This is a genomic window from Nocardia brevicatena NBRC 12119 (assembly GCF_000308495.1).
GTDB lineage: Bacteria > Actinomycetota > Actinomycetes > Mycobacteriales > Mycobacteriaceae > Nocardia > Nocardia brevicatena.
On record NZ_BAFU01000054.1, the window covers coordinates 1 to 49,324 of the forward strand.

Here is a 49,324-nt window from a genome sequence, read left to right on the forward strand (position 1 = left end):
GTTGGACTCTCTACCTGCCCCTATCGTGAGCTCGGTCCAGGGAACGGAACCGGTCCCGGCCGTTGGCGAGTTATCCGTTGGGTCACAATGCGTTTCGGCCGGAAGGCCGAAACACGACCGCGGGGTACCCACGCCGACTGCCGGACGAACCGGTGCCTTCGCGGATACCCCGATGAAGGTCGTAGCTCGAGAATACTCATGAAGCGGGTACGCGCTGGAAGATCCTGCCGGGCAGCCAGCCGTTCCCCACGTGCGTCACCCGCCACCAGTCGATGTCCAGCACGAGGGCTTCCACCGACGTGGCCAGGAACGGTTCGACCTGAGGTTCTTTGCGCCGCAGCACATCGAAGGTTTCCTTGCGCTCGCTCGCCTCCCGCACGGTCACGGTGCCCAGTCCCTGGGCGAACGGGTCCAGGAAGCCGCCGGAGACGATATTGACTCCCACATTGGGGTTGGCCCGCAGCTGTTCGAGAGTGCGACCTCGGTTCTCCAGGATGAGGGTGAGCCGGAACGGATCATCGTCCAACTGGGCGAAGAACGCGTTCGAACACCAGTTGAGCCCATCCTTGGATGTGGCGAGGCTGATCGTGGTGTTGGTGAGGATCGCGGTCAGTTTGTCACGAACTTCGGCATCGGCCGGGGCTCCATCGGTGGTCAACGGGGTCTCCATTCGGTCGTTTGTTCCACGGTTTGCGCCCGACGTCGCAGAGCGCGAGACGTTTCGTCGGGGCACTGAATGCGGTGGACGAAGCCGGTTGTTCGGTTCCGCAAGGCCGGGTGTGACCGACTCCGGACCGTCGAAGCGCTGCGTGCTCGCGACGCGAGTTCGCCACCGGTTACCCTCGAGTGCGTGGTCGTGGACGCGGGCGGTACCGGGTACTGTCGGATCCACCCCTTGAGTGCAATGCTCTCGTCCGCAGTCATGCCTGGTCGTCTCCACTGTTCGGCTGCGGGTCCGTGCCGCGCCACACGCTTCTCGACGTGGGCGAGTCTACGCAAACGGGGTACTTTCGCGTGCGCGAACTGAAAGAAGATGTGCATAAGTGGCCCTGTATGATTCGGGTTCGATACCCGTGGTGAAGGAGTCTCGTGCACCTGCATCCCGATACTCATCAACCCCGGGTTGCCGGTATTCATATGGGTGAACGAGTAGGATCCCAGCCGGCGCGGCGCGGTCCGTCACGAGCGGGTATCGCGTGGTGTAGCACAGCCCGAACTGGCAGAGGCGGTCCATGACCACAGAGCACGACCCCAGTGACCCTCCGGACCCGGAGGTGGTTGAACGCGGTCCCACGGTGCTGCGTATTGCCCTCGGCAGCAGGTTGCGAGGGCTCCGGGAAGGCTGCGGTATCACCCGGGAGGCCGCCGGCGAGCACATCCGCGGATCTCACGCAAAGATCAGCCGTCTCGAACTCGGCCGGACCGGCTTCAAGGAACGCGACCTGTGCGACCTGCTGGACCTGTATGGGGTCAAGGACGAGGACAAGCGCGCGGTCTACCTGGAACTGATGAAGAGGGCCAACGATCCGGGCTGGTGGCAGCCCTTCAACGATCTGCTGCCCTCCTGGTTCGAGACCTATCTCGGTCTCGAGCAGGCCGCTACCACGATCCGCACCTATGAAGCGCAGTTCATACCCGGCCTACTGCAGACCCGGGACTATGCTCGGTCGGTGATCAGGCTCGGCAACGAGGGCGAGACCGACCGCCGGGTCCAGATGCGTATGCGGCGGCAGGAGATCCTGACCCGTAACACGGCTCCCACCCTGTGGGCGGTGGTGGATGAGAACGCCCTGCGCCGGCCGGTAGGCGGATGGGGCGTTCTCGCCGACCAGATCGAACATCTCCTCCAGGTGTCGGAGCGGCCCAATGTGAAGATCCAGGTGCTCCCGTACGAGGTCGGTGGCCATCCCGCGGCCGGTGGTTCGTTCAGTATCCTCCGATTCCCAGAGCCGGAGCTGTCCGACATGGTCTATATGGAACAGTTGACCAGCTCGCTGTATCTGGACAAGAAGCACGAAGTCGAGCTGTACATGACCGTTATGAACAAACTCAGCGTGACGGCTCTTACGCCGGTGGAAAGCCGTAACTTCCTGCGGAAGTGTCTGGCGAAGGCGCGTAGTGGCGAGAGCGACGACTGAGTGGTCTGCCGTAGCGGGTTCGAGAAGGTGTGAGACGCCGTTTCGCGCGGTCGCCTTCCGGGGGTGTCGTGAGCAGGGGAGTGGCCTGCCGGGAAGCCGTGAGTGGACGCCCTCGCTCGCCGGGGCGGGGAGTGAGGGCGAACCGGTCGCCTGGTGAGGTAAGGGGAGAGCGAAGGACGGAGGACGGTCGAATTCCTCGCAGAGTTCGCCCGGTTCGGCACATTGCGGAGTAGGATCCGCTATAAAATAAATAATCTTACGTAGATATGCGCATCTAACTATTAAATATCCCCACCCAACAAACTCACCTCCACAGCCAATCGGCAAAAACACACAAGGATGGTAGGAAAGGGAGCGTGTCCGATACTGGCGATGTCTCCGGTCCGAGCAAACGTTCCCGTGCGGTCTCCGAAGTGGTCGATCTGGTCAGTACGCTGATCCGATTCGATACTTCCAATACCGGTGATCCGGCCACCACCAAGGCGGAACGTGAGTGTGCCGAATGGGTTGCGCGGCAGCTGGAGGATGCCGGATACCACACCGAGTATGTGGAATCGGGTGCGCCGGGACGCGGCAATGTCTTCGTCCGACTCCCGGGTGCAGATTCCACCCGTGGGGCACTGTTGGTGCACGGCCATCTGGATGTGGTGCCGGCGCAGGCGCAGGACTGGAGCGTGCACCCGTTTTCGGGCGCGGTGCGCGACGGTTATGTGTGGGGACGCGGCGCGGTCGATATGAAGGACATGGTGGGGATGATGCTGGCGCTGGCGCGCCAGTTCAAGATCGAGGGCACGGTACCGCCGCGGGATCTGGTGTTCGCGTTCCTGGCCGACGAGGAGAACGGCGGGAAATGGGGGTCGCACTGGTTGGTGGACAATCGGCCGGAACTCTTCGACGGCGTCACCGAGGCGGTGGGTGAGGTGGGTGGTTTCTCGCTCACGGTGCCCCATCGGAACGGCGGGGAGCGACGACTGTATCTGGTGGAGACCGCAGAGAAGGGGCTGGGCTGGATGCGGTTGCGGGCCAAGGCCCGCGCGGGACACGGGTCGTTCTTGCACGAGGACAACGCAGTGACCATTCTGGCGAGCGCGGTAGCTCGTTTGGGGACCCATACGTTCCCACTGGTGGTGTCGGATTCGGTGGCGGAGTTTCTGGCGGCCGTGGCCGAGGAGACCGGGCTGGCGTTCGATCCCGATGCTTCCGATATCGATGGGGCACTGGCGAAATTGGGCTCGATTTCCCGGATTGTCGGGGCCACTCTGCGCGATACGGCCAATCCCACCATGTTGGATGCGGGGTACAAGGCGAATGTGATACCGCAGACCGCGGAGGCGGTGGTGGACTGTCGGGTGCTGCCGGGACGGCAGGCGGCGTTCGAGCGGGAGGTGGACGAGCTCATCGGTCCGGATGTGGAGCGGGAATGGATCACCAAGCTCGATTCATATGCGACGACATTCGACGGGCATCTGGTGGACGCGATGAACGCGGCGATCCTGGCCCACGATCCGCAGGGCCGTACGGTGCCCTACATGCTGTCCGGTGGTACGGATGCGAAGGCATTCGCGCGGTTGGGGATCCGTTGTTTCGGTTTCGCGCCGTTGCGGTTACCACCGGAGTTGGATTTCGCGGCGCTGTTTCACGGTGTCGATGAGCGGGTGCCGGTGGATGCGCTCGAATTCGGCACGAATGTCATGGAACATTTCCTGTTGCACAGCTGATCCGATTCGAAACGAGGAGTTCATGAGCTACAACCCGTATGACGCTCTGCCGCAGCTACCGTCGTTCACCCTCACCTCCGAGGATGTGACCGATGGTCGGTCGTTGGGCAACGACCAGGTCAGCGGCATCCTGGGTGCGGGCGGTAAAGATGTCTCACCGCAGCTGAGCTGGTCGGGTTTCCCGGCGGAGACGAAGAGCTTCGCGGTGACGATGTACGACCCGGATGCGCCGACGGCGTCGGGTTTCTGGCATTGGGCGGTGGCCGATGTTCCGGTCTCGGTGACATCGTTGGCGGCCGGTGCGGGCAGTGCGGGCGGTTCGTTGCCGGCGGGCGCGGTGACGTTGCGCAACGACGCCGGGCGGCCCGGATATGTCGGGGCGGCGCCGCCGGCGGGTCATGGTCCGCACCGGTATTTCGTTGTTGTCCACGCGGTGGGCGTGGAATCGTTGGGTATTCCCGCCGAGGCCACGCCGGCGTTCCTCGGCTTCAATCTGTTCCAGCATGCCGTGGCGCGGGCGACGTTGGTGGGCACCTACGAGCAGAAGTAGGGGTCCTCGGCGGTATCGACAGCGTGGCCCCTGGGCGTAATGCTCCAGGGGCCACGGTTTTTCGTGCAGGTCTGTTGTTGTCGAGGCGGTGGGCCGAGGGATGGCGCCGGGGGTCGGTCAGTGGGAGGTGTCGATGACACTTTCGGTGGGTGGGTCGGTGTAGAGTCCGTCGATCTCGGCGGCGTATTTGTGCGAGATGGGGACGCGGCGTAGTGACATCTTCGGGGTGAGCTCGTCGCCGCCGGGTTCCCAAATCGTGTCGACGATTCGGAACCGTTTGATCTGTTCGACTCGGGACAGTTTGGTGTTGCCGGCCTGGACGGCGCTGCGGACTTCGTCGATGATGCGAGGGTGGCGGGCGAGTTCGGCGATTCCGGCGTCGGTGGCGCCGAGTTCCTTGGCTCGGACGGCGGCGATATCGGGGTCGAGCATGATCAGCGCGGTGATGTAGGGTTTGGCCTCGCCGATGGCGACCGCCTGTCCGATGAGTGAGGATACGGCTTTGACCGCGTTCTCGATATTGCTGGGCGCGATGTTCTTACCGGATTCGTTGATGATGAGTTCTTTTTTGCGGTCGATGATGCGCAGGTAGCCGTCGTCGTCGAGGGCGCCGATATCGCCGGTGCGCAGCCAGTTCTCGGTGTCGATGGATTCGGCGGTCTGGTCGGGCATGCGTCGGTAGCCGTGGGTGACGACGGGTCCGCGGACGAGTACTTCGCCGTCGTCGGCGAGTTTCGGTTCCAGTCCGTCGATGGGGCGGCCGACGGAGCCGGGGCGGGGTTTGTCGAGTTCGGTGTAGGTGGCGACGCCGGTGGTTTCGGACATGCCCCAGACTTCGGTGACGCAGAAGCCGAGTCCGAGGAAGAATTCGAGTGCTTCGGGTGGGATAGGTGCCGCGCCGGAGGAGGCGACGCGCAGCCGGTCGAGGCCCAGGGCGGCGCGCAGTGTGGACAGGACGAGGGTTTCGGCGATCGGGTGCTGGAGGGCGAGCAGCGGGCTGCGGCCTTTTCCGGAGAGGTCTGCGCGGGCGGCGGCGGCGCCTGTGCGGATGGCCCAGTGGGCGAGGGTTTTTTGGCGCCGTTTTCGGTGGAGATTCGGGTTTCGATGCCGGCTTTGATCTTCTGCCAGACGCGGGGCACGCCGAAGAAGGTGGTGGGGCGGGCGTCGGGGAGCGCGGCGGCGATTTCGCGGGGGTCGGGCACGGTGGTGATCTGGATGCCGGTGACGAGGTTGATGGCGTGGCCGGAGATGCGGTCGGCGACGTGTGCGGCGGGCAGGTAGGACACGGTGCGGTCGTCGATGCCGACCGGCATGGGACCGTTGGTGAGGGCGATGATCTGGGCGAGGATGTTGCGGTGGGTGACTTCGACGCCTTTGGATGGGCCGGTGGTGCCGGAGGTGTAGATGAGGGTGGCGAGGTCGTCGGGTTTCACGGCCTGCCAGGTGGTGTCGAAGTCGAAGTCGGGTGCGGGGTTGTTCTCGAGGTCGGCCATGGTGATGGCGTCGGTGGCGGGGCCGTCGATGACGATGAGGTATTCGATGGTCGCGCCGGAGCGGGTGATGCGGTCGCGGAACTGTTGTTCGGTGATGACGACCTTGTTGGCGGCATTGGTGAAGGTGTGGGCGATTTGTTCGGGGGAGTTGGTGTTGTACACCGAGAAGGGGGTGGCGCCCAGGTGTAGTGCGGCGGTGTCGAGGAGGTTGAATTCGGGTCGGTTGGTGAGCATGACGCCGATGGTGTCGCCGTGTCGCACGCCGAGTGCGGCGAGTCCGGCGGCGAGGGTGCGTACCCGTTGGGCGTATTCGCGCCAGGTGATCTCCTGGGTGCCGCCGACCGTGCGGAGGGCGACCTGGTCGGGTCGCAGGGTGATGGTCTGTTGGAAGGCGGCGGGCACGGTGGTGACGGTTGTGCCGGTTGCGTGCGGGTAGGCGATTTCAGTTGTGGTCATGTCCGTTCCCGATGTGCTGTCCGGGCCGCGTGGCCGTTCCCGTTCGGGAGGGCTGTGGGCGGTCGACGGTGCCTCGCCGCATGGAGTGACGTGGCTCGCTCATGGTAGGGAAGGGAATGTGTGTGAGTCGGGTATCGGTGAGACTGTTGTCGAATGGGTTCAGGGCGGGTCTGCGGTGAGGGCCGGGGGCGGTGTGCGGCGCGGTGGGCCCATTGTGTCGAGGGTGGGGAGCAGGTGGCCGCGGCGTAGGCGTTTGGCGGTGAGGTATTCGGCGGCGCGGTCGCTGAGTGGTGGGGTGAGCAGTGGGATCCGGGTGACGGTGATGCCGGAGTGTTCGAGTTGTTCGATTTTGTCCGGGTTGTTGGTGAGTAGTCGTACGGCGGTGAGGCCGAGTTCGCGCAGGCCGGCGGCGGCGTGTTTGTAGCTGCGGTCGTCGGCGGGGTAGCCGAGGCGTTCGTAGCTGAGGAAGGTGTCGGCGCCGGTGCGCTCGCTTTCGTGGTAGCCCTGTGCTTTGGCGAGGAGGCCGGCGCCGCGGCCTTCTTGTTCGAGGTAGATCAGGATTCCGGCGCCGGCGTCCTGGATGAGGTCGAGGGAGGTGGTGAGTTCGGGTCCGCAGTCGCAGTCCTGGGAGCCGAGTGCTTCCCCGTAGAGGCAGCGGGAGTGGATGCGGACCAGGCAGTTGTTCTCGGGTTCGCCGAAGACGAGGACGTGTCCGTAGCGGGGTCCGCCGTGGACTTCTAGTACGCGGACTGGGATCTCGCGGCCGTTGCGGATGAATCGGTGCACGGTGTCGCCATGGGACGCCGCTGTGCTCAATGCTCCTCCGAAGCGAGTCTGATGATCCTGTCGACATCACTGGCCTGCGGCATTGCTCCGGGGACGTCCCCGAACGACTGGGTCGCGACCATTGCGGCCGTCGCCCAGGCGAAGTCCTGTTCGTCGGCGGGGTGGCGCGATGATAGCAGACGATACGCCAGTGCGGCGGAGAATGCAGCTCGAGCGCCCGGGGAGTCGGTGAGTACGGCCGGGAAGCGGGGAATGTCGAGGTCGAGTCGGTCGGAGCGGACGGTGCAGGCGAAGTCGTCGGTGACGCAGACGGTTTTGACGCCGAGGGTGCGCAGTTGTTGGGCGATATGTGCGCCGGAGGTGGCGGCGATCTCGGGGATCATGGCGTCCAGTTCCCAGGTGGCGCCGGTGAGGTAGTCGACGGCGCCGAGGTATCGGTAGAGGGTTTGGGGTGCGGTGACGGGGGGTGCGGGATGGACGATGAGCAGTGGTGGGTTGTGTAGGGCGCGCACGGTGGCCATGATGTGTTCGATCACTGGTAGGGGGTGTTCGAAGGTGAGCAGGACGGCGTCGGTGTTGGTGATGGCGGTGCGGGCGTCGGGTCCGGTGAGGTCGTGTTCGCCGAGTTGGATGCGGTCGTCGGTGCAGCCGATGGTGCTGGTGACGCCGGTGGGGGTGATCATGAGGGCGGTGACGGGTGTGGTGGCGTGGCGGACGATTTTGACGAGGCCGGTGTCGATGTTTTCGGCGCGGAGGTAGTCGAGGATGCGGTGGCCGGCTTCGTCGTCGCCGACGGCGGTGACGAAGCGGACGTCGAGGCCGAGTCGGGCGGCGGCGACGGCGCGGTTGAGTCCTTTGCCTCCGGGGTGTCGGGTGAAGCCGCCGCGGGTGGAGGTGCCGGGTTCGGGGATGTGGTCGACGCGGTAGATGTGGTCGATGACGGCGTGGCCGACGACGGTGAGGGTGCCGGTGGCGGGGCCGGCGTCGGTGGTTTGCGGGGTGAGCGGGTGGGCGAGGGTGGGGTGTTCGGGGATGCCGTGGGTGGTGTCGGCGGCGAGGAGGGCGGCGAGTGCGGTGAAGGCGCGGCGTTCGGGGGTGGCGCGTAGGGAGCGGACGGTGGGTGCGGGTGGGATGCGTTCGGCGCCGGCGATTTCGTGTAGCCGCTGCCACTGGGTGGTGAGGTATTCCCGTCGTTCGCCGAGGTCTTGGGCGTAGAGGCGGTTGAGGTCGATATCGGCTGGGGCGTTTTCGCGCAGGAGCCCGAGGGCGAGTTCGGCGTCGGTGACGATGCGGTGGGTGACGGGGAGGTGGCGGGCGAGTTCGGTGATGACGGAGGGGACGGCGTCGTAGGGGTCGATGCCGGTGCGGCGGGCGTGGCTGCGGACGGCGGGGAGGTCGAGGAGGGGGCCGACGTCGATTTCGGTGGTGCGGAGTCGTTCGGGGCTGAGGCCGGAGCGTTTGCACAGTCGGGTGAGGATGTTGCGGACGGCGACCATGGCTGTCGTGTCCTGGTGGGGGATCATCTCACCTGCTTTCTGCGCTGGTTGGGTCGCGAATGTGGTTTACGCCCGGTAGTTTCGGCAATTACCATAGTGCAACGGCAAATGACATTCGGCATTCCCGGCAAATGACACGCGGGGATGGCGTTTACCGCTCGCCAGATGACCGGGAGGGGCCTGTGACGATCTTCGAGCCGATGTTTCGCGGTCACTGCACATACACCTCCGCCGACCGGCCCGGAACCGATCCGGATGCGTCCCGAGCCGGGGCGCTGTAGCGCCCACGAAGCCCCCATCCGCTCCGCACGATGGCAGCGATGCCAGGCCGGCCGATCCCGGCTCGGCATCGGTGCCGGAGTTCGTCAGGAGGCAGCTGTGACCATCTACATCACCGACTGGTTCATGACCAGCGATATCACCCCCGAAACGGCTGGTCGTTCGTTCAGCGATCCGAGTGAATGGCGGCTGAGCTGGCTGCCGGAGCGGAGTATGTCGTTCGCGCAGGCCCATGCCGGTATGGAACTGGACGAGATCGTCAGCGATCCGGCATCGGTCTACGACCGGGTAGCGTTGGCCCGCGCGGTGGAATGCGCGGATGTCCTCGGCATTCTGTGGGAGCAGGCTGTGGTGCGGCTCTACAAGCGGATGATGACCCGGAATCCGGCCGAGACCGGTACCGACCACCACGTGCCGCCGTATGTGGCGGGTTGACCGGCCCGTCGGTGCCGGTGGTCGTTACATTCCCGGGCTCGGTTGCCGGTCGGTGTGCCCAGCGCCGACCGCGTCGGCAAGGCTGCGGTAGCCGCCGGCGCGCAGTCGTTCGGCGATACCGCGGTGCAGGTGTTTCATCCACAGCGGACCGCCGTAGATGAAGCCGGTGTAGCCCTGTAGTAGGGAGGCGCCTGCCAGGATCCGCTCCCACGCCTGGTCGACGGTTTCGATACCGCCGACGGAGACCAGGACCAGCCGGCCACCGACACGCGCGTACAACCGGCGCAGCACCTCGAGGGACCACTGCGCGAGCGGGGGTCCGGACAGTCCGCCGGCACCGATCTCGGCCACGACGGTGGGATCGGTGCGCAGGCCGTCGCGGCCGACGGTGGTGTTGGTGGCGACGATTCCGGCCAGTCCCATCTCGACGGCGAGGTCGGCGACCGCGTCGATATCCTCGTTGGACAGGTCGGGTGCGATTTTCACCAGGACGGGCACGTCGACGCTGTCGAGGACGGCCCGGAGCACCGGTCGCAGCGCCTGCACCGCCTGCAGGTCGCGCAGACCGGGGGTGTTGGGGGAGCTGACGTTGACGACGACGAAATCTGCGAGCGGCCCGAGCAGCCGGGCACTGGCGGAGTAGTCGTCGGCCGCAGCGGCGGCATCGACGACCTTGGTTTTGCCGATATTGGCGCCGATGGGGACGGTATGGGTGCGGCGGGCCCGCAGCCGGGCGGCGGCCGCGGCGGCGCCGTCGTTGTTGAAACCCATCCGGTTGATCAGGGCCCGGTCGGCGGGGAGCCGGAACAGCCGCGGGGTCGGGTTGCCGGGTTGGGCCTGGGCGGTGACGGTGCCGACTTCGGCGAACCCGAATCCGAGCGCGCCCCATGTGTCGACACCGGAGGCGTTCTTGTCGAACCCGGCGGCCAAGCCGACAGGGGCGGGGAACTCGACACCGAAGACGGTGGTGTGCAGGATCTCGTCGTCGGTGGCGAGGAATCGCCGGAGCACGGCGCGGGTGGGCGCGAAGGCGGTGGCGGCGCGCATGAGGGCGAAGGCGAGATGGTGGATGCGCTCCGGGGGGAGCAAAAACATCGTCCGCAGGAGTAGCCGGTACAGCATCATAGCTCCGTGGCGTGCCCGTTCGGGCTGGTCAGGCTGTTTTTGCGACGTCGCAGCAGGACGCGTCGGCTGCCGTCGGTGTAGGCGCGGACGCGGGATAATTCCCAGCCGCCGAACTCGGCCTGAATGGACAGTCGCATGGAGGCGGTGACCCGGGTGACGTCCGGGGGCAGCCGCAGCGGTATGTACTCGTAGTCGTCGCTGCTGGTGTCCCAGCCGGCCGGGAGTGCCGTCCGCGAGCTCGCTGCCATCACTGCCCTCTCTTCCGCTCGTCCGCACGGATCCGCTGCAGGCCGTACCCGGCCGCGGAGCCGACGAACAGGTCGCCGGTGGCGTCGTCGACGGTCACCGAGGTCGGTTGCCCGACGGTGGGGAAACGTCCCACCTGTTCCGGTATACCCGTCGACAGGTCGTAGCCGACGACTTCGTTGCTCTTTGTGCACGTCACCCACACGGTGTCCGACCGTCGGTCGTAGGCGAGTGCGTAAGGCGACGATCCTACCGGGTACCGCTGGCGGAGGACGAGTGGCTCGGTGGTGAACACCAGGAGCTGGCCGCCGTCGGGGTCGGTGACGATGACCCGTCCGAACGGGTCGTCGATGATCTGCGCGGCACCGTCGCCGGCGCGCAGCGTCAGGCCGGGGCGCTGTTCGGTGGGGTCGATCTCGATGACGGCGGTCTGGCGGCGGTCGAGCACGGCCACGGTGTCGCCGGTGACTGCGATACCGTCGGCGGAGACCAACCCGCGCACGGTGTGCCGGATCCGACCGTCGGGGTCGAGGACGAGCACGGTGCCGTCGGCGAGGCCCGCGACGAGGCTGCCGTCGGGGCGGGCGCGGACCGCGCGTACATCGCCGTCGACGGGGATTTCGGTAATGGTGTGCTCGGCGGCGGCGATGCGCAGGATTCGTCCGGGGGCGGCGGCGAGGATTTCGCCGGGGCGTCCCGGTGCGATGGCGGCGGCCGGGGCGGGCAGCCGGGTCCGGTGTGTGGCGGGGGGCTCGGTCGCGGGATCCAGGACGGTCAGGGTGTCGCCGGTGGGGTCGAGGGCGGCCAGGGTTGCGGTGCCGGGTTCGCTGACCAACGCCGTGATCGGTGCGGCGACCGGGTAGACGTGCCCGGCCGGGGGGACGGTCGCGGGGGCGAGCGCGGGTGTGGCCGGTTCCCGGGTGGGTGCATCGGGGCCGTTGTCACCGGTGGAACAGCCTGCGAGCAGGACGATGGCGGCCGTGACCGCCAGATGGGCCGCAATCCCGCCTCGTGGCCGCATGTACCGCTCCCTCTGTCGACGACCTCCGCTGTGTCCGTTCATCTGACCATGTCGCCGGTGGAGCGCGGTCGGAGGGTGGTACAGGCGTGGCGGGGTGGCGGTGTCGGGCCGGGGCGCTACGGTACGAACCGGACAGTGTCGAAGGTCAGGAGTTCCGGATGTGTGCAGACCATGGTTCGGGATTTTCCGTCGACGATGTGACCACCGGTCCGTTCGCGCACGGATTCGGCAAGACCGAGGACGGGCGGCCGTTCGCGTTCCGCACGGTGCGGTCGACGCTGCTGTTGGAGATCTATCGCGCGGATCTGGACACCGATGTCCCGGCGCCGGAGGATGTGGTGGCGGTGGCCGAGGCACGGGTGACCGATATCGACCTCGACGACGCACGCAGTGTGGTGGCGTTGGTGCGGGATCTGGTGTCGGTCGCCGCGCCGGTGTCGAGCGGTCACAGTGTGCCTACGGTGCGGGCTCTGCTGGCCCGGATAGGGTCGGCCTACCGTAAGTGATGGAATGTAGCTGTGATGCGCAGCATATCTGTTCTCCGTCCGTGGCGTGGCGGTCGGGTCGGGGTGACGGCAGCTCTGCTTGCCGCCGCGGTCATGGTGACCGCGGCGACGGGTTGCGGTTCCGGCGTGGATGAGGATGCGGTGGCCGCGGCCCGCTCGTCGGCGCGGGCGGCGTTGTCGGCGTCGGCGGCGGCCACGTCGAGCGCGTTGGCGGCGCGGCGGGTTCCGACGGCGGCCGATTTGGATGCGCAGATCAAAAAGGCCCTGGATCCAGCGCTGCCGGATAGGGAGCGCACCGCGCTGATCGAGGACGGTGAGGCGTTCCGGGACGCGATCCCGGACATGTACAAGGCGTTGCGGGACAATCCGCATGCCGTGTACGGGGTGACCGAGCCGGTGTTCGACAATCACGACGGCACGGTGACCGCGACACTGCGCCTGGACAAGGACGGCACCGGGACGGCGGTTCGCACCACCGTGGTGCATTTCGTGTTCGGCGACGGCCGCTGGAAGCTGTCCCGCACGGATCTGTGCGGGATCCTGCGGGCCGCCGACTATCGCACGGCCGCCTGCGGATAGCCCTCGGATAGTCGCCCATGGTCGCATCGCTGTCGTACCGGTGGGGTCGTTTCGTGTACCGGTACCGGGTTGTGGTGCTGGTGGTGTTCCTGCTCGCGGTGGCCTGTTCGGGGCTGTTCGGCCGCGATCTGTCGGGGCGGATGAGCCAGGAAGGCTGGTTCGACGAGTCGAGTGAGTCGGTGGCGGCGTCGAAGCTGGCCGATGCCACGTTCGGCCGCGACACCGACAGCGATGTGGTGGTGCTCTACACCGTCCCACCGGGTCGCACCGTCGCCGATCCGCAGGTGCGGGAGGCGGTGACCGCGCAGTTGCGGGGGTTGTTGCAGCGGTATCCCGACCGGGTGCTGAAGATCGACAGCTATTGGGACAGCGGGTTGTCGGGGCAGTTCGCCGACGACACTCTCACCCACGCGTTCGCCAGTATCGGGTTGCGCGGTGAGGGCAGCGCCACCGTCGAGAACTATCTGGCGGTAAAGGCGGAGCTCGGTGTGGGCGGTCCCGGTGTCGGTCCGGGCGGTACCACGGTGCAGTTGGCGGGGTTGCAGCCGGTGGTGGAGGGCATCAATACCGGGATGCAGCAGGATATCCGCCGCGCCGAGGTGATCGCGTTGCCGCTGGTGGCGATCCTGCTGTATTTCGTGTTCGGCGGGGTGGTGGCGGCGCTGTTGCCGGTGGTGGTCGGCGGGATGACGATTCTCGGTAGCCAGGGCATCATGCGGTTGCTCACCGACCATATCGAGGTCAATGTGTTCGCCAGTGCCGTGGTGACATTGGTGAGTCTGGGTTTGGCGATCGACTACGGGTTGTTCACGGTGACCCGGTTCCGGGAGGAACTGGCCGCGGGCCGTGATGTGGCGGAGGCGACCGCCCGCACCGTGGCCACCTCCGGACGGACGGTGTTGTTCTCGGCGGCGATCATCGTGGTCAGTCTCGGTGCGTTGCTGATCTACCCGAACGGGGTGTTGCGGTCGGTGCCCTACGGCGGTATCAGTTCGGTGCTGTTGGCGGCGCTGCTGTCGGTGACCGCGCTGCCGGCGATGTTGGCGATCATCGGGACACGGATCGATCTGTGGGGGTGGCGGCGGTTGGCCCGCGCGAAAACCGTCGCCGAGATCGATCGCGGTTTCTTCTCCCGGCTGGCGGTGCGGGCGATGGCGCGGCCGTGGCTGACGATCGTGCCGATCGTGGTGGCATTGTCGGTGTTGATCGTGCCGTTCCGGCATATCGAGTTCGGGGGGTTGAGCGAACGCTATCTGGCCGCCGACAATCCGGCCCGGGTGGCGCAGGAGCGGTTCGACGAACTGTTCCCCGGTTTCCGCACCGAACCGTTGAAACTGGTGGTGGTGGGCGCGGATTCGGCGCAGCTGAGCGAGATTCGGTTCCAGGCCAACCACGCTCCCGGTCTGACCGGGCCGTTCGAACCGGCCGCTCCCACCCGGGACGGGATCAATGTGCTGTCGGTGGGGCTGGTGGACGAGCGGGCGGCCGATACCGCGATCGCCGTGCTGCGGTCGATCGAGGAACCCGATGGGGTGCAGATCATGGTGGCCGGGGTGCCGGCGCTGGAACGCGACAGTATCCACGGTCTCATCGACGGTCTGCCGGTGTTGGCGGCGGTCTTGATCGCCGCGGCGCTGGGGTTGATGTTTCTGGCGTTCCGGTCGTGGGTGTTGGCGGTGAAGGCGGTGGCCATGTCGGCGTTGAGCCTGGCCGCCACGCTCGGCGTCCTGACCTGGATCTTCGTCGAGGGGCACGGAGCCGAGCTGTTCGAGTTCACGCCGGGACCGTTGATGTTTGCGGTGCTGGTGTTGATCGTGACGGTGCTGTTCGGGTTGTCCACCGATTACGAGGTGTTCCTGCTGTCGCGGGTGGTGGAGGCGCGGGCCGGCGGCGCGGATCCGCCGGAGGCGATCCGCTACGGGGTCGCCCACACCGGTGGGGTGATCACGTCGGCGGCGGCGATCCTGATCGTGGTGACGGGCGCGTTCGGGTTCTCCGATCTGGTGTTGATGAAATACATCGCCTACGGCATGATCGCGGCTCTCGTCCTGGACGCCACCGTGGTCCGGATGTTGCTCACTCCGGCGGTGCTGAAACTGGTGTGGCGCCCGGATCGGCGCCGTGGACGTGGCGCTGCCGGACTCAGCGGTCCATCGCAGGGGGGCCGGCCCGAACCGTTGCCCGCGAATCGGATGAGCAAGTCCGAAGCCCAGGTCGGTGAACGTGGGCAATCATCGGCCGGGTGATCGGAGCGCCGGGCGTGGTCGGTGTGGGACGCGGCGTCCATCGTGAGGGGCGGTGCCGGGTTTCAATAGTGGCGTAGGCCGTCGAAGACGACGGTGAAGACGCGGTGCCGTTGGGTCGGGGTGGCGGCGGTGGATCGGGTGGCTGTGAACGCACCCTCGAGTACTCGCATGAGGTCGTCGATTCGAAATCCCTTCGTGATTCCCGGTATGCGACCCGCCTGGTCGGCCGCGAGGCGATCAGGGAGCATCTCACGCAGCGCTGGTCCGGCTTGTCCGGGATCGAAGTACACGAGATCCATCCCCGGGTGTACGAGACCACCGACCCCGAGGTGGTACTCGTGGAGAACGAGGTGGATATGAGTCACCCCGATGCCGGACGAGCGCGAGTTCGCACCTCCGTCAATGTCATTCGAATCCGGGACGGCAAGGTTGTGCTGTTCCGCGATTACATGGACACGGCGCGGTTCGCGCGCCTGGCCGCGAGTCGATCGGTGGGCAGAGGGCGCCGGTCACCGGTCGCGGGCGGGTAATACCAGTTGGGCGCCGGTGCGCGGGTGATCGAAGACCTCCACCGGATACCGGTACACCTGGGACAGCAGGTCGTCGGTGAGCACGGTGCGCGGGGTCCCGTCCGCGACGAGACGTCCGTCGTCGAATACTGCGACCCGGTCGGCGTAGGCGGCGGCCAGGCCGAGATCGTGCAGGACGACGACCACGGCGGCGCCCGCGGTGGCCCGCTCGGCGGCCAGGGTGAGCACCGCCTCCTGGTGGGCGAGGTCGAGGGCGGCGGTGGGCTCGTCCAACAGCAGGGTGGTGGTGTCCTGGGCGAGGACCCGCGCCAGCGCCACCCGGGCGCGTTCCCCACCGGACAGGCTGGGGAAGGCCCGGTCGGCGAGGTGTTCGACGTCGGCGGCGGTCATGGCGGCGGCGATCAGTTCGGCGTCGCGGTCGTGGCGCGTGGTGCGCTGCCAGGGGGTGCGGCCCATGGCGACCACCTCGGCGGCGGTGAACGGGAATCCGACGGTGTGGGTCTGCGGTAGCACCGCGCGCCGGCGCGCCATATCGACCGGGGTCCACTGCGTGACCGGCCGGCCGTCGAGTTCCACGACACCGGTGCCGGGTTCCAGTTCTCCCGCCAATACCGCGAGCAGGGTGGATTTACCGGCGCCGTTCGGGCCGACCAGCGCGACCACGTCCCCGGCGCGGATCTCGATATCGATAGCGTCGAGGACTCGTCGGGGGCCCGCGCCGCCGCCGTGCCGGTCCAGGCTCACCGCCCGGGCCCGCATGGTCACCGTGCCGCGGTCGGGGATTTCCGGCAGGTCGTGGGTGCGGGAGAACAGTCCGGTGAGCCGGTCGCGCACGGTTTTCCCACGGTGGGTGCGGGGTGCGCCCGGACGGTCGCCTACGGCGACCGTCTCCGGGTGCCGGCCGTTCATGCCCAGCCTCCGGAGCGGGCGCGCGTACGGCGCAGCAGCCAGAAGAAGAACGGGCCGCCGATCAGCGAGGTGAGCATGCCCAACGGCAGGTCGGCGTTGTCGACGAGGGATCGGGCGGCCACGTCGGCGGCGAGCAGCACCACCGCGCCGACGACGGCGCTCACCGGAATCAGCACCCGATGCCCCGGTCCGACCAGCATGCGCACCACATGCGGGACGATCAACCCCACGAACAGGATGATCCCGGTGAACGCCACCCCCGCGGTGGTGAGGACCGCGACGATCACGATGACGGTGCGGCGCAGCCGTTCCACATCCACCCCCAGATGCCGGGCGGCGGATTCGCCGAGCGCCAGCAGGTCCAGGCGCGGTGCGACCGCTACGGCGGCGGTGACCGCGCAGACGGTGAGGACGGCAACCACCGCGACCGTGTCCCAGTTGGCGCCGTTGAGGCTGCCGAGCTGCCAGAACACGATCTGGTCGCGGGCGGCGGGGGAGGCGATGAACAGCAGGAACGCGATCAGCCCGCCGGCGAACGCGTTGATCGCGACACCGGTCAACACCAGCGTCACCACCTCGGTGCGTCCGCCGGAGCGGGACAGCAGATACACCAGAGCGGTGGTGGCGAGCCCGGCGACGAACGCGGCCGCGGCCACCGACCAGGCGGCGACGAACGCACCGCCGACCACGATAATGGTGCCTGCGCCGACCGCCGCCCCGGACGACACCCCGATCACGCCGGGTTCGGCGAGCGGATTGGCGAACACCCCCTGCAGCAGGGCGCCCGCCGTGGCGAGGGCGGCGCCGACCAGGATCGCCAGCAGCACCCGCGGGAACCGCACCTCCCACAGCGCGACGTCCCCGGACGGGTGTGCGGGCAGCGGACCCCAGTCCAGGCCGATCCGGTGCGCGACACTGCCGGCCACCTCGGCGGGAGTGGTCGGCACCTGCCCGATCGCCGCCGACGCCACCGCCAGGGCGAGCAGGGCGGCGACCGCGACCGCGAAGGTGACCGCGGCGCGGGAGCGGCGCCGCGGCGACCGGGTGGGTGCGGGTTCGGTGACGGTCATGCGCCGGATCTGCCGTAGACGGCTTCGCTGAGCGCGGAGATCACCCGGCCGGTATTGGGGCCGAAGCTGAGCAGCACCGCGTCGGACATGTCGACGATGCGGTGGTTCTTCCCGGCGGGGGTCTGCGCTATCCCGGGGATTCGGGAGATTCCGTCGACGCCGCCGACGGAATCCAGCCCGTCGGTCATCACCAGCAGCACGTCGGGGGCGGCGGAGATCATCGCTTCGCTGGTGATGGCGGTGAACGGTTCGGTGAGGCCGGCGGCGGTGCCGGCGTCGCGGGCGCCGAGCGCGGTGATGAGCGCGTCTGCGCCGGAGCCGGGTCCGGCGAGCATGGTGATCGCGGTGGACCGCAGGTAGAGGAACGCGATGGTCAGCGGCGGGTTCTGCGCCGGTACGGCGTCGGAGGCGGTGGTGATCTCGGTGCGGGTGCGGTCGGCGAGCTGTTTGCCGCGGTCGGGGACGCCGAGGGCGGCGGCGACGGCTTCGATCTGCGGCACCACACCGTCCATGGTGCGTTCGGGGTCGAAGTAGACGACGGTGACGCCGGTGGCGCGCAGCTGTTCCCGGACGGCGGGGGTGGCGCTGGTGGTGTCGGTGAGGAACACGGTGGGACGCAGCGCGAGGATGGATTCCACGTTCAGGGATCCGTTGCCGCCGGTGACGTTCGGCAGGTCCCGCACAGCGGGGAAGGCGGCGGAGGTGCTGCGGCCCACCAGGTTGTCGCCCAGGCCCAGCGCCCACACGGTTTGGGCGAGGGTGCCATAGCGATCGGCGGCGATGATGCGACGTGTGTCGGTGACGGTGACATCGGTGCCGTCGAAGGAGCGCACGGTCGCCGGCAGGGCCGGGGTGGGTGGCGGGCCGATCGGCACCGGGTCGAGGTCGGCGAGCCGGGCGGTGGTAGGGCCGTGCTGTCCGGTGGCGTCGGCCGGTTCCGCGCCGCCGCAGCCGGTGGCGAGTATCAGTACACCGCAGACGAGAGCCACCAGCATCGCCCGTGCCCATCCGGATCGGACACCGTCACACCTCATGCAGGCAAGGCTAACCAATGGCCGGCGAAGGTTCCGGCGGGCGGGTCATAGGGTGGAGCTCACATCGTCGAGGGCGGCGGCGATGGCGCGCGGCAGTTCCAGGGTTTCGGCGGCGAGGATCCCGGTCAGCTGCCCCATATCGCGGGCGCCGACGAACATGCTCGCCACGCCGGGCCGGTCCCGCACCCAGGCGAGGGCGACGGCCAGGGGGGAGGTGGCCAAGCCGTCGGCGGCGGTGACGAGCGCGTCGACCACCCGGGTGGCGCGGTCGTCGTCGAGGCGGCCGTGGATGTCGGCGGCGGTGGCGTCGGCGCCGAGGGAGTCGGCGGGGACACCGTCGCGGTATTTGCCGGTGAGGATTCCACCGGCCAACGGTGCGGTGGCGATCACGCCGACTCCGTGGTGGGCGGCGGCGGGTACGACATCGTCCTCGGCGCCGCGCACCAGCAGCGAATACGGGGTGTGCACGGTGGTGAGGGGGGCGATGGCGGCGAGGCCGGCCATCTGCCAGGCGTTGTATCCGCGCACACCGGCGTAGCGGGTGCGTCCGGTGCGGACCGCGTGGTCGAGGGTGGCGGCGATCTCGTCGACGGGGGTGTGCGGGTCCCAGGCGGCGATCTGCCAGATGTCCAGATGGTCGGTGCCCAGTTCCAGCAGGGTGCGGTCCAGTTGTTGCAGCAGCATGCGTCGGGAGGTGTCCACGATCGGCCGCGCATGTTCCGGGCCGGGTGGTTCGCTGTTGCGCGGGACCAGGGGAAGATGCGGGACCAGACCGGCGTTGCCGGACAGGACGAGTTCGTCGCGGGAGACGAGGTCGCCGAGGAGGTCGGCGAGGATTCGTTGGGCGGCGCCGCCGCAGTAGGCGGGGGAGGTGTCGACCAGGGTTCCGCCGGCTTCGGCGAATGCCACCAACTGTTCGGCCGCGGATTCGGCGTCGGTGCGGCCGCCCCAGGTGTGGGTGGCCAACCCGATTCGCGATACCCGTAGTCCGCTGCGGCCGACGGTTCGCTGTTCCATCACCGTGTCCCCGTGTTCGGCTCGGTCCACCCATTCATCACGGCGACCAGCCTAGAACGTGGCGGGGCCGGCGCCGACGCGTCGCGTACCGCGCGCGTCGTGTCCGCGCGTGACGGGACCGGTCGATGCGGGCCGCGCCCGGGGCTGTCGGGGCGGTGGCGGCACGGTACTGTCGCTGCGATATTCGCGGTGTGACCGCCGCTGTCCGGTTTCCGGCGCCGGAATCCACGGCGAAGGCGGGCTTTCGGTGTCCAGTCAGGAGGATGTGTGGTAGGCGAGTCGATGACCTGGGTGCAGGCGCTGGTACTCGGATTGGTGCAGGGGCTCACGGAATTCCTGCCGGTGTCCTCATCGGGTCATCTGCGGATCGTGTCGGAGCTGTTCTTCGGTGCGGACGCGGGCGCGTCGTTCACCGCGGTCACCCAGTTGGGCACCGAGGCCGCGGTCCTGGTGTTCTTTGCCAAGGACATCGCCCGGATCGTCCGCGTGTGGTGTGCCACGGTGTATCACGAGGTGCTGACCCGTTTTCGCGAGCCGGTACCGATCACCGACCGGGTCACCACCAAATTGCCCGTCGTCACCGGGGATTCCTGGTCCCCGGACGGCCCCGATTCGGATGCCGGTCGGGAACTCGACTACCGCATCGGCTGGTATGTGATCATCGCCACAATACCGATCGGGGTATTGGGCCTGTTGTTCAAGGACCAGATCCGCACCGGGGCGCGGAATCTGTGGTTGGTGGCGATCGTGCTGATCGTTTTCGCGGTGGTGATCGCCGCCGCGGAACGTTTCGGGCCCAAACAGCGTCCGCTCGAGCAACTGACCAGCCGTGACGGCCTGATCATGGGTGTGGCGCAGTGCCTGGCGTTGATTCCGGGGGTGTCCCGGTCGGGGGCGACCTCCTCGGCGGGCCTGTTCTGCGGTCTGACCAGGGAGGCGGCGGTGCGTTTCTCGTTCCTGCTGGCGATTCCCGCGGTCACCGCGTCCGGGTTGTTCAGTCTGCCGGACGCCTTCGAACCGGCGGGGGCGGGATTGAACGCGTCCGGTCCGCAACTGCTGGTCGCCACGGTGCTGTCGTTCGTCGTCGGGTACGCGTCGGTGGCGTGGCTGCTGCGGTTCGTGGCCCAGCATTCGCTGTACTGGTTCGTCGGCTACCGCATCGTGTTGGGGTTCGTGGTGATCGGGCTGCTCGCCGGCGGAGTCATCAGCGCCACATGATCGCTACGCTGGCGCCATGACGGTCATCCTGCTGCGCCACGGCCTGTCCACGTCGAACACCGCCCGCACCCTGGCCGGCCGCAGCCAAGGAGTGGACCTCACCGATCACGGCAGGGAACAGGCGCGGGCGGTGGCGGCCCGGTTGGCGGGGCTGCCGGTCACCCGAATCGTGTCGTCCCCGCTGCTGCGCTGCCTGCGCACGGTGTCACCGTTGGCGGCGGACCTCGGGACGGAACCGGTGGTCGACGACCGGCTCGCCGAGGTCGACTACGGGGACTGGACCGGCCGTCCGCTGGCAGAGCTGGTGAACGAACCGCTGTGGAAGGTGGTGCAGCGGCACGCGTCGGGGGCGGTGTTCCCGGGTGGGGAAGGGTTGGCGCAGGTGCAGGCGCGGGCGGTGGCCGCGATCCGGGAACACGATCGGGCGTTGGCCGAGTTACATGACGGTGACCGGCTGTGGGTGGCGTGCACACACGGTGACGTCATCAAGGCGGTGCTGGCCGATGCGCTCGGTATCCACCTGGACGGTTTCCAGCGGATCGTGGTCGAACCCGCCTCGCTCAGCGTCGTCCGCTACACCCCGACCGCACCGTATGTGGCGCGGATGAACGATACGGGCGCGGACCTGTCGGCGTTGGCGCCGCCGGAACCGGCCGGGGACGGCTCGGCGGGCCCGGTGCCCGGCGGGGAGATCGGGGCGGGAAGGAAAGACGGATAATGAGACTGCCCCATACCGGGAATACTGCGTTACGAGTGGTCGGCGGCGGACGCCGGCGGTCGGCGACGTCGGACGGACCGGCATCGGGCTCGGGGTGCGCCCCGCCGGCGCGGACGTTCCGCCGCCGAACAGGTCACGTATCAGGAGGTGCATGTGTCACGAGCAATCCATGTATTCCGCACCCCCGAACGTTTCGTCGCCGGAACCGTCGGTGAGCCGGGCGATCGCGCGTTCTATCTGCAGGCGGTGGAAGAGCCCCGAGTGGTGACCGTGCTGTTGGAGAAACAACAGGTCAAGGTGCTCGCCGACCGGATGGGTCTGCTGTTGGACGAGGTGGCGCGCCGATTCGGCGCCCAGGTGCCGCCGCAGGCCGAACAGGTCAGCGACAACGCGCCGCTACTCACCCCGATCGACGCCGAGTTCCGGGTCGGCACCATGGGCCTGGGTTGGGACGCCGACGCGGGCGCGGTGGTGGTGGAACTGTTGGCGATCACCGACACCGAGGTCGACGAATCGGTGGTGCTCGACGACACCGAGGAAGGCCCGGACGCCGTGCGGGTGTTCCTCACCCCGGTGCAGGCGCGGGAGTTCGCGTTGCGCTCCTCGCGGGTGATCGCGGCGGGTCGGCCGCCGTGCCCGCTGTGCGGGGAACCGCTGTCGGCGAAGGGGCATATGTGTGTCCGCACCAACGGCTACAAGCGTGGTGAACTGTTCGGCGCCACCGATCTGGAGGAATGATCGGTGGCGGCGGCCGGGGATGCGTTGCGCGCCGGTGAACTGACGGTACTCGGCCGGGTCGGGACGGCCAGCAATCTCACCCTGGTCTGTGACCTTCCGGTGCCGGTCGGCGCCGAGGCCACGCCGCTGCGGGTGGTGTACAAACCGGTCCGCGGAGAGCAGCCGCTGTGGGATTTCCCGCACGGCACCCTGGCCGGTCGGGAGGTCGCGTCCTACCTGATCTCCGAGGCGTTGGGCTGGTCGGTGATTCCGGAGACGATTCTGCGCGACGGTCCGCTCGGTCCCGGGATGGTGCAGCGCTGGATCAGCACCGTCGAACCGCGCGGGGGCCGGCCGGATCTGGTGGACCTGTGTCCGCCCGACGCGGTGCCGGACGGATTCCGGGAGGTGTTGCGTGCCGTGGACGGCGCCGGTGACGAGGTGTCGTTGGTGCACGCCGACGATCCCCGGCTGCGGCGGATGGCTGTGCTGGACGTGCTGCTCAACAATGCCGACCGCAAGGGCGGACACGCCCTGGAGGGCGTGGACGGCGGCGTCTACGGTGTAGACCACGGTATCTGCCTGCACCACGAACACAAACTGCGCACCGTGCTGTGGGGGTGGGCCGGGGAGCCGATCCCACCGGATCTGATCGCCGATATCACCGCGTTCACCGATACCCTGCCCGGCGAACCGGCCGATCGGCTCGCCGAACACATCACCGACCGGGAGATCGACGCCCTGCTGCGCCGCGCGAAACGACTGCTCGACAAGCCGGTGATGCCGTTCCCGAACACCGTGCGCCCGATTCCCTGGCCGGCGTTCTGACGGCCCGCCCGCCGGAGTGTCGATTCTGCCGGACCGAAACCGTTGACACCCGGCCTGCCGCGGATCCGCGCAGGTCCCCACTCCCCCTCGGGGAGTCGGGACCGCCGCAGTGGCGGGCCGGAAACCGGACACCGTGACCTGCCCTCTACCCTCGAAGGCATGCAGTCCTGGTCCGACATCCCGATCCCCACGGTCCCCGGAACAGGGCCCCCGTTGCGGTTGTACGACACCGCCGACAAACAGGTCCGTCCCGTCGCGCCGGGAGCGACGGCCACCATGTACGTGTGCGGGATCACCCCCTACGACGCCACCCACCTCGGCCACGCCGCCACCTATCTGACATTCGACCTGGTGTACCGGGTGCTGCGCGATAGCGGCCACGAGGTGCACTACGTCCAGAACGTCACCGATGTGGACGATCCGCTGTTCGAACGCGCCGCCCGCGACGGCGTCGGCTGGCGTGAGCTCGGCACCGGCGAGATCGCACTGTTCCGCGACGATATGGCCGCGCTGCAGATCCTGCCGCCCCGCGACTACGTCGGCGCCATCGAATCCGTGGACGAAGTGGTGGAACTGGTGCGCAAACTGCTCGCCTCCGGTGCCGCCTACACCGTCGACGACCCCGAATATCCGGATATCTATTTCCGCACCGACGCCACCGAACAGTTCGGGTACGAATCCGGTTACGACCGCCCCACCATGGAACGGTTGTTCGCCGAACGCGGCGGCGACCCGGAGCGGCCGAGGAAACGCGACCCGTTGGACGCGCTGCTGTGGCGGGCCGCGCGCCCCGATGAACCGTCCTGGCCGGCCCCGTTCGGCGCGGGCCGCCCCGGCTGGCATATCGAATGCGCGGCCATCGCCATGAACCGCCTCGGCACCGCCATAGATATCCAGGGCGGCGGCAGCGACCTCGTCTACCCGCACCACGAATACTCCGCCGCCCACGCCGAAGCGATCGTCGCGGGTCGCCGTTTCGCCCGACACTATGTACACACGGGCATGATCGGCCTGGACGGGGAGAAGATGTCGAAATCACGCGGGAACCTGGTGAAGGTGTCGCAGCTGCGCCGCGCCGGCGTGGACCCTGCCGCCATCCGGCTCGGACTGCTCGCCGAGCACTACCGCGCCGACCGCATGTGGACCGACGTCGTCCTCGACACCGCCCGAGCCCGACTGGACCGGTGGCGCCGCGCCGTCGCATTGCCGTCCGCGGGTTCGGCCGACGACACCGTGGCCCGGCTGCGGCACCACCTCGCCGACGATCTCGACACCCCCAAGGCTCTCGCCGCGCTCGACAACTGGGCCGACGAGGCACTCGGCTACGGCGGACCCGATGCCGAGGCTCCCGCCCTGATCACGGACGCCGCCGACGCCCTGCTCGGTATCCGGTTGCGGTGACGCCGGCGGTCCGTCGAACGAAGACATTTGCCTTCCCGGCGAGTGGGCGCATGGAGTGCGACGGACCACGCCGAGGGCGCGGTTTCCTCGTATTCGTCGATATCGGCGCTCTTTGACACCGGTGACCTTTCACCCGCCACGATCTATCAGCACCTCGTCCTCGAACCGGGTCTGACGCATCCCACGACCGCTGCGCGAATCTCGGGCGGCCGGTGCTGTTGTCTCCGACTCCCCGATGTGCTTCGGTACGGCCGTGTGTAATGCGATGTGGCATGGCATGAGCAGGCGCGGTGTGTTGGGTGTGCTCGTGGACAGGCTGCTGGGGGCGTCGGCGGCCTTGGCCGAGGTCGACGAGCGGCGGATGATCACGGCCCGGCAGCGGTTCTTCGGCGCCGACGCCGTCGACCCCACCACCGGGGCAGTGCGCTCGGATCGGGTGGTGTTGTCGTGGGTCGGTTGCACCACGTACGCGCTCGCCCTCGGCGGCACCGTTCTCCTGCTCGACGCCTGGGTTCCCCGGCTCACCAGCTCCGGCTACGTACCCGCCGAGGCGCAGGAATTGGCGGACCTGAAACCGGCCGCGATTCTCCTCGGGCACGGCCATTTCGATCATGCCGGTGACGCGGGCCGGATCGCGGTCGCGAGCGGCACCGTTGTGTACGGGACCGCGGATCACTGCGCGACCGTCCGTGCGCAGGTACCCGGATCCCCTCTCCGCTCGGTCGAGCTCGGCGACGCGGCGACCCCGCCCGGGCATACGCACGAATTCACCGTCGGCGATGTGAAAGTGACCGCGGTGCGGCATATCCATTCCGCGCCGGTGCCGCCGAACCCGTCCACCGGCTCGGCGCCGTTCTTCCCGGTCCCGGACCTGTGCGCGGTCGTCGAGCATCCGCCGACACTTGCGGATCTGCGGGAAGTGCTGCCCCGACTGGCAGACGCGGAGGGCGGATGCCTGCTCTATCGATTGCGGGTGCCGGGTTTCACGCTGGTGTGGCACGATTCGACGGGACCGGTCACCGAGAAGGCGCCCCAGGTTCCGGCCGTGCTCTCCGGGCTCGGGCCCGTCGATGTCCAGATCGGCGCCATCCAGGGATACAACCAGATCACCAACGGCCTGCGCGATCCCCGCGTCTATATCGAGGCGCTCCGGCCGCGTATCTTCGTCCCCGCCCACCACGACAACTGGCTGCCCGGTCTCACCGCGCCCGCGGCGGCCTACGATCGGGTGCTGCACGAGGAAGTGGCGCGGATTCCCGCCGCGCACCGCCCGCAGGTGCGGTCCCTGCACGATCCGGGCGACTACATCGATCCGGCCCGGTTGACATTCCCGCTCTGACGCGACGACACGCCATGGTGCCGTCCCGGCTGTCGTGGCGTGTCGCACCGTTGTTCTCTTCCGGCACCGAATATTTCGGACCGTTCGCCGCTCAGCGGTGCCCGCCATGGTGATATTCGCTACTCTCGACTCCGCCGCCGGCACCGGCGGGGTACTGTTCCGGCCACTCGTCCCGCATCCCGACAGAACGGCGCTGTATGTCCCGAATGGTCACCAAGGAGCAGTATTTCGACACCGGCCTGTCGGTATTGGCCGAAATAGGTTTCCGCAACATCAATATCGGGGTGCTGTGTCGGCAGCTCGGTGTCACCAGCGGCTCCTTCTATCATCATTTCGGCAACTGGCAGAGTTTCGTCGACGCGTTGTTGAAGCATTGGGAGAACCGGCAGGTGTTGATCCTGCGCGGCCACGAATTCGACCGCTGCACACCGGATGAGGCGATCGGCGCCCTCGCCGATCTCACTCTCGGCCTGCACCATGCCGCCGAGGCCGCCATCCGGGCGTGGGCGGCCAACGACGAAGCGGTGGCAGTGGCGCTGAAGCGGGTCGACGAATCCCGCCGCCGCACCGTGCACAAGGCGATCCGGGGTGTCGTGGGCGACGACGATACGGCCGCCGTGGTCACCTCCCTCGGTATGGCGATGCTGGTCGGCTACCAGCAGATCGGTGCCGACGGCGCGCAGGTGTCGCTGGATCGGCTGCTCGCCGAGTACACGCGGCTCATCTACTCGCACGCACCTGGATCCGGGTCCGCCGGGCTCCGGTGACGCCATGGCGGCCACGCTCGTTCCCGACCGCGACCGGTGGTTGGGTCACCGGTGGTATCGGCATGGTCTCGGTGGCGTCGGGCCGGCCGCCGAGCGGCTCATCGAACAGTGTGCGCATGCCGTGACCCGGCGGTCGGGGCGACAGGCGTCGGGTATCGACCGGCAGTGACGGCCGGGCGTGCTCTTTCAGTACCGGCAGCGCGGACTGTTTCAGCGGATGGTGAGTCCGGCGAATCCTTCGCGGGAGAGTACCTCCATCGCCGCTATGGTGAGCTTGTCGACGGTGTCGGCCTGCTTTCCGGTCAAGCGACGACGTGTCGCCTCGAGAATACTGGAATCACCTTCGGACACTTGTCTGGATACAAGTGCCGCGCAAGTGTCGGATCAACTTTCCGCACGGTAGGCGGGGCCGAGTAATGTCGGTCACCGTCGTTGTCCGTGTTCCCAGACAGAGAGTCCGCCCCCATGACCTCCCTCGACGCCACTACGCCGCTCACCGAGGAGCAGTTGTTCGATCACGCCCGCCGGACCACCGGATTCATGCCCGAAGACGAAGGACGTGCCCTCTACGAGGCGGCGAAGCAATATTGCCGCGGTGGAGTCATCACCGAAATCGGCACCTACTGCGGAAAATCGGCCATACTGCTCGGCGCGGCCGCCCGCGCCCGCAACGGACTGGTGTTCACCGTCGACCACCATCACGGCTCCGAAGAACACCAGCCCGGATGGGAATACCACGACACCACCCTCGTCGACCCGGAAACCGGCCGCTTCGACACCCTGCCCCGGTTCCGACGCACCATCGACGACGCCGGCCTCGGAGACACCGTGATCGCCGTCGTGGGCGCCTCGGTCCAGGTCGCCCGGGCATGGCGCACCCCCATCGAGTTCCTGTTCATCGACGGCGGCCATACCGAGGAAGCCGCCCGCCGCGACTACGACGGCTGGGCCACATGGGTGGTGGTCGGCGGCGGGCTCGCCATCCACGATGTGTTCCCCGACCCCCGCGACGGTGGACAGGCCCCCTACGGCATCTACCGGAAAGCCCTCGACAGCGGCGAGTTCCGGGAAATGTCGGCCACCTCCTCGCTGCGCGTTCTGGAGCGGGTCGCCGCGGCGCCGAACAGGTGACACCGTCACCGGCCGCGGCGCCGGTAGTCCCCGCTGACAACATGGGGGCCGGAGAACGCCACCACGGCCACACTCCTCGATCTCCTCGGTGGAGGTGACACAACGCTACGGAGCCGGGGGCGGCTCGGCGAGGGACGTCCACTGCTCGAGTGTGGTGAGGATGGGCGCCCCGGGCGGGTGGCCGGGAGGCGGGTTGACCGGGAAGCGTACCAAATCCTCTCTTCCGGCCGGCCACGCGTACACACTGGGCTTGATCTCCATCGCGCCGAAATGACCCACCTCGTTTCCGGGAACCATATACAAGCGAGAGCTTTCCGGTGATAGCTGTGCGGCGATTGTTTCGGCATGCGCGGCGGGAGTGAATCCGTCCCCGCCCGCAGTCCAAACCATAGTCGGACACTCGATGTCGTTGAAGTCGAATCCCCAGGGCGCCAGCTGCCTGTCTATCTCGTCGGTCCAGCCTACAGTGCCTTGCCTCAAGCCTTCGTCGTACATTTTGCAGAGATGTTCCGAGTTTTTTCCACGATTCTCAAATCGGTGACGTTGAGTTCACTCTTTGGAATTCCGATGATATTCATCGGGTCGGTGGGATTTATCCTGAAGTTCGCGAGTCGCTCTAGATGCAGTGCATTGACTGCTAAAAGCCGGTCGGCTCTATGGTCGGGTCTCTGAGTCATGCCCGTGAAATAGTCCCCTTTCATCAGAGCAGGAGGCGCGACAGGAACGAGCAGCGCGAGGCTGGTGACCCGGTCGGGTAGACCGGCTGCCACTGCCGCCGCGTGGGGAGTCCCGCCGGATCGGCCGACGACGGCGAACCTTACGACTGCCCGGCGAGCCATGGAGTTGGAATACCGGTATCCCGTCTTCCGGGCCTTCGACACGGCACTGCAACCTGTGTCCGCTCGGCAGGGTGACCACGAAGTCTCCGGGATGTCCTTTCCCTCCGGGTGTTCCGGTGTCGTGTGGACCACCACCGGAACCGGAGCCGCCCGGGCTGTCGCCGGGTGCGCGGGTGCCGCCGACGGTTGTTTCGCCGTGAGGAGTCGCGACTTTATCGAATGACCGATTCGAGGTGGTTTTTTCGTCGAATGCGTTTACAGCCGAGCACCGACAGCTGGTTTCCATGACTGCAGCCTGTGGTTACGGCCCAACAGATGCAGGAGCGCCGAAGACGATCTCGCTGGAGCTGCCGGAATCGTCGGGTGCCTTGCGCCCGCAGGTCGACGTAGAATCACACCGACGGCGTCGATGTGTGAATCCCGCGACATCCCCAAACACCACCATCACGTCCAGGCCGGCGACCGGCCCACCGTCCCGCAGCTGCGCCGGCGGCACGCTCGCTTGGGTGTAGACCGGTCCCGTATCGGCGGAGGCCATGGTGTGGGCGGATGTGGTGCTTGGTCCCGTGCCGCAGCCGATCCGGGTCGGAGCACCGGCACCCGACGAAACCACCGGCGCTGGACCCCGTCCCTTGTCTACAGGCAGAGCACCGACACTCCAAGGTCGGTGACACAGGCGTCGGTACCGGTGACATGGGCGCACGCCTCGACGAACCCCGGATACCCGACATCACCTCGAGGGCCGAATCCGGCAGATCCGCCCGCGGAATCAGCATTCTTGCCGGTAAACGATATCCGTTGGAAATTTCCCCACAACTGGGGGCACCCTTGCTCGGCGCCCCGATGGGGGTGTGCGATATCGCGGGCGCGCTGCTCGACGCCCGGATGGCGCTGCACCGAGGCACCGGCTTCATCCGGATCGTCCTACTCGCCGTGGTGAGCGTGTCGGTACTCGAACTCGGCCACGACCAATGGGGCATTACTACACCGCATCTGAACCCGTACCGAGGAAAGATCACATCGTGCACACCGACGAATTCACCACCTGGCTGCGCCGACTCCACACCGGCCCTGACACCCCACGTCCCTTGGTCTGCTTCCCTGCCGGCGGCGGTTCGGCATCGAACTACCGGGCCCTCGCCGAGCACCTCGCGCCCGCCGGCGTGTACGCGGTGCAGTACCCCGGCCGCCAGGACAGGCTCGGCGACCCGGTCGTCCCCTCGCTCACCGACCTCGCCGATCACATCACCCGGGCCATGAGCCCGCTGCTCGCCGCGGGACCGGTGGCGCTGTTCGGACACAGCATGGGCGCCACCGTCGCGTTCGAGACCGCGCGTCGCATCGAACAGCGCGGCGGCGTCGTGACCACCCTGTTCGTCTCCGGACGTCCCGACCCGTCCTTCGCCGAACACGCCACTCTGCACCGCGGCCCCGATATCGACCTGATCGCCGAACTGGAACGCCTCGCGAACGATCCCGGTTCCGTGCGCATCCTGCGCACCGAACCCGACCTCGCGGCGATGGTGCTGCCCGCGGTGCGCAACGACTACCGGGCCGTGGAAACCTATCGCTACCGCGGCACCGGCACGCTCGTCTGCAATATCGTCGCCCTGCTCGGTCGCGAGGACCCGACGACCACACCGGCGCAGATCGAGGCGTGGCGTGAGCACACGAGCGGCTCCTTCGACGTCCGGTTCTTTCCCGGACGGCATTTCTACCTCGACGAACGCCCCCACGAGGTCGCCGAGGTCGTGCGGGAGAAACTCGGCACCGCTCATGGCGTCGAGCGGTGACGACACGGCCGGCCGCGCGACGGTCGGGTTCCGGCGATTGCTCGACGCCGTGCTCGGCGGGATCCGGGGCCGGGCCGCGCGGCAGCAGGAGCCTTGACGTCCGTCAACCGAGCCGGTCTGGGTGGTGTCGAAGTCGAAGGTGAAGAACGAGCAGCAGTTCGACTCCCGCGCGGCCAGATCCCGTGCGACCGGCTCGGCGGCCGGGTCCAGGACGAGCTCGAGCCGGGCCGGTACGTGATGTGTACGGCGTCGGCGAAGAACCGGTCGAACTCGGCGATCCGGATCGGCTGTTCTACGGTCGGCAGGGTGCACGCATCCGGCACCCAACCCTCGGCACCAGAGGAAATCGTCATGCCGCCACGGTAGTCCTGTACCCGGGCATACGCTGCAACCCGGAAATACGAACCAATATTCTCTGAATCCGGATCCTGCCGAACCTGCGTGCGGGCCGGCTCACCGCAGCGGACCCCATGTTATCGCCGCCGCGCCCGGCAGGGCGGACGGAATCCGCGATCGGACAGCAGAATTAGGTCATGTCGTCAGGGATTGCGTCAACCGTTGTTTCGGGCCTGCTGCCTCTGTTCGGGGCCGGGTTCGGTGCGTCGGCAACGCTGATAGTGCAACGAAGTTCGGCGCGTGCGGCCAGGCTCAGGTTCGCGGCGGAGAGCCGCCTCGCTCACCGAGAGGAGCTGAAGTCGGCGATCATGGACTACTTCGAGGCCGCGCAGCAACCGCAGGGCGAGCTGGACGTTCGCGAGCGTGGCGGCACGCCCGCTGATCTGAAACGACTCGTCGAGGGCGTCTGGCCGGCGGAGAAGCGAGTGGAGATCATCTGCTCGGATACTCTGCGAGAGAAAATGATTGCTCATGCCAAAGGGCTGCACAACGCCGTGTGGATACCGGTGCCGTGCAGGGTGACTCCCGTGGCGCGGCACAGCGCGTCGTAGCGTTCGCGTTCACCGCTGCGGTATCGGCCATCAGCGGGGAGTAGACGACACAGTCGGCGTCGGTGTCGAACAGGGTGTCGACCTCGGTGGTGGCACGGACCCCGGCCGGGCCGCGCCCGGCCAGTTCCCCGATGTGGGCGCCGTCCTGTCCGGCGAATGCACCCACGCTCCGACCGGTTCCAGTTCCGGGTGGTCGAGGACGGCGGCCGGCGCGGCGCGCCCCACTCCGCCGGTGGCCCATTGGATAACCCGCATCCGGTCAGTCCGTTCCGTGGTCGGGTTCGCGGGCGGCGGCGTATTTCGCGGCCCACGTGTAGTCGGGTTTACCGCTGGGAGAGCGGGTGATCGCGTCGGCGATCCACACCTTGCGCGGCACCTTGTATCCTGCGAGGTACCGGCGCACATGGGCCTGCAGATCGGCCGGATCCAGTCCGGCGGCGGTATCGGTGAGACTGACCACGGCGGCGACCTGCCGGCCCCAGCGTTCGTGGTCGACACCGATCACGGTGGCGTCGTAGACGGCGGGATGGGATTTCACCACCCCCTCCACCTCTTCGGCGAACACTTTCTCCCCGCCGGTGTTGATGACCATATTGCCACGGCCGATGAGGCTGATGGTGCCGTCGTCTTCGAGGATGGCCCGGTCGTCGGTGAGGACGATCCGGCCGCCGTCGACGGTTTTGAACAGTTTCTCGGTTCTGGCCGGGTCCTTGTAGTAGCCGATCGGGACGGAACCGGTTTTGGCGAGCCAACCCTCGGAGCCGGGTTGGACCGGACGGCCCTCGTCGTCGACGACGATCGCGCCGCGTCCGATCGACACTCGCGGTTTTCGGGCCGGATCGTCGTCCTTCCGGGCGAAACCGATACCGCCGAAACCGGTTTCGGACGAGCCGATGGAGTCGGAGACGAACAGGTTCGGGATGAGGCCCAGCAGATCGTTCTTCGTCGGCTGGGTGAGCAGCGCGGCGCCGGAGGCGATCATGAACAGCCCGGTCGTGTCGACCGGGTGGGCGCGATAGGAGTCGATGAGCGGGCGGGCCATGGCGTCGCCGGTGATGACCAGGACGCCGGGGCGTTCCGAAGCGACGGTCCGCCACACCGTATCGGCGTCGAACCGTGGCAGGTAGATGACGGCGTTACCGGACCACAGCGCCACGAAACTCGGCATCATCGCCGCCAGGTGCCTCAGCGGCGGCAGGATCATCCAGGTGGTGGGGTCGGCCGCGGCTCCGGTGCGGGACTGCTGGTATTCGTCGGCGACGGGTTCGTTGCTGTAGAAGTCGATTCCGCCGCCGAGGACCCGCCACATGTCCTCCTGCCGCCACATAACGCCTTCGGCATCCCGGTGGTGCCGCCGGTGTACATGATGAACAGGTCGTCGGGGGTGTGCTGCACCTCGGGTCGGGCCCCGTCCGCGGTGGCGGTCACCTCGGCGAGGCAGGCCACGCCCGGGTCTGCGGGGGCGAGGTCGTCGGCCGCGCACAGCAGGTACTTCAGGCGTGGCGAGCGCTGCTGCCCGGCGCGTACGGCCTCCCCGTAACAGGCGTGGTAGACGAGGTGTTCGAGATCGGCGTTGTCGTACAGGTAGGCCAGTTCTTCCGGGCCGTACCGGTAGTTGATGTTGACCGGTACGGCGGCCAGTTTGAAGCAGGCGATGAACGTCTGCACGGTTTCGATGCTGTTGTGCATCTGGAACCCGACGTGGGTGCCGCACCCGACCCCTGTAGAGGCGAGGTGGTGGGCGAGCCGGTTGGCGCGGTCCTCCAGCTCGTGGTAGGTGATTCGCTGCCCGTCCTGGATGATCGCCACCCGGTGGGGCATGGCGTCGACGGAGTGTTCGAACAGGTCGGCGAAATTATTGGCCATGGCTATCCTGCTGTGTGTGCCGGGTTCCCGGGTGATGCGGGGTCAGAGAACGGTGAGAGGCAGCGGTATCCCGCGGTCGGTGAATGTGAAATCGGCGCCGGTGCTGAACCGGGTGATCTGCACTTCGGGAGCCTCGGCGAACGGTTCGTCGGCGCGCGTGATCTCGGCCGTCCAGCCGTCGGCCTCGTGGTCGGCGACCCGGCTGTGGTAACGGGCGTCGACACCGCGCACCATGGCGTCCAGGGGACCGAGATGTTCGGGGTCGATCATCGACGGCCAGGTGCGGTCGGTGAGCGCGCCACCGGTGTGCGGGAACCGAACCCGCACCACATCGGTGTCGGACTCGACCTCCACACCGGTGTAGTGGCGGGGGTTCAGTGCCGGATGCACCCGCAGCACCCGCGCCAGCGCGTCGACGTCGTCGCCGAGGCCCAGGCAGCGATGGATCCGCTCGGAGGCGATCCCCGCGATACCGGTGAACTGTTTACGCCCGATATCGAGCGCGGTATCGGTATCGGCGCGTTCGTGCACGGCGATCATGAATCCGAGGGTGAGCAGGTGTTGCTGCAGGCACACCTCCTCCGCGATCCGCACCAGTGCGGAATGTGAGAAATCGGGGAAGCGCGGATCGCTGAGGAGGGGACCGCTGTAGTCGGCGGCGCCTGCCTCGTCGCGGTCGATCTCGGCCAGCGGCAGCCGTGCCGCCACCGATTGGGCGACCAGCTCCGCGTTGCGCGGAACCGGCGGCGGCATATGCGATTCGTCGATGATCACCGTCCACGCGCATACCGGTGTGCGGTCGGCGGGCTCGCGCGGCGGACGGTGGATGGGCCGCACCTGGGCGTGTGGGTTGGTAGCCAGGGCGGTGGCATCGAAGGTGGGGTCTTCGATATCGTGGCACATGGACTTCACGTAGTTCAGGCCCATCGGCTCGACATCGGCGAGCGCGCCGCAGTGGTCGAGCCAGAACTCGCCGTGATGCGGGTCGTCGACTCGGAATCGGAAGTCCATGAACTGCGGTGGCGCGCCGATATCCAGTTGCAGGCCCTTGAAGATGGTGACGACATCGTCGCCGACATAGTTCAGGGCCCGCTGCATACGGCGGGTGTAGACCGGGCTGGACAACTGCCATTCCTCGATCGCCACCTGCGTCATTCCCTCCCGACCGAACGCGGAGATACAGTGCGCCATCCCGGAGCGGTCGATCAGCTGCCCGCACAGCAGCAGTTCGGGAGCCAGTGCGGCCAGGTCCTGGCGGCTCAGGGCGTGGAACCGGCTGAGGGGTACGGTCACCGAGATCACCACAGGGAGGCCGGGGCGGTGCCGATCTTGTACCAGCCGGGCAGGCGGCCGGAGGTCGCCTTGGCGATCCGTTTGTTCATCCCCTCGGACATGGCGTTGTTCGTGATCATCTCCATGAACAGTGCCGAAACGTTGCCGTAGTCGAAGAAGTCCCGCTGCCAGGACCACTGGTAGTTGCCGCCGTATCGGAACCAGCTGCCGCCGATTCCGTTCACGGTGTACTCACTGCCGTCGGGGCGGACCGTGGTCTGGTAGATCTGCTTCCAGAAGCCGATCACATCACCGCTGTGCTCGTCGATGACGAACTGTTGGTAGGGGTACACCCAGCCTTCCAGACCCTCCATTTCCTGACCCAGTGCCAGGTCACGGATCTCGTCGCGCCCGACGGCCATGAATTCCTCGGTGGGGCCGTAGTTCCAGCCGTAGGTGGCGTCCTCGGTGTACATCTCGGCGAGGGGTTTCCAGTCGCCGGCCTGTTCGCAGCGTTCGTTCTCCGCCACCCAGCGGCGCACCATCTCGTCGAGTTCGGCGCGGGCGAAACCTGTCATCGGTGTTGTGTCCCTTTCGGAAAATGGATGCCTGTCGGCGGAAACGGGTCAGTGGGTTGCGTCTTCGGCGACGAGCATCAATGCCTGGGTCGGGCAGTAGCGGACGGCGTTGGCGACGTCGGTTTTCACGTCCTCGCCCGGATTCTGGTCGAGGATCTCCACCTGGCCGCGTTTCGGCACGGAGAACACGGTCGGTGCCTCGGCCGCGCAGACGGCGTGTCCCTGGCACAGATCCAGATCGGCCACGATTTTCATGGTGGGCTCCCGATACTCGCAGTGGGTGGGATCAGGTGATGCGACGGCTGTGACGCGAACCCGAACGGCGGGGTTCGGCCCGGGCTGCGGGTGTCGGACGGAGCGTGGACCACGGCGGTGAGTTGCCGGGCCGGGTTCGGGCGGGCGGTCGCGGTGGTGGCCCGGTTGTGGGACAGCGGGTCGATTCGTGTTTCTCCGATAACGAGTTCTCCCTGTGATGCGCCGATGCCACCCATGAAGAGACACATAGCTGGACACGTGTCTGGACGCTACCACCGCCCCTCGCGTCCGACAACGATTCAGCGATTTTTCCCGGTCGAGTCCGGAAAGCGGCGGCCGGGCCGGTCCGTCCCACGCTATCGCCCCCGCCGCCGCGACAGGCCCGGAACGAGAACATGTTCTTGCGTGTCGTCGGGCGGCCGACCTATATTCCGTACACCTGTCCAGATACTCCGGACGGCAGAGTCCTCCAGACAAGGAGCCCCGATGAGCGACGACCCCACGCCGCAGCCCACCGTGCGCGAGCGCGGGCTGGCCAAGATGTCGGAAGTGTACGGCTGGGAATTCCGGGACGGCCCCGGCGACCATTTCGCCGTCACCGCCGACCACCTGTTCGCCGATATCTGGTCCCGTCCCGCACTCACCAACCGCGACCGGAGACTGCTGCTGCTCGGTGCGCTCACCGCCCAGGGACTGTTCGACGTCGCCGGCCTCCAGATCGGCTCGGCCCTGCACAACGGGGAACTGAACGAGGACCAACTGCGCGAGATCGCCCTGTTCCTCTGCCACTACGTCGGCTGGCCCGCGGGCACCACCCTCGACCAGGTGATCGGCACCCAACTGGACCGGCACCGCAAAAAAACCGCGAAGGCCACCGAGAAGGGCCACTGAGACCGCGCCCACCACCGTCATCGGCTGGGACCGCCACGGCGACCCGCCGATCCGACCATAGACAAGGCACACGTATGCGCTTCGGCATCGTACTGTTCACCAGCGACCGCGGAATCACCCCCGCCGCCGCTGCCCGGGCCGCCGAGGACACCGGTTTCCACTCGTTCTACGTCCCCGAACACACCCACATCCCGGTCAGGCGCGAGGCCGCACACCCACAGACCGGCGACGCCACCCTGCCCGACGACCGCTATATGCGCACCCTCGACCCGTGGGTCGCACTCGCCACCGCCGCCGCCGTCACCGAACGCATCGAACTCGCCACCGCCGTCGCGCTGCCCGTCGAACACGACCCCATCACCCTCGCCAAGACCATTGCCACCCTCGACCACCTCTCCGGCGGTCGCGTCGTCCTCGGCGCCGGTTTCGGCTGGAACACCGACGAACTCGCCGACCACAAGGTGCCCGCCAACAAACGCCGCACCGTGCTGCGTGAATACCTCGAGGCCATGCGCGCGCTGTGGAGCGAGGACGAGGCCTCCTACACGGGCACCTACGTCGATTTCGGCCCCAGCTGGGCCTGGCCGAAACCGGTCGAGCGCACCGTCCCCGTCCTCATCGGCGCCGCCGGCACCGAACGCACCTTCGGCTGGATCGCCGCCCACGCCGACGGCTGGATCACCACCCCCGGCGAAACCGATATCACCGACCGGCTGGCGCTGCTGACCAAGGTCTGGAACGACGCCGGACGCGACGGTGCGCCGCGCGTGGTCGCCCTCGACTTCAAGCCCGACGCCGACCGCCTCGCCGAATGGGCAGCCGGCGGGGTCACCGACGTGCTGTACGGGCTGCCGGACAAGACCGAACCGGAGGTGTGTGCCTATCTGGAACGGCTGGCCGGCAAACTGCGGGACATGAAATCGATCGCTGCGACGGGCGAGGACAGCTAGCCGTGCGCATTGCCTTGTTGTCCTACCGCAGCAAGCCGCACTGCGGTGGGCAGGGGGTTTATGTGCGTCGGCTCAGCGCCGGACTGGCCGAACTCGGTCACGAGGTGGAGGTGTTCTCCGGCCAGCCCTACCCCATCGATCTCGACCCTCGGGTGACGCTCACCGAGGTGCCCAGCCTGGACCTGTACCGGGAGGACGACCCTTTCCGCACCCCTCGCCCCGATGAGATACGGGACCATATCGACCTCTTGGAACTGGCCACGATGTGGACCGCCGGCTTCCCCGAACCGCGCACCTTCAGCCTGCGGGCGGCGCGACTGCTGCGCGACCGCGTGGACGATTTCGACGTGGTCCACGACAACCAGTGCCTCGGCAGCGGGCTGCTCGATATCGCCCAACGGTTCCCCCTGGTCGCCACCGTGCACCATCCCATCACCAAGGACCGCGAGGTCGACCTGGCGGCCGCGACCTGGCGCCGCAAACCCCTGGTGCACCGTTGGTACGGCTTCCTCGGGATGCAGCAGCGGGTCGCCCGGCAGATCTCCGACCTGTTGACGGTGTCGTCGTCGTCGGCCGCCGATATCGCCGAGGATTTCGGTGTCCATCCCGATCGGCTGAACGTGGTGCCGCTGGGCGTGGACACCGACCTGTTCGCTCCCCGCGGACCCCGGGTGCCCGGCCGGATCGTCGCCGTCGCCAGCGCCGACAAACCCCTCAAGGGCATCGCGCATCTGCTGCGGGCGCTGACCACGCTGCGGGTCACCCACGCCGTGGAACTGCACCTGGTGGCGAAACTGGAACCCAACGGGCCCACCGGGAAACTGATCGCCGAACTCGGCCTGTCCGATATCGTCACCGTCCGCTCCGGGCTGACCGACACCCAACTGGCCGAGGTGCTCGCCTCCGCGGAGATCGCGTGTATCCCCTCCCTGTACGAGGGGTTCTCGCTGCCCGCGGTGGAGGCCATGGCGTCCGGAACCCCCCTGGTGGTCAGCCGCACCGGTGCACTGCCGGAAGTGGTGGGCGACCCGGGAGTGTGCGCGGAACTGACCGAACCCGGTGATCCCGCCGAACTCGCTCGAGTGATCGGGCGGCTGCTCGACTCCCCGCAGATCCGGCAGCGGATGCAGGCCGCCTGCCGAGACCGCGCGGTCTCGGTGTTCGGCTGGGGATCGGTGGCCGCCCAGACCGTACAGGTGTATCAGCGTGCCATCGCCCGGTACGCCGGTCGGCGCCCCGAGCGTCCGGCCCCCGAGGAACTCGCTACCGCAGGAGGCGCACAGTGCTGACCGTCGACTTCGACCGTATCGGGATCCGACCCGGCATACGGGTGATCGACGTAGGGTGCGGGGCCGGTCGGCACGCGTTCGAGGCCTATCGGCGCGGCGCCGACGTCGTCGCGTTCGACCAGAACACCGCCGACCTCGCCGATGTGGAGACCATGTTCCGGGCCATGGCAGAGGCCGGGGAGGTGCCCGCGAGCGGGATGGCCGTCGCGGTCCGCGGCGACGCGCTCGCCCTGCCGTACGACGACAACGAATTCGATGTCGTCATCGCCTCGGAAATCCTCGAACACGTACCCGCCGACGACACCGCCATCGCCGAACTGGTGCGCGTGCTCAAACCCGGCGGGCAATTGGTGGTGACGGTGCCGCGCCGGTTTCCCGAACGGGTGTGCTGGGCGCTGTCGGACGAATACCACGCCAACGAGGGCGGCCACATCCGCATCTACAAGGCCGACGAACTACGGGACAAGATCACCGGCCGCGGGATGCGGTTCGTCCACCGCACCCACGTGCACGCCCTGCACTCGCCGTACTGGTGGATCAAATGCGCGGTCGGCGTGAACAACGAGGACCACCCCTTGGTCCGCGCCTACCACCGGATGCTGGTGTGGGACATGATGAGCCGCCCACTGCTCACCCGGGCCCTGGAAAAGGCGCTGGACCCGTTGCTCGGCAAGAGCGTCGCCCTGTACTTCGCGAAACCGGCGGTGGACCGTGCCGGCGTGTGAGTTGCCGTCGGTCCCGACCGTCCTCACCCGCCGCCAGTGTCTGCACACCGCCGAATCCATTGCCGCCGCCCAGGAGCCCTCGGGGGCGATCCCGTGGTTTCCCGGCGGCCACACCGACCCGTGGGACCACGTCGAATCGGCCATGGCGCTGACCGTGGCCGGGCTGTGGGACGAGGCCGTCGCCGCCTACACCTGGTCGGCGCGTACCCAGCGTCCCGACGGATCGTGGCCGATGCAGTTCCGCGACGGCGAGATCGAGAACGCCGCCACCGACGTCAACTTCTGCGCCTATATCGCCACCGGCGTCTGGCATCATCTCGCGGTCACCGGTGACACCGTGTTCGCCGTCGACATGTGGCCGGTGGTGGCGGCCGCCATCGACCTGGTGGTCGAAAGCCAGGGCGAACAGGGCCAGATCTTCTGGCTGCGCGACGGCGACGACATCATCGACGAAGCCCTGGTGACCGGTTCGTCCAGCATGTACCACAGCCTCGGCTGCGCGCTGAAACTGGCCGAACGGCTCGGGGAGCGGCGCCCCGACTGGGAACGCGCCCGCATCCGGCTCGGGGTGGCGCTGCGCGAGCATCCGGAGGTGTTCACGGCCAAGGACCGGTATTCGATGGACTGGTACTACCCGGTCCTCGGCGGCGCCCTGCGCGGCGCCGAGGGATACGCCCGTATCGCCGAACGCTGGGACACGTTCGTGGTCGGCAATATCGGGATCCGCTGCGTCGCCGACCGGCCGTGGGTAACCGGTGCCGAAACCTGCGAACTGGTGCTGTCGCTGGACGCCCTCGGCGACCACGACCGCGCCCACCGGCTGCTGGCCAGTATGCAGCACCTGCGGGAAACCGATGGCTCCTATTGGACGGGGCTGGTGTACGCGGACGGGAAACGCTGGCCGGTGGAACGCACCACCTGGACCGGCGCCGCCGTCATCCTCGCCGCCGATGCCCTGTCCCGCACCGGCCCCGGCAACGGGATCTTCCGGGATCTCGCCGCCGACGCCGTCCCCGCGAAACCGGTGCCGGTGCGTGTCTAGGGGTGAGAGCCCATCACGACATCTGGGACGTGTCGAGCGGGCACGCAAAGGATCTTGCCAAGGTCTTCCCGGCCGTGTACTTGGCGTTCACGATCGCCTTCGTCGTGGCGTGGGCACGTGCCGGCACGCGGATACCCGACGCCCGAGCGTAACGGTCAGAGTTCGGCGAGGCGGGGGACGACCGGCGCCATACTGTCGATCCAGGCGGCCGGTGAACCGGATGGCGGCATGATGATGGCGGTGTGTACGCCGAGTTCGGCGAAACCGGCCATCCGCCGGACGAATTCGTCGCGTTCATCAGGGGTCGGGCTGCCGGCGAGGACGGTTTTGCGGATCGTGTCGTAGTCGCGACCCACCTCGTCGCAGTGCCGCCGCAATACGTCGAGCTTGTGCCCGACCTCCTCCGTCGAGGAGGCGAACAGATTGCACGCGTCACCGTACTGCGCTACCAGCCGCAGCGTCCGCCGTTCTCCGCCACCGCCGATGAGCACCGTGGGGCGGTGCAGCGGCTGCGGCGAACACAGCGTCTCGGCCAGCCGATAGTAGATACCCTCGAATGGTCCGTTGTTCTCCGGATCCCACATCTGCGCGCAGATGCGCAACACCTCCTCCAAGCGGTCGAACCGCTCACGGACCGGCGGGAACGGCACACCAAGGCCCTGGTGTTCACGCTCGAACCACGCGGCGCCGATACCCAGCGCGGCCCGGCCGCCGGACAGCACATCCAGCGTGGTGACGATTTTGGCGAGCAGTCCCGGATGCCGGTAGGTCACACCGGTCACCAGCAGCCCGAGTTCGACGGTGGAGGTATGCGCGGCCAGATAGCCGAGCGTGGTGTAGCCCTCCAGCATGTTCGCCTCCGCGGGGAGCCCGGTCGGTTCGATCTGGAAGAAATGGTCCATGAACGACAACCACCGCGCACCGACCTGTTCCACTGCGGCACCCACCCTGGTCAGCTCACCGGCGATGGCGGCGGTCCCACCGTCGACGTCGAAAATCGGAACGTGAAAACCGAGCTCCATACAACTCTCCCTTGTCGTGTCGGCAACCCTGCGACAGCACGCTACGACCTGGAGAGCGCTCCAGGTCAAATTTGGCGTGGTCGTGTCGGAAACCGATCGGCAGGTGGTGAGGTCCCGGTAGTAACGGCGCAAAAAGCAACGGATATGGCGTAGTTCCTGGTTTGGAGCAGAACCCGTGTGCGGTATCTGCGGGACGAAACCGGACGTGTCGGCCCTTTGGGGCAGTCCGGAATATGGCTCGGTTCGGGTCCGCGCGGGTGTCCACGTGGGGCAGAAAGACAATTCCAGGTCGATGCTCTCACCGCGGTCAGTCGTCTTCGGCGGCCCGTTCGCCGGTTTCGCCTTCGCGTGCGGCGAGACGGCGGTCGACTCGCTCGAACAGCGCCCGGACACAGCGTTCGGCCGCGCGATCTCCTCTGTGGTGGGTTCGGCGCTGTCACCACCACGACGCCGGGCCTCCCAAGGCCGAGCAGAGCGCACAACGGATTGCCGCCGGATCTGGTCCACGGTCAAGCGCGCCGGACGCCGTGTCCCGGAAGTCGAGACCGTCATGTCGACGCAGCTCTCGATCTGGCCGGCTCGGGCGTGATCCGCGAGCTCGTCGAGCTGACCGGGATCTGCAAAAGGTGGTCCCCATCGCCGATCTCGGTGCACCGGAGCCCGGTGTCCGATTCTCCGGCGTGGCCGGAAGCATGCCGGAAGCGCTCGCCGAGGCCGCGATGGCGCACATCGACAGCCACGCCGGTCACACGCGGGGGCGCCGGGTCATGGTCGTCTGAGCCGTTCCCTTCTCGATGGAATACTCGTAACGCTGTTATCGGGCGTCGGCGAGAACCCACCGACCATCCGGCCACTCGTAGCAACGCAGCTTCGACGGGTCGGGATACATGCTCCGCTCTATTTCACATTCTTCCCGAGTCTGAAACAAGGTGCCGGGCGGCTGCTTGGTCAACCCCGGGCCGAGTGCCTGGGCTCCACTGCCTGCGGTGTGAGCGATCGCGGGGCCTGCTACAGCAGAGACCCACACAGCGAGCCCGACAATGGACAAGGCCGCGGCGTTGGCAGTGAACCGGAAACGCATGATTTTCTCCTCACAGTGTGGCGGCAAGACGATCCGCGCGTACTCATCGGGGCTTCCGGGTATGGCGCCCAATCGGCAGTATTGCTCGCCTGGTCCGGGACCGGTCCCGGACTCTTCCGCTCCACAGACCCTGTCCGACATCTGAATTCTTCGAGAGGAACGGTCTGCATCGCTTATGCCGGAGAAATTCACCTACCGCACCGTGGGCGGGAAGACGCTCGGCCTGCCGAAGATCGACCCCTACCGGGCGGGTGCGGTGGCCGCCGGCGAATACATCAACGGCAGGCGTGCGGACCCGGTGGGATAGCGGAAACGCGTGTCTTCTTCGACGAGGGTGTCGAAACGCCGGAACGGGATCATATGGTGTTCGTGGACGAACTCGAGCCGCAGACCGGCGGCGGTGATCGCGCTGAGGATGTCGCCGAACGTGTGGTGCCATTCGGTGGCGATGTTGTGCGCTGTCCGGGCCTCCCGATCGGCGTATGAGCCAGGCGATTCGTAGGACTGCGGCTCGCGGGCGAAGTAGTCGCGTGTGACGGTGGTACCGCTCTCGTCGTCGAGAACATCGGTCAGGGGATGGAACTCGGACAGGTAGAGCCGGCCATCCGGACGCAGCAGGCCCGCGACGGCCCGCGCCCAGCGATCGATGTCGGGCAACCACATGAGGGCTCCGGTGCCGGTGTAGACGAGATCGAACGCGTGGGCGCCCAGTACATCGACGGCGTCGTAGACATCGGCGGTGACGAAACGGGCGCGATGCGCCAGACCGGTCTCGGCGGCGAGGTCGGTCGCCGTCCGAACGGCCGTCTCGGAGAAATCCAATCCGCTGACGCGGGCGCCGCGGCGTGCCCAGGACAGGGTGTCCAGGCCGATATGGCATTGCAGGTGAGCCAGGTCGAGGTCGGTGACGTCACCGACCTCGTCGAGCTGGAATCCGTCGAGGGGCTCGGCGCCTGCACGGAATCCGGCGAGGTCGTAGAACGCGCTCGACGCGTTGATCGGAACCCGTTCGTCCCAAAGCCTTCGGTAAACCATTTTCGTCTGGTGATGCCGGTGGGGGTCCGTCGCTTCCACGAGAGAGCCACCGCCCGGCCCTACACCGGGGGTCGAGGCTCATCCGGGAGAAAAGTCACGCTAAGCAGACGGGCTGAATCTTGTTGTTGAGCTGGTGGTTTCATGTCGGCGTGATTGATGCGGGTGTGCCCGGGTACGGGCGTTTCGGTGTGTTGTCCCGGGTGGAGTTGGAGCGGTTCTGTTATCTGGATGATGCGGATCGGCAGTTGATCGCGGCGCGGCGCCACGATTACAACCGGCTCGGGTTCGCAGTGCAGGTGGTGACAGTCCGATACCTGGGAATGTTCCCGGCCGACCCGGTCGATGTGCCGGCGGAGCTGGTGGCCTATCTCGCCGAACAGTTGGAGATCGGTGACCTGTCGTGCCTGGGTGAGTACATGGTGCGGCGCACGACGCGGTTCGAGCATCAGGCCGAGATCGCGGCCGAATACGGGCTGGTGGGGTTCGCCGAGGCGGAAGCGGAGCCGGCGGCATGGATCGCCGATCAGGCGTGGATCACCGGTGACGGCCCGAAAGCGGTTTTCGAGGGCGCAGTGGCATGGTGCCGGGCCCGCCGCGTGTTGTTGCCCGGGGTGACGATGCTGGAGAAGCTGGTCGCGGCCGGTCGGGAGGCGGCCGAGCAGCGGTTGTGGGCGCAGCTGGCCGGGCAGCTCTCGCCGTCGGTGGCGGGGGTGTTGCTGGGGTTGTTGGAGGTGCCGGCGGGTACGAAGCAGCGGGTCAGTGAGCTGGATCGGCTGCGTAAGGGGGTGTTCCGGCCATCGTCGAAGGGGATGCTCGCCGCGCTGGAGCGGGTTGGGGATCTCGCGGTGGCAGGGGCATATGGGGTGGATGTGTCGGCGGTGCCGCCGCGGCGGTTGCTGGGTTTGGCTCAGCACGGCTTGTCGGGCAAGGCGACGCAGTTGCGGCGGATGAGCCGTGAGCACCGGCTGGCGGTCTTGGCGGCCACGGTGTCGGTGTTGAGCGCCCGCGCCGTCGATGACGTGCTGGAGTTGTTCGACTTGCTGATGACCACGGAGTTGTTGTCCAAGGCCGAGCGGGAGTCCAAGGAGGAGAAGCTGCGCCGCTATCCGCAGGTCTCGCGGAACGCGGTCAAGTTGGCCGAGGCGGTGCGGGTGCTGCTGGAGATGGTGGAAATCGATCAGGGCATCGAGCTGGGGGTGGTGTGGGATCTGATCGAGGCGAAGTCACCGGTACCGTGTTGCGGTCGGCGGTCGCGGTCATCGATGAACTGGTCCCGCCCGGAGACGCCGAACTCGACGGTCAGCGCGCGGAGGAGCCGGCCGGGCGGTTCGCGACCGTGCGGCCGTTTCTGCCCCGGTTGATGCGCGGCCTGGTCTTCGGAGCGGCCTCGGAGGGTGCGCCGGTATTGGCTGCGATGCGCACCCTGGCCGAACTGATCACGGAAAAACCGGGCAAGAACCGGGCAAGCCCGGGGCGCGGTGGCTCGATGCCCGGCGGGTCGATCACGACCTGATCGGCGGGGCGTGGTCCCGGCTGGCGTATCCGGCGGGCCGTCCGGCCGAGACCGTCGATCGCGCGGCCTACACGTTTTGTGTGCTCGAGCAGTTCCACCGCCATCTCAAGCACCGCAACATCTTTGTGGAATCCTCGTCGAAGTGGCGTGATCCCCGCGCGCACCTGCTGGCCGGAGCGAGCTGGGACACCGCTCGCGAGGCCGGGCTCAACGCACTCGGTCTACCGCCGGAACCGTCGGTGATGCTCGCCGACCATGCCGAGGCGCTGGATACCGCCTACCGGGAGGTCGCGGCGCGGCTCGATGGTGATACCCCGGCCACGGTCGCCGACGACGGCAAACTGCACGCCGCCACGCTGACCGCGGTGCCGGATCCGCCGAGTCTGACCGATCTGCGGCGGCGGGTGGAGGCGATGCTGCCGCGGATCGATCTGCCGGAGCTGGTGCTGGAGGTGATGTCGTGGCATCCGGGGTTCACCGAGGCGTTCACCCATGCCTCCGGAAATGCCGCCCGGGTCGCCGATTTGGGGTTGTCGGTCGCAGCGGTGCTGTGTTCGCACGCGATGAACGTCGGGTTCGGGCCGGTGACCAGCCCCGGGGTGGAGGCATTGACCCGCGACCGGCTGCACCACGTCGACCAGTCCTATCTCCGGTTTGACACCCTCGCGGCCGCCAACACCGCGTTGGTCGAGGCCCAGGCGCGGATCCCGCTGGCCAGAGCATGGGGCGGTGGGCTGGTCGCCAGCGTGGACGGGTTGCGGTTCGTCGTGCCGGTGCGCACTATCCATGCCCGCCCCAACGCGAAGTACTTCGGCCGCAAACGCGGGATCACCTGGTTGAACATGATCAACGACCAGGCCGCCGGCCTCGCCGCCCAGGTACTGTCCGGTACCCCGCGCGATTCGCTGCACGCTGTGGATGTGGTGTTGCGTCAGCAGGGTGGACCGGTGCCGGAGGCGATCATTACCGACACCGGTTCCTACAGCGATATCGTGTTCGGGCTGCTGCACCTGCTCGGCCGCCAATACCGGCCGCAGCTGGCGAACCTGCCCGACCAGAGGTTGTGGCGCATCGACCCTTCCGCCGATTACGGGCCCCTGAACAAGGCTGCTCGCGGTCGGATCGATGTCGAGCGGATCGGCCGGCATTGGGAGGACATGTGCCGGATCGCGGTCTCGATCCACACCGGCGAAGTGTCCGCACACGAGGTCACCCGGATGATCTCCCGTGATGGGCAACCCACCTCACTCGGGCACGCTGTCGCGCATTTCGGGCGGATCTTCAAGACCCTGCACGTGCTGCGGCCGGCCGACGACGAGCCGTATCGCCGCGAGCTCAAAGCCCAGGCCAATCTCACCGAGGGCCGCCACGATCTGGCGCGGCGGATCTTCCACGGCCGCAGAGGCGAAATGACGCGCGCCTACTACGAAGGCATGGAGGATCAGCTCTCCGCACTCGGGCCGGTGCTGAACTGTGTGGTGCTGTGGAACACCGTCTACATGGACCGTGTCCTGGCCGAACTGTGCGTCCAGGACTACCCGGTTGACGACGCGGATGTGGCCCGGTTGTCACCATTCGTGCGTGGCCATATCGGTATCGATGGGCATTACAGTTTCTATCTGCCCGATCTCGGCGGAACGCACCGGCCGCTGCGCGATCCGGAAGCCGCCGACAGCGAGTGAGTTTCCTGCTCAGGACTCGTCGATGACTTCGACACGATGGTTGTCGATGATGTGCCCGTTCTCGTCTTCGATGCGGATGGCTTCGATGCGGGATTTGACGGTGGGATGCACGCCGTTCATGAAGTGCATCTTCAGCTCTGGCGGCTTGCCGTCTACCCAGTACTCGCGGTTCATATGGGAGATGGCGAGCTGTTTGCGGGCTTGTGCTTCGAGCTCTTTCTGGCTCGATCGCTGGGCGTCGGGATCATTGGTTTTCACTTCATGCCAGGTGCGGCCCTGTTCGGTGACGATATCGACCTCGCTGGCCATACGGGTGCCGGTGGGGGTGCTTACATCGACCAGCGGGCCGAGATCGTGAATGTCGTCGAGTTTGGCGGCCATCCGGATTTCGCCATCGTATCCGCGGAGGTTGGCTTCACGTCCCTGCAGTGCGGCGTCGTTGATCGTGCGACGGGTGACGGTTTCACCTCCTGTGGTTCCGGCGCGCACCGTCTCGGATAGGCGTGAGATGTTGTCGCGGAGGGCGTCGATTCCTTCTTGCCAGCGGGCGGCGCCTTTGTCTGCCAGTTCTGGTGACCTCTCCAGCAGGGTGTTCAGCCGGTGTTGGGTGGTGTCGAGGTCGGCGTGCATGGCGTCGAGGCGATCGCGGGCCGCGCGGAGTTCGGGTTCGGGTACCGGCTGATGTTCGTATCGGTGGATCTCGGCGAGCCGGTCGGCGATATCGACGCCGGCGCGGTCGGCTGCGCCGCGCATCTTTTCGAGCCATTGGTTGGTGTTGTTCGCGGCGACGCTGTCGATCATCCGCTGCGCCTTCGGTGTTTGGGTGAAGGCTTCGGTGTCGCGTTGAGCAAGGCGGTCGGCGACGTGTGGGGGGAAACCGTCGCGCGTGAATTCAGCACGTCGTTCGAGCAGGGTCTCACGGTAGGTGTTGGCCATGGGTTGCTGCCGGTACTCGTGGTAACGCTCATGAAGCAGTCTTGTGGCTCGGTCGACAGCACGGGGATCGGCGCCGCTGTTCTCGAGCCGGGCGAGCGCCTGCTTGAGTCCCTTGGGCAGTGAGGTGTCCTGTTCGGCCCGTGACGTGAGCCGGGCCAGTGCGTCATCGACCGATCCCGCCCGGGTCCGCGGTGAGGTCGCGATCTCGCGAAGCACGGGGGCGAGTTCGATGTTGTCTGCCCATTCGGTGGTGCGGGCTGCGGCATCGCGGCTGATCAGGTGCTGGGCACGCTCACTGCGCAGATAGTCGTCGACCTGGCTTCTGGCGGTGGTTTCGGCTGCGTCTGCGGTCTCACCGCGGTCGCGAAGTTCGCGGGATCTGTTGTTGAGGAATTCTTGCCGCAGGGTCCGTTCCCGTACCTGCAATTGCTGCTGATATCTGTCCAGCACCGCGCGCTCGACCCGGGTAGCGGTCCCAGGGTCCACTCCGCTCGCGTGGATCCTGGCCAGCAGCCCTGTTACGTTATCGGGAACTCCGTGGCGATCACCGGCGCGACCCTCGTGCGCCATCGGCGGATCCAGTCGCCGGATGCCGGCTTCGATCTGTTCGCGGCCGTCGTGCTCGGCGTCGTCGATCCTCCTTCGTACCCCACGCACCTCCTCCGCGAGATCACCCAACGTGTCGTGCAGATGGGGACCAGCCCGGCGACTGAGCAACCTGACCATGGCGTCGCGCATGCTCTGGAGCAACTCACGTCCCGCTTCGCTCAGGGGTGCCCCACTCATCGCAGACCCCGGCCGATGGCACCAGGCACGAAACCCACTGCCAGGATCACCGCCGCCGCGCGGCAGGGTCGCTGCCGGCCTGATACCGGCGTAACCCCTCGTCGGACACCCGCGCGTACTTGGCGAGGCTGCGCACCGAGGTGTGCCCGCCCAATTTCATCAGCACCGGGGTCGACGCACCCTCCTCGGCCGCGTGGGTCAGCCGCGAATGCCGCAGCTGATACAGCGTATAGGGGCCGTCGTCGTAACAGGCGGTGTGGACCTCGAACAACTCCGCCGCCCGCCGGTAGGACAAGCGGGCCCGCCCGGTGACCGGGTCGACGTCGCCCAGAGCCACCGACGAGCGGGCCTTACGGTCGGTGAGGAACACCGGCCCGCGACGCCGGCCCGCCAGCACCCGCGGCAACAACCGCGCAGTGCCGGTCTGCCACGCGATCACATCCCTGGCCCCGCCTTTGCGTGTCACCACCGCGCACCGATTCGCCGTGTCCAGGTCGGGAACATCCAGCGTCAGCACCTCCTCCGCGCGCGCGGAGGACTCGTAGAGCATGTGCCACAACACCCGTTCCCGCAGCGGCGCATCCGATCCCAGGATCTCGGCGACCCGATCCCGGCTCAACGCCTTGCTGGTGTCCGGCGGCGCGGGCCGCGCCCGCAACCGCGCCAGCGGATCACCCGCCAGCCAGCCCTGCTCACGCCAATACCCACACGCCGAGCCCAGCGCCGTCAACCGGATGTTGAACGTCTTGGCCGACTTGGCGCCCCACACGAACGTGAACCAGCCGCCCACCCGGTCCGGATCGGTATCCAGCTGTGCCACATCGGTATCCGCGCCGAAATCGGCGACGAGGCGATCCAGCGCCGCCGCGTAGGTGGCACGGGTGTTCGGCACCGTGATCGTGCCCAGATAGATCCGCACCGCATCGGCCAGCCGCACACCACACACTGCGGCCGGAAGCACATGGACCCGCCCCATCCCTGACCTCCCACGCGCTACCGCAGATAGTTTCCCGAGTCGACTCCGCTTGAGCGGTGCATCGCGCCAGGACGACTCCGAGATTACCGCACA

Annotated in this window: 44 protein-coding genes and 4 pseudogenes; 27 read left to right on the plus strand and 21 right to left on the minus strand. The window is 67.5% G+C overall.

All coding sequences use genetic code 11. From position 1 onward, the window contains the following. Positions 1-196 precede the first annotated feature (196 nt). Positions 197-658 carry a pyridoxamine 5'-phosphate oxidase family protein gene (locus ON20_RS13065; RefSeq protein ID WP_157228827.1) on the minus strand — a complete coding sequence of 154 codons (462 nt, stop codon included), beginning with the start codon at positions 656-658 and terminating at the stop codon, positions 197-199. A 574-nt stretch (positions 659-1,232) separates the two neighbouring features. On the opposite strand from ON20_RS13065, the gene ON20_RS13070 reads away from it, so the two are divergent. The 3 genes from ON20_RS13070 to ON20_RS13080 all read left to right on the plus strand — a co-directional run bounded on the left by ON20_RS13070 (position 1,233) and on the right by ON20_RS13080 (position 4,406). After that, positions 1,233-2,138, plus strand: a complete 906-nt coding sequence (locus ON20_RS13070) for a Sco1979 family transcriptional regulator (protein WP_040835622.1) — start codon at positions 1,233-1,235, stop codon at positions 2,136-2,138. A 356-nt stretch (positions 2,139-2,494) separates the two neighbouring features. Continuing rightward, a complete protein-coding gene (locus ON20_RS13075) occupies positions 2,495-3,856 on the plus strand; it encodes a M20/M25/M40 family metallo-hydrolase (RefSeq protein WP_051162368.1) in 1,362 nt (453 codons plus the stop codon). Between the two features lie 22 nt (positions 3,857-3,878). Then, entirely contained in the window at positions 3,879-4,406 is a 528-nt protein-coding gene (locus ON20_RS13080) for a YbhB/YbcL family Raf kinase inhibitor-like protein (RefSeq protein WP_040835624.1), read from the plus strand. A gap of 117 nt (positions 4,407-4,523) precedes the next feature. Here ON20_RS13080 and ON20_RS13085 read toward each other — a convergent pair. The 3 genes and pseudogenes from ON20_RS13085 to ON20_RS13095 form a co-directional block, all read right to left on the minus strand. Then, positions 4,524-6,355, minus strand: a pseudogene (locus ON20_RS13085) (AMP-dependent synthetase/ligase). A gap of 159 nt (positions 6,356-6,514) precedes the next feature. Beyond that, positions 6,515-7,171 carry a GTP cyclohydrolase II gene (locus tag ON20_RS13090; RefSeq protein ID WP_051162370.1) on the minus strand — a complete coding sequence of 219 codons (657 nt, stop codon included), beginning with the start codon at positions 7,169-7,171 and terminating at the stop codon, positions 6,515-6,517. Beyond that, on the minus strand, positions 7,168-8,664 hold the full coding sequence (locus ON20_RS13095) for a PfkB family carbohydrate kinase (protein WP_040835625.1): 1,497 nt from the start codon (positions 8,662-8,664) through the stop codon (positions 7,168-7,170). The genes ON20_RS13090 and ON20_RS13095 overlap by 4 nt, the downstream gene beginning before the upstream one ends. Positions 8,665-9,015: 351 nt before the next feature. Here ON20_RS13095 and ON20_RS13100 point away from each other — a divergent pair, with 351 nt between their 5' ends. Beyond that, a complete protein-coding gene (locus tag ON20_RS13100; RefSeq protein WP_174361884.1) occupies positions 9,016-9,351 on the plus strand; it encodes a hypothetical protein in 336 nt (111 codons plus the stop codon). Between the two features lie 24 nt (positions 9,352-9,375). Here the strand turns inward: ON20_RS13100 and ON20_RS13105 are convergent, their stop codons facing one another. Genes ON20_RS13105 through ON20_RS13115 form a run of 3 tightly spaced genes read right to left on the minus strand, consistent with a single transcriptional unit; the run spans position 9,376 to position 11,743 of the window. Further along, positions 9,376-10,470: a quinone-dependent dihydroorotate dehydrogenase gene (locus tag ON20_RS13105; RefSeq protein ID WP_040835688.1), complete on the minus strand. Its 1,095-nt coding sequence runs from the start codon at positions 10,468-10,470 to the stop codon at positions 9,376-9,378. Positions 10,471-10,472: 2 nt separating this feature from the next. Further along, the gene (locus tag ON20_RS13110) at positions 10,473-10,724 is read right to left on the minus strand and encodes a DUF5703 family protein (RefSeq protein ID WP_040835627.1); all 252 of its coding nucleotides are present in this window, start codon (positions 10,722-10,724) and stop codon (positions 10,473-10,475) included. Continuing rightward, positions 10,724-11,743: a YncE family protein gene (locus ON20_RS13115; protein ID WP_040835628.1), complete on the minus strand. Its 1,020-nt coding sequence runs from the start codon at positions 11,741-11,743 to the stop codon at positions 10,724-10,726. The genes ON20_RS13110 and ON20_RS13115 overlap by 1 nt, the downstream gene beginning before the upstream one ends. 158 nt (positions 11,744-11,901) lie before the next feature. Between ON20_RS13115 and ON20_RS13120 the strand changes: the two genes are divergently transcribed. The 4 genes from ON20_RS13120 to ON20_RS36365 all read left to right on the plus strand — a co-directional run bounded on the left by ON20_RS13120 (position 11,902) and on the right by ON20_RS36365 (position 15,604). Continuing rightward, positions 11,902-12,249: a hypothetical protein gene (locus ON20_RS13120; protein ID WP_040835629.1), complete on the plus strand. Its 348-nt coding sequence runs from the start codon at positions 11,902-11,904 to the stop codon at positions 12,247-12,249. Positions 12,250-12,264: 15 nt separating this feature from the next. After that, a complete protein-coding gene (locus ON20_RS13125) occupies positions 12,265-12,828 on the plus strand; it encodes a WKL family lipoprotein (protein WP_051162372.1) in 564 nt (187 codons plus the stop codon). A 17-nt stretch (positions 12,829-12,845) separates the two neighbouring features. Further along, positions 12,846-15,074 carry an MMPL family transporter gene (locus tag ON20_RS13130; RefSeq protein ID WP_083864893.1) on the plus strand — a complete coding sequence of 743 codons (2,229 nt, stop codon included), beginning with the start codon at positions 12,846-12,848 and terminating at the stop codon, positions 15,072-15,074. Between the two features lie 104 nt (positions 15,075-15,178). Continuing rightward, the gene (locus ON20_RS36365) at positions 15,179-15,604 is read left to right on the plus strand and encodes a nuclear transport factor 2 family protein (protein ID WP_157228828.1); all 426 of its coding nucleotides are present in this window, start codon (positions 15,179-15,181) and stop codon (positions 15,602-15,604) included. On the opposite strand, the gene ON20_RS13140 is transcribed toward ON20_RS36365, so the two are convergent. Genes ON20_RS13140 through ON20_RS13155 form a run of 4 tightly spaced genes read right to left on the minus strand, consistent with a single transcriptional unit; the run spans position 15,584 to position 19,634 of the window. After that, positions 15,584-16,513, minus strand: coding sequence for a heme ABC transporter ATP-binding protein (locus ON20_RS13140; protein WP_083864894.1), 930 nt, complete (start codon positions 16,511-16,513; stop codon positions 15,584-15,586). The genes ON20_RS36365 and ON20_RS13140 overlap by 21 nt on opposite strands. Continuing rightward, positions 16,510-17,583 (minus strand): FecCD family ABC transporter permease, encoded by a 1,074-nt coding sequence (locus ON20_RS13145; RefSeq protein ID WP_040835631.1) that lies wholly within the window; start codon positions 17,581-17,583, stop codon positions 16,510-16,512. The genes ON20_RS13140 and ON20_RS13145 overlap by 4 nt, the downstream gene beginning before the upstream one ends. After that, positions 17,580-18,617 carry a heme/hemin ABC transporter substrate-binding protein gene (locus ON20_RS13150; protein WP_040835632.1) on the minus strand — a complete coding sequence of 346 codons (1,038 nt, stop codon included), beginning with the start codon at positions 18,615-18,617 and terminating at the stop codon, positions 17,580-17,582. Before ON20_RS13150 ends, ON20_RS13145 begins: the two co-directional genes overlap by 4 nt. A gap of 45 nt (positions 18,618-18,662) precedes the next feature. Next, on the minus strand, positions 18,663-19,634 hold the full coding sequence (locus ON20_RS13155) for an aldo/keto reductase (RefSeq protein ID WP_040835634.1): 972 nt from the start codon (positions 19,632-19,634) through the stop codon (positions 18,663-18,665). 282 nt (positions 19,635-19,916) lie between these two features. Between ON20_RS13155 and ON20_RS13160 the strand changes: the two genes are divergently transcribed. The 7 genes from ON20_RS13160 (at position 19,917) to ON20_RS13190 (ending at position 26,622) form a co-directional block, all read left to right on the plus strand. Beyond that, positions 19,917-20,852: an undecaprenyl-diphosphate phosphatase gene (locus ON20_RS13160; RefSeq protein WP_040835635.1), complete on the plus strand. Its 936-nt coding sequence runs from the start codon at positions 19,917-19,919 to the stop codon at positions 20,850-20,852. 16 nt (positions 20,853-20,868) lie between these two features. Further along, a complete protein-coding gene (locus ON20_RS13165; protein ID WP_040835637.1) occupies positions 20,869-21,570 on the plus strand; it encodes a histidine phosphatase family protein in 702 nt (233 codons plus the stop codon). 153 nt (positions 21,571-21,723) lie between these two features. After that, complete coding sequence (locus ON20_RS13170; RefSeq protein WP_040835691.1) at positions 21,724-22,308, plus strand: DUF3090 domain-containing protein; 585 nt, start codon at positions 21,724-21,726, stop codon at positions 22,306-22,308. A 3-nt stretch (positions 22,309-22,311) separates the two neighbouring features. After that, entirely contained in the window at positions 22,312-23,115 is an 804-nt protein-coding gene (locus ON20_RS13175; protein ID WP_040835638.1) for an SCO1664 family protein, read from the plus strand. A gap of 159 nt (positions 23,116-23,274) precedes the next feature. Further along, positions 23,275-24,516, plus strand: a complete 1,242-nt coding sequence (mshC, locus tag ON20_RS13180; RefSeq protein WP_040835639.1) for a cysteine--1-D-myo-inosityl 2-amino-2-deoxy-alpha-D-glucopyranoside ligase — start codon at positions 23,275-23,277, stop codon at positions 24,514-24,516. A 277-nt stretch (positions 24,517-24,793) separates the two neighbouring features. Continuing rightward, a complete protein-coding gene (locus ON20_RS13185; protein WP_040835640.1) occupies positions 24,794-25,855 on the plus strand; it encodes an MBL fold metallo-hydrolase in 1,062 nt (353 codons plus the stop codon). Between the two features lie 197 nt (positions 25,856-26,052). Then, positions 26,053-26,622, plus strand: a complete 570-nt coding sequence (locus tag ON20_RS13190) for a TetR/AcrR family transcriptional regulator (RefSeq protein ID WP_040835641.1) — start codon at positions 26,053-26,055, stop codon at positions 26,620-26,622. 213 nt (positions 26,623-26,835) lie between these two features. Here ON20_RS13190 and ON20_RS34425 read toward each other — a convergent pair. Further along, positions 26,836-26,973: pseudogene (locus ON20_RS34425) on the minus strand (TetR/AcrR family transcriptional regulator); the annotation flags it as partial. Between the two features lie 114 nt (positions 26,974-27,087). Here ON20_RS34425 and ON20_RS13195 point away from each other — a divergent pair. Beyond that, a complete protein-coding gene (locus ON20_RS13195) occupies positions 27,088-27,753 on the plus strand; it encodes a class I SAM-dependent methyltransferase (RefSeq protein WP_040835642.1) in 666 nt (221 codons plus the stop codon). 476 nt (positions 27,754-28,229) lie between these two features. Here the strand turns inward: ON20_RS13195 and ON20_RS37930 are convergent, their stop codons facing one another. Next, positions 28,230-28,634: an alpha/beta hydrolase family protein gene (locus ON20_RS37930; protein WP_218002510.1), complete on the minus strand. Its 405-nt coding sequence runs from the start codon at positions 28,632-28,634 to the stop codon at positions 28,230-28,232. Positions 28,635-29,614: 980 nt separating this feature from the next. Between ON20_RS37930 and ON20_RS13210 the strand changes: the two genes are divergently transcribed. Then, the gene (locus tag ON20_RS13210; protein ID WP_245547212.1) at positions 29,615-30,385 is read left to right on the plus strand and encodes a thioesterase II family protein; all 771 of its coding nucleotides are present in this window, start codon (positions 29,615-29,617) and stop codon (positions 30,383-30,385) included. Positions 30,386-31,089: 704 nt separating this feature from the next. After that, positions 31,090-31,332, plus strand: coding sequence for a hypothetical protein (locus tag ON20_RS36370; RefSeq protein WP_157228829.1), 243 nt, complete (start codon positions 31,090-31,092; stop codon positions 31,330-31,332). Positions 31,333-31,591: 259 nt separating this feature from the next. On the opposite strand, the pseudogene ON20_RS13225 reads toward ON20_RS36370, so the two are convergent. From ON20_RS13225 to ON20_RS39875, 4 genes and pseudogenes are all read right to left on the minus strand, one after another. After that, positions 31,592-33,198: pseudogene (locus tag ON20_RS13225) on the minus strand (acyl-CoA synthetase). A 42-nt stretch (positions 33,199-33,240) separates the two neighbouring features. Then, a complete protein-coding gene (locus tag ON20_RS13230; protein ID WP_040835693.1) occupies positions 33,241-34,491 on the minus strand; it encodes a hypothetical protein in 1,251 nt (416 codons plus the stop codon). 5 nt (positions 34,492-34,496) lie between these two features. Then, on the minus strand, positions 34,497-35,048 hold the full coding sequence (locus tag ON20_RS13235; protein WP_040835652.1) for a nuclear transport factor 2 family protein: 552 nt from the start codon (positions 35,046-35,048) through the stop codon (positions 34,497-34,499). 48 nt (positions 35,049-35,096) lie between these two features. Continuing rightward, a complete protein-coding gene (locus ON20_RS39875; protein ID WP_281032866.1) occupies positions 35,097-35,891 on the minus strand; it encodes a ferredoxin in 795 nt (264 codons plus the stop codon). Between ON20_RS39875 and ON20_RS13250 the strand changes: the two genes are divergently transcribed. From ON20_RS13250 to ON20_RS13270, 5 genes are all read left to right on the plus strand, one after another. Further along, on the plus strand, positions 35,790-36,194 hold the full coding sequence (locus ON20_RS13250) for a carboxymuconolactone decarboxylase family protein (RefSeq protein ID WP_040835658.1): 405 nt from the start codon (positions 35,790-35,792) through the stop codon (positions 36,192-36,194). The two genes, ON20_RS39875 and ON20_RS13250, sit on opposite strands and share 102 nt — an antisense overlap. A gap of 74 nt (positions 36,195-36,268) precedes the next feature. Then, the gene (locus tag ON20_RS13255) at positions 36,269-37,144 is read left to right on the plus strand and encodes an LLM class F420-dependent oxidoreductase (protein WP_040835660.1); all 876 of its coding nucleotides are present in this window, start codon (positions 36,269-36,271) and stop codon (positions 37,142-37,144) included. A 2-nt stretch (positions 37,145-37,146) separates the two neighbouring features. After that, a complete protein-coding gene (locus ON20_RS13260; protein WP_051162379.1) occupies positions 37,147-38,433 on the plus strand; it encodes a glycosyltransferase family 4 protein in 1,287 nt (428 codons plus the stop codon). Then, positions 38,427-39,158: a class I SAM-dependent methyltransferase gene (locus ON20_RS13265; RefSeq protein ID WP_040835662.1), complete on the plus strand. Its 732-nt coding sequence runs from the start codon at positions 38,427-38,429 to the stop codon at positions 39,156-39,158. Before ON20_RS13260 ends, ON20_RS13265 begins: the two co-directional genes overlap by 7 nt. Continuing rightward, entirely contained in the window at positions 39,145-40,200 is a 1,056-nt protein-coding gene (locus ON20_RS13270; protein WP_040835664.1) for a glucosidase family protein, read from the plus strand. The genes ON20_RS13265 and ON20_RS13270 overlap by 14 nt, the downstream gene beginning before the upstream one ends. Positions 40,201-40,355: 155 nt before the next feature. Here ON20_RS13270 and ON20_RS13275 read toward each other — a convergent pair whose 3' ends face one another. Next, positions 40,356-41,222, minus strand: a complete 867-nt coding sequence (locus ON20_RS13275; protein ID WP_040835666.1) for an LLM class F420-dependent oxidoreductase — start codon at positions 41,220-41,222, stop codon at positions 40,356-40,358. 552 nt (positions 41,223-41,774) lie between these two features. On the opposite strand from ON20_RS13275, the pseudogene ON20_RS40565 reads away from it, so the two are divergent. Continuing rightward, positions 41,775-42,001: pseudogene (locus tag ON20_RS40565) on the plus strand (NADP-dependent oxidoreductase); the annotation flags it as partial. A 542-nt stretch (positions 42,002-42,543) separates the two neighbouring features. Here the strand turns inward: ON20_RS40565 and ON20_RS13290 are convergent. After that, positions 42,544-43,338: a class I SAM-dependent methyltransferase gene (locus tag ON20_RS13290; protein WP_040835678.1), complete on the minus strand. Its 795-nt coding sequence runs from the start codon at positions 43,336-43,338 to the stop codon at positions 42,544-42,546. A gap of 149 nt (positions 43,339-43,487) precedes the next feature. Here ON20_RS13290 and ON20_RS38855 point away from each other — a divergent pair, with 149 nt between their 5' ends. The 3 genes from ON20_RS38855 to ON20_RS38865 are packed head-to-tail and all read left to right on the plus strand — an operon-like array spanning position 43,488 to position 46,533. Then, positions 43,488-44,699 carry a DUF4158 domain-containing protein gene (locus ON20_RS38855; protein WP_245547213.1) on the plus strand — a complete coding sequence of 404 codons (1,212 nt, stop codon included), beginning with the start codon at positions 43,488-43,490 and terminating at the stop codon, positions 44,697-44,699. Continuing rightward, entirely contained in the window at positions 44,699-44,851 is a 153-nt protein-coding gene (locus ON20_RS38860; RefSeq protein WP_245547214.1) for a hypothetical protein, read from the plus strand. Before ON20_RS38855 ends, ON20_RS38860 begins: the two co-directional genes overlap by 1 nt. Then, the gene (locus ON20_RS38865; RefSeq protein ID WP_245547217.1) at positions 44,851-46,533 is read left to right on the plus strand and encodes a Tn3 family transposase; all 1,683 of its coding nucleotides are present in this window, start codon (positions 44,851-44,853) and stop codon (positions 46,531-46,533) included. Before ON20_RS38860 ends, ON20_RS38865 begins: the two co-directional genes overlap by 1 nt. Positions 46,534-46,542: 9 nt before the next feature. Here the strand turns inward: ON20_RS38865 and ON20_RS13300 are convergent, their stop codons facing one another. Further along, positions 46,543-48,255 (minus strand): hypothetical protein, encoded by a 1,713-nt coding sequence (locus ON20_RS13300; protein WP_040835680.1) that lies wholly within the window; start codon positions 48,253-48,255, stop codon positions 46,543-46,545. Between the two features lie 46 nt (positions 48,256-48,301). Beyond that, positions 48,302-49,231, minus strand: coding sequence for a tyrosine-type recombinase/integrase (locus ON20_RS13305; RefSeq protein WP_051162380.1), 930 nt, complete (start codon positions 49,229-49,231; stop codon positions 48,302-48,304). Positions 49,232-49,324: the final 93 nt, after the last annotated feature.

Bases quoted from the DNA above. Each gene is read 5' to 3' on its own strand.
- ON20_RS13160 (WP_040835635.1), top strand. From the start codon at position 19,917: ATGACCTGGGTGCAGGCGCTGGTACTCGGATTGGTGCAGGGGCTCACG.
- ON20_RS13165 (WP_040835637.1), top strand. From the start codon at position 20,869: ATGACGGTCATCCTGCTGCGCCACGGCCTGTCCACGTCGAACACCGCC.
- ON20_RS13125 (WP_051162372.1), top strand. From the start codon at position 12,265: ATGCGCAGCATATCTGTTCTCCGTCCGTGGCGTGGCGGTCGGGTCGGG.
- ON20_RS13195 (WP_040835642.1), top strand. From the start codon at position 27,088: ATGACCTCCCTCGACGCCACTACGCCGCTCACCGAGGAGCAGTTGTTC.
- ON20_RS13095 (WP_040835625.1), bottom strand. From the start codon at position 8,664: ATGATCCCCCACCAGGACACGACAGCCATGGTCGCCGTCCGCAACATC.
- ON20_RS13275 (WP_040835666.1), bottom strand. From the start codon at position 41,222: ATGGAGCTCGGTTTTCACGTTCCGATTTTCGACGTCGACGGTGGGACC.
- ON20_RS13115 (WP_040835628.1), bottom strand. From the start codon at position 11,743: ATGCGGCCACGAGGCGGGATTGCGGCCCATCTGGCGGTCACGGCCGCC.
- ON20_RS13110 (WP_040835627.1), bottom strand. From the start codon at position 10,724: ATGGCAGCGAGCTCGCGGACGGCACTCCCGGCCGGCTGGGACACCAGC.
- ON20_RS13190 (WP_040835641.1), top strand. From the start codon at position 26,053: ATGTCCCGAATGGTCACCAAGGAGCAGTATTTCGACACCGGCCTGTCG.
- ON20_RS13140 (WP_083864894.1), bottom strand. From the start codon at position 16,513: ATGAACGGCCGGCACCCGGAGACGGTCGCCGTAGGCGACCGTCCGGGC.
- ON20_RS13145 (WP_040835631.1), bottom strand. From the start codon at position 17,583: ATGACCGTCACCGAACCCGCACCCACCCGGTCGCCGCGGCGCCGCTCC.
- ON20_RS13070 (WP_040835622.1), top strand. From the start codon at position 1,233: ATGACCACAGAGCACGACCCCAGTGACCCTCCGGACCCGGAGGTGGTT.
- ON20_RS13120 (WP_040835629.1), top strand. From the start codon at position 11,902: ATGTGTGCAGACCATGGTTCGGGATTTTCCGTCGACGATGTGACCACC.
- ON20_RS36370 (WP_157228829.1), top strand. From the start codon at position 31,090: ATGGACTACTTCGAGGCCGCGCAGCAACCGCAGGGCGAGCTGGACGTT.
- ON20_RS13300 (WP_040835680.1), bottom strand. From the start codon at position 48,255: ATGAGTGGGGCACCCCTGAGCGAAGCGGGACGTGAGTTGCTCCAGAGC.
- ON20_RS13305 (WP_051162380.1), bottom strand. From the start codon at position 49,231: ATGGGGCGGGTCCATGTGCTTCCGGCCGCAGTGTGTGGTGTGCGGCTG.
- mshC (WP_040835639.1), top strand. From the start codon at position 23,275: ATGCAGTCCTGGTCCGACATCCCGATCCCCACGGTCCCCGGAACAGGG.
- ON20_RS13080 (WP_040835624.1), top strand. From the start codon at position 3,879: ATGAGCTACAACCCGTATGACGCTCTGCCGCAGCTACCGTCGTTCACC.
- ON20_RS13130 (WP_083864893.1), top strand. From the start codon at position 12,846: ATGGTCGCATCGCTGTCGTACCGGTGGGGTCGTTTCGTGTACCGGTAC.
- ON20_RS39875 (WP_281032866.1), bottom strand. From the start codon at position 35,891: ATGGTCGCCGGGGCCGTCCCGGAATTCCCAGCCGTACACTTCCGACAT.
- ON20_RS13150 (WP_040835632.1), bottom strand. From the start codon at position 18,617: ATGAGGTGTGACGGTGTCCGATCCGGATGGGCACGGGCGATGCTGGTG.
- ON20_RS13250 (WP_040835658.1), top strand. From the start codon at position 35,790: ATGAGCGACGACCCCACGCCGCAGCCCACCGTGCGCGAGCGCGGGCTG.
- ON20_RS13290 (WP_040835678.1), bottom strand. From the start codon at position 43,338: ATGGTTTACCGAAGGCTTTGGGACGAACGGGTTCCGATCAACGCGTCG.
- ON20_RS13185 (WP_040835640.1), top strand. From the start codon at position 24,794: ATGAGCAGGCGCGGTGTGTTGGGTGTGCTCGTGGACAGGCTGCTGGGG.
- ON20_RS38860 (WP_245547214.1), top strand. From the start codon at position 44,699: ATGCGCGGCCTGGTCTTCGGAGCGGCCTCGGAGGGTGCGCCGGTATTG.
- ON20_RS13235 (WP_040835652.1), bottom strand. From the start codon at position 35,048: ATGACAGGTTTCGCCCGCGCCGAACTCGACGAGATGGTGCGCCGCTGG.
- ON20_RS13255 (WP_040835660.1), top strand. From the start codon at position 36,269: ATGCGCTTCGGCATCGTACTGTTCACCAGCGACCGCGGAATCACCCCC.
- ON20_RS13155 (WP_040835634.1), bottom strand. From the start codon at position 19,634: ATGGAACAGCGAACCGTCGGCCGCAGCGGACTACGGGTATCGCGAATC.